Raw genomic sequence first — 56,517 nt, 5'->3', positions numbered from 1 at the left:
CAGCGCGCGCCAGTCAATATCCACCGCCCGCTGCACCAATTGGGCATAGGCACAACCCGCCGCGCGCCCCACCTCCACCAACCGCAACGAGTTGCTGGAATTGGGCGCTCCGATCACCAACAGCGCGTCAATTTTCGGCGCAATCGCCTTGACCGCCCATTGGCGATTGGTGGTCGCGTAACAAATATCTTCCTTATGCGGCCCCACGATACCCGGAAACCGCGCTTGCAACGCCGCCACAATCCCGGCGGTGTCGTCGACCGAAAGGGTGGTCTGCGTGATATAGGCCAGCTTGCCTATATCCCGCACCACCAACCCGGCCACATCGCCTTCCGTTTCCACCAACAACACCTCACCATTGGGCAATTGCCCCATGGTGCCCACGGTTTCGGGGTGGCCTTCATGGCCAATCATAATCATCTGCAACCCATCAGCAAAATGCCGCGCCGCCTCATTATGCACTTTGGTGACCAAGGGGCAGGTCGCATCCACCGCAATCATCGCACGCGCCGCCGCCGCCGCTGGCACCGATTTCGGCACGCCATGGGCGGAAAAAATCACGGGCCGGTCATCGGGGCAATCCGACAACTCCTCCACAAACACGGCCCCTTTCGCGCGCAGATCGTCGACGACGAATTTGTTATGCACAATCTCGTGGCGCACATAAACGGGCGCGCCCCATTTTTCCAACGCCAACTCCACAATCTTGATCGCACGGTCAACGCCCGCGCAAAACCCGCGCGGCGCGGCAAGGTACAGGGTCAAAGGGGTCAACTGTGTCATGGGGCGCGGCCTCCGAAATCATTTGCAATACAGGTAAGCGGCCAACCCCCGCAGGTCCAGCCCAAACCCTTACCCAATCACACCCGCCGTGATCAACGCCAACCCGACATAGCGGGTGGTTTTCGCAATGCCCACCAGCACCAAAAACAACCACACCGGCGTGCGCATCACACCCGCCACCACCGTCATCACATCGCCGCCAGGCAACCAACTGACCAACAACACCCACACGCCCCAGCGTTCAAACCACGCCTCGGCCTTTTTCATCTGCGCAGGTGTTGCGGGAAACCAGCGCTTGCTTTCAAACTGCGCAATCCCATGGCCGATGTAATAATTCACCAACGCGCCCAGCGTGTTCCCAATGCTGGCCACAATCACCAACGCTTCAATCGGCACCGAGCGCGCGACTTGCAACGCGACAAAGACGATTTCCGATTGGAACGGCACAATTGTCGCCGCCACAAACGCCGTCACAAACATTCCAAAAAGGGCTGATATCACCACCATCCCTTGCCAGTGCCGCAGTTTTGCGCCCCATGCAATGCGCCCTGTGCAAAGGGAAATGCCCGTGCATAAAAAAAGGGGCATCAAACAGCGCCCCTTTTCCCCAATCACATCGCGGCAAAACCTGCTTAGGTCACCGATTCCGGCGCATCCTCTGCATCGTCAAAACGGGGCTCGCGCGGGGGGCGGCCAATCACATCACGCAACTCGTCCAATTCGATGAAATTATCCGCTTGGCGGCGCAACTCATCCGAGATCATGGGCGGTTGGCTGCGAATCGTCGAAACTACGGACACCCGCACCCCTTGGCGCTGCAAACTTTCGACCAACGGCCGGAAATCACCATCGCCCGAAAACAAAACGGCATGGTCAATATGCGGTGCCAATTCCATCGCATTCACGGCCAGTTCAATATCCATATTGCCCTTCACCTTCCGGCGGCCTTGGCTGTCGGTGTATTCTTTGGCAGGCTTGGTCACCATCGAATAGCCGTTGTAATTCAACCAATCCACCAGCGGGCGGATCGGCGAATATTCATCGTTTTCCAGCAATGCCGTGTAATAAAACGCACGCAGCAGCTTACCCCGCCGCATGAATTCCCCCCGCAACAGCTTATAGTCGATGTCGAACCCAAGCGCCTTTGACGCTGCATAAAGGTTGGACCCGTCTATAAAAAGCGCGAGCCTTTCGTCCTTGTAAAACATTCCCTTTGTCCCTCAAAAAGCATCGCAGCAAACAATAATTTGGAAAAAACACTTATGCGAATAATATTGGCTCTGCGACTGATCACCAGTATGTTCTCCTTCTCTGAAATTTCAAGCGGATCACGTAAAGGTTATGCTTGAAATGGCAAAACAATTGCTTGTCTATGTTGCCCTCGGCGCAAACCTGCCTAGTGACCTTGGGTCATTACGGCACACCCCCGCTCATACGCTGCCCATGGCCTTGGCAAGCCTGGGTGCGCTGGGTCTGCATCTGCACGCCACCAGCCGATTTTATGCCACGCCGTGCTTTCCCGCAGGCGCCGGGCCAGACTATGTCAACGCCGCCGCAGCACTTACCGCAGACCCCGACCTGTCGCCTGCCGACATCCTCGCGCGCCTTCACCAAGTGGAGGCTGCGTATGGCCGCACCCGGTCCACCCGTTGGGCTGGGCGGTCGCTGGATCTGGACCTGTTGGCGATCGGTGACGCCGTGCTGCCGGATGCCAAAACCCACCGACATTGGTGTGACTTGCCGTTGGCCGATCAGGCGCGGCTTGCCCCCGATCAGTTGATCCTGCCGCATCCGCGCATCGCCGACCGCGCCTTTGTGCTGGTCCCGCTGTGCGACATTGCCCCCGATTGGCACCACCCCGTCACGGGCCACAGCGTGCGCACCATGCGCGACGCACTGCCCGCCAGCGATCTGGCCGCCGTCCGCCCGCTGCCAGAGGAAGCCAGCGATTTGGCCCCGATTCGCAGGCCGACACCCCTGTTGCCCTAAATTCACGGCAAATTGTCACGCTAGGGGGGCAAACAGGGGGGATAAGGCGCTTGTCAAGGGTTTTGCCAAGGCTTACACAGACCCCTCCACTCCCCAAATCTGAAAGGGTGTCTTTATGGCCCGCGTCACGGTTGAAGATTGCGTTGATAAAGTCCCGAACCGGTTCGAACTGGTTATGCTGGCCGCGCACCGCGCCCGCGAAATCCAAGCCGGCTCTCCGCTGACGGTGGACCGCGACAATGACAAAAACCCTGTGGTTTCCCTGCGCGAAATCGCGGATGAAACCCAATTGGCCGACAGCCTGCGCGAACGGATGATCGAAAGCCATCAAACCCAGATTGAGGTGGATGAGCCGGAAGATGATCAAATGGCCTTGCTGATGGGCGGAGAAATGGATCGCCCCGCCACCGATGACATGTCCGAGGAGCGTTTGCTGCGCGCCCTGATGGAAGCGCAAGGTGCCAGCTAAACCGGGCGCCAGCTAAAACCGGGCGTGCCAGCCAAAACCGCGCCCGCGAAATTGATGCCAAAACATAGGATGTGGCGAGGATGATCGACGTCGAAGACCTGGTCGCCCTCGTCCACAACTATAACCCCAGGTCTAATGCGGACCTTATCCGCGCCGCCTATGCTTACGGCCTGCGCGTCCACGATGGCCAGATGCGCCATTCCGGCGAACCCTATTTCACCCATCCTGTTGCTGTCGCCGCCATTTTAACCGAACAACGGCTGGATGATGCCACGATCATCACCGCCCTGCTGCACGACACGATTGAAGATACCAAAGCCACCTACACCGATGTGGCCGCGCAGTTTGGCGATGAAGTGGCCGAACTCGTCGATGGCGTCACCAAACTGACCAATCTGCAACTGTCTTCCACCCAATCCAAACAGGCGGAAAATTTCCGCAAACTGTTCATGGCGATGTCCAAGGATTTGCGGGTGATTTTGGTCAAATTGGCCGACCGTTTGCACAATATGCGCACGATCAAATCCATGCGCCCCGAAAAACAGGCGCAAAAAGCCCGCGAAACCATGGAAATTTTCGCCCCCCTTGCTGGCCGCATGGGGATGCAATGGATGCGCGAAGAACTCGAAGATCTTGCCTTTCGCGTCATCAACCCTGATGCCCGCAACTCCATCATCCGCCGCTTTATCACGCTTCAACGCGAGGCGGGCGATGTGGTGTATAAAATCACCGCCGATATTCGCACCGAACTTGACCGCGCCGATATTGACGCCGATGTCTATGGCCGCGCCAAAAAACCCTATTCCGTCTGGCGCAAGATGCAGGAAAAAGACTTGTCCTTTTCCCGCCTCTCCGATATCTACGGTTTTCGCATTATCACAAGGTCCGAGGCGGATTGTTACCGCGTCCTTGGCGTCATCCATCAACGGTGGCGCGCCGTGCCGGGCCGGTTCAAAGATTACATCAGCCAGCCCAAAAACAACGGCTATCGCTCCATCCACACCACCGTGTCGGGCCGTGATGGCAAGCGGGTGGAGGTGCAAATCCGCACCCGCCAAATGCACGAAGTGGCCGAGGCAGGCGTGGCCGCCCATTGGTCCTACCGCGAAGGGGTGCGCGCCAATAACCCCTTTGCCGTCGATCCCGCCAAATGGGTCGCCAAACTGACCGAGAATATGGAGGAAGATGACCACGACACCTTTCTCGAAAACGTCAAATTGGAAATGTACACCGATCAGGTGTTTTGCTTTACGCCCAAAGGCGATGTGGTCCAACTGCCGCGCGGTGCCACGCCTTTGGATTACGCCTATTCCATCCACACCCGCATCGGCAATTCCACCGTTTCCGCCAAGATTGACGGTATTCGTGTGCCGCTGTGGACCCGCCTGAAAAACGGCCAATCGGTCGAAATTATCACCGCCGAAGGGCAGCGCCCGCAATCGTCCTGGATTGAAATCGTCACCACAGGCCGCGCCAAAGCCGCCATCCGGCGGTCTTTGCGCGAAGAGGATAAGGGTCGTTTCGTCAAACTGGGCCGCGAACTTGCGCGCGCCGCGTTTGACAATGTGGGCCGCAAAGCCACCGACAAGGCGCTGCGCACCGCCGCCCGGATGCTGGCCCTGACGGACGAAACCGACCTTTTGGCCCGCATCGGCTCTGCCGAACTCACCGCGCGCCGCGTGCTGGAAACCCTGTACCCCGAATTGGTGCAGGCCAGTGGCGATACGGTCGATGCCCGGCGTCCTGTGATTGGCCTTGGCGATGATCAAATCTTTCAACGCGCCGGCTGCTGCCAACCCGTGCCGGGTGAACGTATCGTCGGCATTTCCTATCGGGGCCAAGGCGTTGTGGTCCACGCCATCGACTGCCCGGCCTTGGCCGAGATGGAGGATCAGCCCGAACGCTGGGTCGATCTGAACTGGCAATCGGGCCGCCACGCCGCTGTCAACACCGTCAGCCTTGATTTGACCATTTCCAACGATGCGGGCGTGCTGGGGCGCATCTGCACGTTGATCGGCCAACAAAAGGCCAACATTTCCGATCTACAATTCGTTGATCGCAAACCCGATTTTTACCGTTTGCTGATTGACGTGGACCTGCGGGACGTAGAACATCTGCACATGATTATGACCGCGCTAGAGGCTGAAACCGATGTGGCCGAGGTGGGCCGCCATCGCGACACCCGGCGCAAGCCCTGATCGAACACAGAAAGAATCGACGGGCATATGGTTTTCAAGCGGCGCGACAAACGGTCTTGGATCCGGGTCATGGCAGAATCGCTCTGGCCCCGTGGTGGCTGGGCCCGTGCCGCCCATTACATGAAACACCGCCTGCGCCGTTTGCCCGATGCCCCCCACCGCATCGCGCGCGGCATATTCGCGGGCATCTTCATCTCCTTCACGCCCCTTTTCGGCTTTCACTTTGCGGGGGCGGCCCTGCTGGCGTGGATCATGCGCGGCAACATCCTTGCCTCGCTGATGGCGACCTTTGTCGGCAACCCCATCACGTTTCCTTTCATCGCGGCTTTTGGCGTGGAATTTGGCAACTACATCCTCGGCCACCCTGCCGTCATGTCGCCGTTGGAAATTTTCACCGATTTCGGCTACGCCAGCGCTGAATTTTGGCGCAACATCAAAACCGTCTTTACGGGCGGCGTCGCGCATTGGGACCAATTGCACAAATTCTTCTTCCGCGTCTATTTCCCCTATCTTATGGGGGGTATCGCGCCGGGTATTTTTGCGGGCATCGCGGGATATTACGTCAGCTTGCCCATCATCATCGCCTATCAAAACCGCCGCAAGAAAAAGCTGCGCGACCGCCTGCTCAAACGCATCGCACAGCGCACGGCCGAGGCGGAGGCCGCGACAATCACAGAGGATGACGGCGGGCCGACAAAAGGCTAATCTGCGCCCAAGACCCGTTATGGGACCGATAAAAGGATACTGGCAATGAAACCACCGGAACGGCTGCGGCTGGGCATCAACATCGACCATGTGGCCACCATTCGCAACGCGCGGGGCGGCGCGCTGCCCGACCCCTTGCGCGCTGCCCTGTTGGCCGAGGCGGCGGGTGCCGACGGCATCACTGCCCACTTGCGCGAAGATCGCCGCCACATCCGGGATCCCGATATTGAAGCGTTGATGGCAGGCATTTCCATCCCGCTGAATTTCGAATGTGCCGCCACGCTGGAAATGCAAACCATCGCCCTGCGCCACCGACCCCATGCTATCTGTCTGGTGCCCGAAAAGCGTGAAGAACGCACCACCGAAGGCGGCTTGGACGTGGCAGGCGATGAAAACCGCCTTGCCGATTATATCGCCCCCTTGCGCGATGCAGGTTGCCGCGTGTCGCTGTTCATCGGCCATGAAGCGGCGCAAATCGACGCCGCCGCCCGCATCGGGGCCGCCGTGGTCGAACTGCACACCGGGCGCTACTGCGACCTTATGGCGGCGGGCGATCCTGCTGCCGCCGCCGAACTTGCCGCCCTGCGCACAGGGGCCGTCCATGCGCATGCTTTGGGAATGGAAATCCACATGGGCCACGGTCTGAATTTTGAAACCGCCGCAGTCGTTTCCACCTTCCCGCAAGTGATGGAACTGAATATCGGCCATTTCCTGATCGGCGAATCCGTCTTTCGCGGCCTTGGCCCCGCGATAGAGGAAATGCGCCGCCGCATGGATATGGCCCGCGATGGCATCCAGCAAACATGATCGTTGGGCAAACATGATCGTTATACACACATGATCCTAGGCATCGGCTCTGATCTGGCGAATATCGACCGCATCGACGCCACTCTGGCCCGTTTCGGCGACCGTTTTCGCAACCGCGTGTTCACCCCGCGCGAACAGGCCAAGGCTGACAGCCGCCCGCGTGCCATTGCCGCCACCTACGCCAAACGCTGGGCCGCCAAAGAGGCGTGTTCAAAGGCGCTGGGCACGGGCCTGCGCATGGGCATTTCGTGGCGCGACATGGCCGTGTCGAACCTGTCCACCGGACAGCCGCAAATGCACCTGTCAGGCTGGGCCGCCGAACGTCTGGCCGCCATGACCCCGCAAGGGTACACCGCCATCGTCCATGTCACTTTAACCGACGATCACCCATGGGCGCAGGCTTTTGTGGTGATCGAGGCCCGCCCAAATACGCCGCACCTGGTCCCCCCAACCGCTTGACTCCAACCGCCCCCGCGCGCATGTAACTCGGCAAAGCAGCAAAAGGCGAAAAACACTCATGGCCAGCAAAGACAACACCGATGGCGGCATCGTTGAGACGATAAAGACAATCGTCTACGCCTTGCTGATCGCAGGCATCTTTCGCACCTTGTTTTTCCAACCCTTCTGGATCCCCTCCGGCTCGATGAAGGACACGCTGTTGATCGGCGACTTCTTGTTTGTCAACAAAATGGCTTACGGCTATTCCAAAAATTCCTGCCCGTTTTCCATGTGCCCCGTCACGGGCCGCTTGCTGTTTTCCGAACCCGAACGCGGCGATGTTGTGGTGTTTCGCCACCCCGTCAATGGCTCGGATTTCATCAAACGGCTCATCGGTCTGCCGGGCGACACCGTGCAAATGCGCGCGGGTCAGATCATCCTGAATGGCACGCCCGTGCCCCAAACCCCCGATGGTCAGTTCATAGAAACCTATGCAGAACAAGGGCCTATGCGCAACATGCCCCGCTGTGAAAATGCGGGTGGTACTGTCGGCCTTGGCGGCGAATGTACCAAATCGCGGTCCATCGAAACGCTGCCCGGTGGGCGCACCCACGCCGTGCTGAACATTGACGTGAACGGCTTTGCCGATAACACCGATGTGTTCACCGTTCCCGTGGGCCAGTATTTTTTTATGGGCGACAACCGCGACAATTCCCAAGACAGCCGCTTTGGTCAGGCCTCCGGCGGCGTTGGCTTTGTCCCCGCCGAAAACCTGATTGGCCGCGCGGACCGCATCATGTTCTCCTCCGCAGGGTCGTCCTTGTTCTATTTCTGGACATGGCGCTCGGATCGCTTTTTCAAGGCCGTGGAATAATGCGGGCATGACGATCGCTGCCACGACAATACGCTCATTTTTTGATATGAACGTCCCAGCCTCGCGCATGCGGGGCTGGCTGGTTTTTGGGGCCAGCACGGCGGCGATGCTGGTCATCTTGGCGCTGACCATCGAAAACGCCAACCGCTTTGCGCCGTTGTTCATCCTTTTTGGCCCCCTCATGGCCGTCCAAATGATCGTGGTGGTGCAGCGTTTGCACGATGCGGGCCGCTCTGGGTATTGGGCCGCACTCGCCCCTGTTCCGGTGATCGGCACCCTTGCCACGCTCATCATCAACCTGTTGCGCCCGCGCCCCGGCGTCTTTGCGGGCGGCCACAAATGTGCACAGCGCGCAGGCTATGCGGCTCTTGCCGCCTTCGCCGCCCTGTGCATTGCCCGCGCTTTTGTGCTGCCCTTTTGGATCCCCAGCGGCAGCATGAAACCATCGCTTTTGGTCGGTGATTACCTCCTTGTCACCCGCACCAACGCGGCCAATTTGCAGCACGGCGACATTGTCGTGTTTCGCCACACCGCCAATAAAAGCGATTTCGTCAAACGCCTTATTGGCCTGCCCGGCGATACGGTGCAAATGGTCGGCGGTGCCGTGGTGCTGAACGGCACCCCCCTGCCGCAAGCCCCCCAGCCCGATTTTATTGAGATAAATGCCCCCCAAGGCCCCTTTGCCCACCGCCCCCGCTGCATGGCGCCCACCCCCCCGCAGGGCGGCGATTGCATCAAAGGTGCGGCGCTTGAAACTCCGCCAGATGGGCGCCAACACCAAATCCTCAACATCGCCAACGCAGCCACCGCGGATGATACGGCCCCCGTCACCGTCCCGCCGGGCCATCTGTTTTTCCTTGGCGACAACCGCGACAATTCCCTCGACAGCCGCTATCCGCAAACCCGCGGCGGCCTTGGCATGGTCCCCTTTGCAAACGTGACAGGCCGCGCCACGCGCATCGTGTTCTCCGCCGCAGGCTCCTCCATGTTCGATATGTCAAACTGGCGCGGCGACCGCTATTGGCTGGTCCTCCCATGAAACTCGCCGCTGATCTGCGCGCGTTTGAGGCGCGTTTGGGCCATAAATTCCAAAATGACGAACTGCTGGTGCAATCGGTTACCCACGCCTCCCTTTCCTCTGCCACTCGCCCCGACAATCAGCGCCTTGAATTTCTGGGCGACCGCGTGTTGGGGCTGGTCATGGCCGAGGCGCTGATCGCCGCTGATAGATCCGCCGCCGAAGGGCTGCTGGCCCCCCGTTTCAATGCGATGGTGCGCAAGGAAACCTGCGCCGATGTGGCCCGCGAAATCGGGCTTGGCGATGTCCTCAAACTTGGCCGGTCCGAAATGATGTCCGGGGGGCGGCGCAAAGAGGCGCTGCTTGGCGACGCTTTGGAGGCGGTGATCGCCGCTGTCTATCTCGATGGTGGGTTCGATGCCGCCCGCACCCTGATCACCCGCCTGTGGGCCAGCCGCATCGCAACCGTAAAGGCCGACGCCCGCGACCCCAAAACCGCCCTGCAAGAATGGGCGCAGGCGCGCGGCATGACACCGCCGCGCTATACCGAACAAGCCCGCTCTGGCCCCGATCATCAACCGATCTTCACGGTTGCGGTCCAGCTTGATAATGATGAAATTGAAACGGCAGCTGCCGGAACGAAACGTGCCGCCGAACAGGCCGCAGCCCGCGCCCTTTTGGCCCGGATGGAGCATTTGACATGACCACAGACAACAATTCATCCGCCACAGGCCCCGTTGGCGGTGACGGTAACACCCGCGCAGGCTTTGTCGCGCTGATCGGCGAACCTAACGCGGGCAAATCCACGCTTTTGAACCGCATGGTCGGCTCCAAAGTGTCGATCGTGACCCATAAGGTGCAAACCACCCGCGCGCGTATTCGCGGCATCGCCATGCAGGGCAACGCGCAAATCGTGTTTGTCGACACACCCGGCCTGTTTCGCCCCCGCCGCCGCCTTGACCGTGCCATGGTCGCCGCCGCATGGGGCGGCGCCGCCGATGCCGACCTGATCGTTTTGCTGATCGAGGCGCATCGCGGCATGACCGAAGGCACCGCATCCATCATCGATAGCATGCGCGACCGCATCCCGCAGGGCCAAAAAGTCGCCCTTGCCATCAACAAAATCGACCGCGTCAAGGCCGAGGTGCTGCTGGCCCTGTCCGCCAAAATGAATGAGGCGTTTCCCTTTGCCGAAACCTTTATGATTTCCGCCGAAAAGGGTTACGGCGTTGATAAACTGCGCGAATGGCTGGCGGGCGAACTCCCCTCCGGCCCGTGGTTCTATCCCGAAGATCAGATCGCAGACCTTCCCATGCGCATGATCGCAGCCGAGATTACCCGTGAAAAACTGACCCTGCGCTTGCACGAAGAACTGCCCTATCAACTTACGGTGGAGACGGAGAAGTGGGAGGATCGCAAAGACGGCACCACCCGCATCGACCAGCTGATTTACGTCATGCGTGATGGTCACAAAGGCATCGTGTTGGGCAACAAAGGCGAAACCGTCAAATCCGTGGGCCAGGCCGCCCGCGTCGACCTGATGGAATTTCTGGGCCGCCCCGTGCATCTGTTCTTGCAGGTCAAGGTCCGCCCGAACTGGCTGGAAGAACCCGAACGCTACCGCGAGATGGGCCTGGAATTCAAAGACGGCAATTGATGGAACCCCGCCTGACCGCCGATTTTTGGGTCCGTGCTTACCTGACACGCCTGCGGTTGGCGGATATTCCGGCGTTTGTCACGTCAAAAGGCGATGCCAACGCAGGCACGGTACTGGTCAAACAATCGCCCCTGAACAGCACCGCCACAGCCTTTCACCGCTCGTTCGATCTGCAAACGGGCAACCGCGCATGGGTCATCCTTGCGCAAGGCCCGGAACCCGATGTCGACGCCACAATCGCGCGCCAACGCCAATTCGACCCCGATCTGTGGGTGATAGAGGTGGAAGACCGCGCAGGCCGCCACTTGCTTGATCAAGAAGGGCTGGCGCAGTGACGCCCCCCTTGCCATAAACTGCACATGGATTGGCAAGATGAAGGGGTGCTGATGTCCATGCGCACGCATGGCGAGGCCTCCGCGATTATAGAGGTGTTTACCCTGTCGCATGGCCGCCACGCAGGCGTCGTGCGCGGCGGTGCCTCGCGCAAAATGGCAGCCACCTTGCAACCCGGCACGCAACTGGCCGTCACATGGCGCGCCCGGCTAGAGGATCATCTGGGCAGCTTCACGGTAGAGCCCACCCACAGCCGCGCGGCGCTGTTGGAAAACCGCCTTGGCCTTGCGGGGCTGTCCGCCATCTGCGCCATGCTGCACGTCACCTTGCCCGAACGCGCGCCGCATCCCAGCCTGTGGCATGCCACCATGGCCCTGCTGCACGCGCTGGAAACCAACCCCGATTGGCCCGCGCTTTACTTGCGCTGGGAATTAACCCTGCTGGATGAAATGGGCTTTGGCCTTGACCTGTCGCGTTGCGCGGTCACGGGCAGCCGCGATGATCTGGCCTTTGTCAGCCCCAAAACCGGACGCGCCGTCAGCCATGTGGGCGCTGGCGAATGGGCCAACCGCCTGTTTCCCTTGCCGCAATGCCTGATGGGGCAGGGGGGAGCCACCCATGCGGAAATCACCCAAGGCCTGACCATCATGGGCCATTTCCTGCTGCGCGAATTGACCGAAACCCTGTCCAACAAACCCCTGCCCGAGGCGCGCACCCGCCTGCTTCACCTCCTCTCCAAACCCGCCTAATTCCCTATTTGCGGCCAGAAATGTCGTTTTTCGCCGCCCCTGTCGCAGCGGGCGCAGACGCATGGCCCTGCCCGCGCCCACAACAGACCCATCCAAATATCGGGCAAGACTGCGATGGCCAATAAATACATCCCCACCCTGTTGCTGCACAGTCCTGTGCCAAAAGTGCGCGATTTTGCCATGCTCGCGGGCCTTGACGCCTGCGTGCGCGGCATCTTGATTTCCGTCATGCCCCTAACCGTCTATGACGCGCTCGGCAGCGCGGAATCCGTGTCGCAGGTCTATTTCATCGCAGGCATTGCGTCGCTTATGGTGGGGCTGATGGTGCCGTTTGCCACCCGCTTTGTGCCCCGCCGCTGGATGTACAGCGCAGGCACGCTGCTTTACATTCTCGGCGCGGCGCTGGCCGTGCATGGCGGCCCTATCGCAGTACCCCTTGCGTTGATCGCCAATGCGGCGGCCACTGTCACCACATTCGTCTGCTTCAACGCCTATGTGCTTGATTACATCAGCCGCTCCAGCCTCAGCAAATCTCAATCCACCAATATGCTGTATGCGGCCGCCCCTTGGGCCATCGGTCCCTTGTTGGGCGTTTGGCTGCGCGAATGGTGGGAGCCGCTGCCATTTTTGATCGGCGGCGCGTTGGGCCTCCTCTTGCTCACCACCTTCTGGATTTTGCGGCTTGGCAATGGCAAACAAATCAGCCGCGCCCGCCGCCCCGCCGCCAATCCGCTGGCTTTTATCGGTCGGTTTGCCGCCCAACCCCGGCTGGTTGCGGGCTGGATGTTTGCCGTGGTGCGGTCCTGCGGCTGGTGGGTCTATGTCGTTTACCTACCGATTTTCTGCATCGAAAACGGGCTGGGCGACAAGGTGGGCGGCATCGTTTTGTCCCTGTCCAACGCGCTGCTGTTCCTAACACCCTTCATGCTGCGCATCACCACGCGCCTTACGGTGCGCCGTTCGGTCAAATGGGCGTTCGGCCTGTGCGCCACAGGGTTTTTCGCTGCGGCCCTTGCCTCACCCGTTCCCATGTTAGCGGTTGTGTTGATGATGGCCGCGTCCGCCATGCTGGTGGTGCTGGACGCGGTCGGCGGCCTGCCGTTCCTAATGGCCGTTAAACCGTCCGAACGTACGGAAATGGCCGCGATCTATTCCACCTTTCGCGATGCGTCGGGCATTTTAACGCCGGGTGCCGCTTGGCTGGTCCTGTTGGTCGCCCCCCTGCCTGCGGTGTTTGCGGTGGCGAGCGTGGCAATGATGGCCTGCGTGGGCGTGGCGGCGCGGTTGCACCCGCGCTTGGGGCAACCGCGCCCGTCACGCGGGGGGCTCATGCCCGGCGAATAACCTTCAGTCCAGCAAACGCCGCGCAATTACCTGCGCCTGAATTTCCGCCGCCCCTTCAAAGATGTTCAAAATCCGCGCATCGCACAGCACCCGGCTAATCTGATATTCCAGCGCAAACCCGTTGCCGCCATGAATTTGCAACGCATTATCCGCCGCAGCCCAGGCCACCCGCGCGCCCAGCAGCTTTGCCATCCCCGCCTCAAGGTCGCAGCGTTTGTCATTGTCCTTTTGCCACGCGGAAAAATAGGTCAACTGCCGCGCGATCATCACCTCCACGGCCATCATCGCTAGTTTGCCCGAAACGCGTGGAAACGCGATCAGGGATTTGCCAAATTGCTTGCGGTCAATCGCGTATTGCATCGCCAATTCCAGCGCGTTTTGCGCCACGCCAATCGCGCGCGCCGCTGTCTGGATGCGCGCGGATTCAAACGTCTGCATCAGCTGCTTGAACCCTTGGCCTTCAACGCCGCCCAGCAAATTGGCGCCTTTCACGGCAAACCCGTCAAACGCCAGCTCATATTCCTTCATGCCACGGTATCCCAGCACCTCAATCTCGCCGCCCGTCATGCCGGGGGTGGGAAACGGCACCGCATCGGTGCCCGGCGTTTTTTCGGCCAAAAACATCGACAAGCCGCGATAATCGGTGGTGTTCGGGTCGGTGCGCGCCAGCAAGGTCATCACTTGGGTCCGCGTCGCGTGCGTGATCCACGTTTTGTTGCCCGTCACCACCCAATCATCGCCCGCTTTCACCGCCCGCGTGCGCAGACTGCCCAAATCGGACCCGGTATTGGGTTCGGTAAACACGGCTGTTGGCAAAATCTCGGCGCTGGCCAGCTTTGGCAGCCATTCTTCCTTTTGCGCCTGCGTGCCGCCGCACAAAATCAACTCCGCCGCAATTTCGGTGCGCGTCGCCAGCGACCCCACACCGATATACCCGCGCGACAATTCCTCAGACACCACCACCATCGACGCTTTTGACAGGCCAAACCCGCCAAATTCTTCGGGGATGGTCAGGCCAAAAACGCCCATGTCTGCCAGCTTTTCAATAATCTCCATCGGGATCAGCTCATCGCGCAAATGCCAGCCATGCGCATGGGGCACGACTTCCTCATCGGCAAAGCGGCGGAATTGGTCGCGGATCATCTCCAACTCGGCGTCCAAACCGCTGGCCCCAAAGGTCGCGCGCCCGTGGTTGTCTTGCATCAACCCCACCAACGCCGCGCGCGCTGCACCCGAATTGCCAAAGGCAATCAACCGCGCCGCCGCATCACCCGGCGTCCATGTCAGCCCCAAATCCGACAGCCGCGCCACCTCGCCCTGTGACATCGCAATGCCACCGGAAATCTGCGCCAAATACTCGCCAAACCCGATCTGTAGCAGCAACCGCTCCATATCGCCCAGCGTGCCCTCACCCGCCAAACGCCCGGCCCAAGCGTGCATCTGCACCAGACTTTCGTGATAGGTCGCAAGCCAACTCAGCGTATGCGCCGCAAACTGGTGCGTTTCCATCAGCGGGCCGGACACCTTGCCGCCTTCCGTTACCATCCCCCGCAGGTTTTCGCGCCCCGCTTCAAACAGCGCTGTCACCTCCGGCAACGCGCCTTCGGTCAGCCCCAACAGGTCGGTCAAAATTGGCGTGTCAATCTGCGTCAAGGGGGTGCCATCATGGGCCATCGGGATGCTCCGTTCCAATTTTTCTGCGCTTGCAAACAGATTAAAGCCTTTGCAAGTGCGGCGCAACAAGATTTCAATTAATGCAGCCATGACGACCGAATATGTCGCGACCATTTTTGCAGGTGCAAAGCCCCTGCAGACCAAAGTATTTTGCAGGTGCAAAGCCCCTGCAGGCCAAGATATAGAACCCTAAAACAAAAGGGCCAACCTCGATGGACATCGCATTTCTCGAACTTTCCGCCACCGCGCTTGGCATCGCCATTGCTGTCACCTTGTTTGCGGGCTTTGTCAAAGGCGCTGTGGGGTTCGCGATGCCGATGATCATGATCTCGGCATTTTCGTCTTTTCTGCCCCCCGAAATCGCCCTGTCCGGCCTTATCCTGCCCACATTGGTCACAAATCTGGGCCAAGCGTTCCGCGACGGTCTGTCCGCCTTCATTGCCTCGTTGCGTAAATATTGGCGGTTTATGACGGCCACGATCATTTTCATCGCGATCAGCGCGCAATTCGTGCGCGACATCCCCCAAGACCTGTTTTTGGCCCTGCTCGGCGTCCCGATCACCCTTTACGCCATTTTGCAATTGATGGGCCGCAGCCTTGCGATCCGCCTGCAGCACCAAACCCGCGCTGAATGGGTTTTGGGGGTTATCGCCGGGCTCTACGGTGGCGTGTCAGGCGTTTGGGGCCCGCCGTTGATCGTTTACCTGATGTCCATCGGTGTGGAAAAACGCGAAATGCTGCGCGTGCAAGGCGTGATCTTTTTGATCGGCGCAGTGATCTTGCTGGCCGCCCACCTGAATTCTGGTGTTATGACCGGGGCCAACACCGCGTTTTCCGCCCTTTTGGTCATCCCCGCCATTGCAGGCATGGCGATCGGATTGCGCGCGGGCCAACACTTGGATCAAGTCCGCTTTCGCTGGTGGACCCAAGTGTTGCTTGTCCTGACAGGCCTAAACCTATTGCGCCGCGCGATTGGCCTTTAAGGCTTGCGGCCTTTAAGGCTTAATCGCCGCCGCCTTTACGTCCGCATCCACAAACGGCAGATATTTGCCAAAGTTATCGGCAAACATCCCCGCCAGCTTTTGCGCCTGCGCGTCATAGGCGTCGGCGTCCGTCCACGTCCGGCGCGGATCCAACAACACATCGGCAACACCCGCGACCGACACCGGAACCTCAAACCCAAACCGCGCATCAAGGCGGAATTCGCCTTGTATCAATGACCCGTCCAGCGCCGCCGTCAACAAAGCGCGGGTGGCGCGAATGGGCATCCGCGACCCCGTGCCAAACGCGCCGCCGGTCCAGCCGGTGTTGACCAACCAACAGGTCGCCCCGGTTTTCGCAATCTGCGCTTGCAACAACTTGCCGTACACTTCGGGGCGGCGCGGCATAAACGGCGCACCAAAACAGGTTGAAAATGTCGGCGTCGGCTCCACCACGCCACGTTCGGTGCCCGGCGTTTTCGACGTGAACCCAGACAGGAAGTGATACATCGCCTGCGCAGGCGTCAACCGCGCGATGGGGGGCAAAACACCGTAAGCGTCGCAGGTCAGCAGGATGATATTTTTCGGCGCGCCGCCCATCCCCGTGGCCGATGCATTGGAGATATACTCCAATGGATAGGCGCAGCGCATGTTTTCCGTCAGGCTTGAATCTTCAAAATCCAGCACCAACGTTTCCGCGTCAAACACCATATTTTCAACCACGGTGCCAAACTTATGCGTGGTCGCATAAATTTCTGGCTCGGCTTCGGCACTCAGGTTGATGGTCTTGGCGTAACAGCCCCCTTCAAAGTTAAAGGTGCCCGTGTCCGACCAGCCGTGTTCATCATCGCCAATCAAAATCCGTGCCGGATCGGCGGACAACGTGGTTTTCCCAGTGCCGGACAGGCCAAAAAACACCGCCGCATCATCGGGGTCGTCCACCGCATGGTTGGCGGAACAATGCATCGGCATCACACCCTTTTCGGGCAGCAAATAGTTCAACAGCGTGAACACCGACTTCTTGTTTTCGCCCGCATAGGCGGTATTGGCGATCAAAATTTCCCGCAGATCAAAGTTCATGGCGATCACGGTTTCCGACCGGCAGCCGTGCCGCGCCGGGTGCGCCTTGAAACTCGGGCAGTTGATAACCGTCCATTCGGGCACAAACGCGTCCAATTCCGCACGGTCCGGGCGGCGCAGCAAATGCCGAATAAACAGCCCGTGCCACGCAAGTTCGGTCACCACACGCACGTCCAAACGGTGCGCCGGGTCCGCGCCCGCGTACAAATCTTGCACAAAATAATCGCGGCCTTGCATATGCGCCATCATATCGGCGCGCAAAACGCCAAACGCCTCGGGCGTCATTGCCGCATTGTTATCCCACCAAATCGTGTCTTCCGTCACGGCCGACCGTACCACATGCTTGTCCTTGGGCGACCGCCCCGTGAACTGCCCGGTCGATACCAAAAACGCGCCGCCAATCCCCAAATTACCTTCGCCCCGCGCGACGGCAGCCTCTACCAGCGCAGGCTCGATCTGGTTGTAATAAACTGCCCCCAGCCCTGTAATGCATTGTTTTTCCAGCGTTTGATTTGGATTTACACGTCCGTTGGTCATCTAATGCAAGCTCCCGATGCCGATGATACGACAAATTTCTGGGTTTGGATGCAGCGCGCAGGCCCAAACCCGCACCCCGGTCGCCCCCGGAGCCGAGGCCGACCCTGCGCCTATAACACGCACCTTTCCCATTGGAACAGGACGCTTTGGCACAGTTAGCGCAACCAACAGCGCGTTAGCGCAACCAAGTTGGCGACTGAGGCAAATTAGTCATTCATTCGCTTTTTTGTTGTCAACTGATGGGGGGATTAGGGGTGATTCGCAGTTAGCAGTTGATTCTTTGTGGCAAAAAAGCGAAATTGAGAAAAATATAATAATGAGCAGTATAGGGAAAACACCCATGTCAAGGATCGCCCTTGTGGATGACGACAGAAATATTCTGACGTCCGTCGCAATGACTCTGGAGGCCGAAGGTTTCGAGGTCGAAACCTACAACGACGGGCAATCCGCGCTGGACGCGTTCAATCGCCGCCTGCCAGATATGGCCGTGTTGGACATCAAAATGCCCCGCATGGATGGGATGGACCTGCTGCAACGCTTGCGCCAGAAAACCCAGATGCCGGTGATTTTCCTCACCTCCAAAGATGATGAAATTGACGAAGTGTTGGGCCTGCGGATGGGCGCCGATGATTACGTCAAAAAACCGTTTTCCCAGCGTCTTTTGGTCGAACGCATCCGCTCGCTTTTGCGCCGCCAAGAGGCGATTGCGACCGATGAAGTCGCCGTGACCGAAGAAACCAAAGTGATTGAACGTGGCCATCTGCGCATGGACCCGCTGCGCCATTCCGTTGCGTGGAAAGGCAATGATGTATCGCTGACCGTCACTGAATTTTTGCTGCTGCAAGCCCTCGCACAGCGCCCCGGTTTTGTGAAAAGCCGCGATCAGTTGATGGATGTGGCCTATGATGATCAGGTCTATGTTGATGACCGCACAATCGATAGCCATATCAAACGCTTGCGCAAAAAAATGCGCTCTGCCGATGATGATTTTTCGGCCATCGAAACGCTTTACGGCATCGGCTATCGCTATAATGAAGAGTGATGCCTCGTCATGACCTCTATGCCGCAAATATCCTCTGGTCTGACGCGTAAAAAACCCAACAGCCGCGCCGCTGGCGATGTGCTGCTGGGCGAAGATTGGACTGCGCCCGATCCCGAAATGACGCAAGAAATGCGCGGCCACCGGGGCCGCAGCGGCATTGTTGCCCTCAACCGTTCGCCGCTTGCGCGCAAAATCATCATTTTCAACATGATGGCTTTGGTGATCTTGGTCGCGGGCGTCTTGTTCATGAACCCCTTTCGCGACAGCCTTGTTATTCAACGCGAACAAGGGCTTGTGACCGAGGCGGAACTGGTCGCAGACGTGTTTGAGCTGCAAATCCCAGGCATCGCGGGCCTGTCATTGGCCGATCCTGCGGGTCTTGATGTCGTGACAACGCTGGCCGCCGTCACCATCGCGCCCGGCGTTGATGCGTTTGTGTTCGACAAATCCGGCCAAATGATCGCCGCCAAAGAAGGGCAGGCGCGCGCCGTCCCGGTTGATGGCAAAGTAAATTCCACCCTGATCACCGGGTTTTTGAACTCCGTCTGGGAAACCGTGTCGGGCGCTTTGTCTGCGGGTGAAAAAGGCGCGGTCAAGGTGGATAGCGAAAGCCTTGCACGCAGCAATTTTGCCGCCGCCCTGTCGGGTGAAACCAGTTCCAGCATGGCCAAGGATTCGGTTGGCGGCACGCTTTTCTCTGTCGCCACCCCGATATGGTCCGCGGGTGAGGTGTTGGGCGTCATTGGCCTCACTTCTGCCGAAGGAGAAATTGACAGTTTGGTGCGTCACGAACGCGAACAAGTCCTGCAAATGTTCGTGATTGCTTTGATGGTCTCCATCGGCCTCAGCCTTGTTCTCGCTTCCACCATCGCCAATCCCTTGTCCGATCTTGCCGCCGCCGCTGAACTTGGCCGCGACCGGGATGCCCGCAAAATGGCTTTGGGCCGCGTGCGCATCCCCGATCTTGCCGCGCGCCCTGATGAAATTGGCCGCCTGTCGGTTGCGATGCGCGGAATGGTCGCCGCCCTTTACGACCGGATTGACGCCAACGAACAATTCGCCGCCGATGTCAGCCATGAAATCAAAAACCCCCTCGCCAGTTTGCGTTCTGCTGTGGGCACCATGCGGGTGGCCAAACGCGACGATCAACGCGAAAAACTGCTTGATGTGATCGAACATGATGTCCGCCGCCTTGACCGTCTTGTCAGCGATATTTCCAACGCGTCCCGCCTCGACAGCGAATTGGTGAAGGAGGAGGAGGAGGAGTTCAACCTTTCCAAAACCCTCGCCAATCTGTCGGAATATCTGGGCGAACAGGCCAAAAAACGCGGTGTGGATTTCATCACCGACCTGCCCGCCGACCCGATCGTTGTGCGCGGCCTTGAAGGGCGTCTGGCGCAAGTGTTCGTCAACCTGATCACCAACGCCGTTTCGTTCTGTGAAGAAGGCGACGCGGTGCGGGTTTGGGCCCGTCGGCGTGAAAACCGCGTGTTGATCGTGGTCGAAGATACGGGTCCCGGTATCCCCGAACAGGCGCTGACCAAAGTGTTCAAACGCTTTTATTCCGAACGTCCGGTGGCACAATTCGGCGATCACTCCGGCCTCGGCCTCGCTATCTCAAAACAGATTGTTGAGGCGCATGGCGGCGTGATCTGGGCCGAAAACATCCGCCCCACCTCCGCCGATGCCACGTCCGACCCGCTGGGCGCGCGTTTCGTCGTGGGCCTTCCGGTTTAACGCCATGCAAACCGTCCACGCCACCTGCGTCGCGGTGGGCGGTTTTGGCATTTTGATCACAGGCGCATCCGGGCAAGGCAAATCCGGCCTGGGCCTGCACCTTATGGCCCTTGGCGCGCAACTGATCGCCGATGACCAAACCATCCTGACCCCGCAGGGCAACACGATCATCGCCACTTGCCCCCCCCCGCTCTTCGGCTTGATTGAGGCGCGGGGCATTGGCCTTTTGCACGCAAGTCCCGCCCCCCACGCTCAAATCCACCTCGTCATCGACCTCGACCAAACCGAAACCCAGCGTTTGCCGCCCAAACGCAGCACCCAACTGCTTGGCGTCGCGATTGACCTTGTATTTTGGTCAACATACCGCCACTTTCCTTACGGTATCATGCAATTGGCCCGCGGCGGGCGGCGGGCTTAACGGCGGGCGTAACAAAACGACATGCAGGCAGACGGGCAAATTTTGGAACATCGCATTGTCCTTGTGACGGGTCCGTCCGGGGCTGGTCGCAGCACGGCCATCAACGCGCTAGAGGATATGGGGTATGAGGTGATCGACAACCTCCCCCTCAGCCTCGTGCCCCGCCTGATTGATGGCGACAGCCTTGGCCGCCCCATCGCTTTGGGCCTTGATGCGCGCAACCGCGATTTCAACGTCACCGCCCTGATCGCGCTGATCGACAAACTCACCACCGATCCCCGCGTCTCGCTCAGCGTCATCTATCTCGATTGCGCGCCTGATGAACTCATCCGCCGCTACGGCCAAACCCGCCGCCGCCACCCGATGGCCCCCGATGGCACCCCCCAAATCGGCATCGCGCTGGAGGTGGATCTGCTCAGCCCCATTCGCGCCCGCGCCGACCACCTCATCAACACCACCGATATGTCGCCGCATGATCTGCGCGCCGAGCTGGCCCGCTGGTTTGACAACAGCCAAACTCCCGGCCTCGCCGTGTCCATCCAGTCTTTTTCCTACAAACGCGGCGTGCCGCGTGGCGTCGATATGGTGTTTGATTGCCGCTTTTTGCGCAATCCGCATTGGTCGCCCGACTTGCGCGCGCTTGATGGTCGCGACCCCGCCGTGGTCGCCCATATCGCCACCGATCCGCGTTTTGCTGAATTTATCACCAAGGTCAGCGACCTCGTTCTTTTCCTGATGCCCGCGCAACTGGATGAAGGCAAGGCGCATCTGGCCATTGGCTTTGGCTGCACCGGGGGGCAACACCGCTCGGTTGCCGTTGCGGAACTTATCGCGTCACAGCTTGCGCAGGCGGGTTGGCAGGTGGCAAAACGTCATCGGGAATTGGAACGTCGGGCCGCAGCGCAGCCCGCAGTTGGGGCAGGGTGATCAGGGGTGATCGGGATCGTTATTGTGGCCCACGGGGGCCTTGCGCGGGAATATCTTTCCGCTGTGGAACATGTGGTGGGCAAGCAAACCAAAATGATCGCCGTCGCGATCGAAGAGGATCATGACCGCGCCGCCAAACAGACTGAAATTTGTGCAGCCGCCGACAGTGTCGACACTGGCGCGGGCGTGGTCATTGTCACCGATATGTTCGGCGGCTCCCCGTCCAACTTGTCGCTTTTGGCCTGTTGTGGCCGCGACCGTCGCATCCTTTACGGCGCAAATCTGCCCATGCTGATCAAACTCACCAAATCGCGCGACATGGCTGTGGCCGATGCCGTAACCTTGGCCCTCGATGCTGGCCGCAAATACATCAACAGCCTCGATCTGGGCGAACAAGGGGATCACCTGTGACCGAACGCGTGCTTAAAATTGTAAACGAAAAGGGCCTGCACGCCCGCGCGTCCGCCAAATTCGTAGAGGTGGTGGAGGCGTTTGATGGCACTGCCGAGGTTACCAAAGACGGCATGTCGGTGTCGGGCGATTCGATTATGGGCCTTCTTATGCTGGCCGCTTCGCGTGGCACCAGCATTTCGGTCAAAACCAGCGGGTCGCAGTCGGAACCGCTGATGGACGCGCTGGAAACTCTTGTCAAAAACCTGTTTGGCGAAGATTTCTAAACTTTACCGGGTCGGAACAGGCACATCGCCGCGATAATCATAGAACCCGCGCTGGGTTTTGCGCCCCAACCAACCGGCCTCCACATATTTTGTCAGCAGCGGGCAGGGCCGGTATTTGGTATCCGCCAGCCCGTCATGCAGCACGTTCATGATCGCCAAACAGGTGTCCAACCCAATGAAATCCGCCAATTCCAGCGGCCCCATCGGGTGGTTCGCCCCCAGTTTCAGCGATTCGTCGATGGATTTCACCGACCCAACCCCCTCATACAGCGTATAAACCGCTTCATTTATCATCGGCATCAGGATGCGGTTCACGATAAACGCCGGAAAATCCTCCGCACTCGCCGCCGTTTTGCCCAGCCGTTCCACCACCGCAAAGCAGCTGTCATAGGTCGGTTTGTCCGTCGCAATGCCCCGGATCAGCTCCACCAACTGCATGATCGGCACGGGGTTCATAAAGTGGAACCCCATAAATTTTTCTGGTCGGTCCGTCCGGCTTGCCAGCCGCGTGATCGAAATGGACGAGGTGTTGGACGTCAAAATCGTATGCGGTTTCAGATGCGGCAGCAGGTCGTCAAAAATCGCCTGTTTCACCGTTTCGCGTTCGGTCGCCGCTTCAATAATCAGGTCACTTTGCCCGATTTCGGCCAAAACCAGCGTGGTTTTGATCCGCGCCATCGCCGCCGCCTTCTCCTCCGCCGTGGTTTTGCCGCGCGTCACTTGCCGTTCAATATTGCGGTCAATCAGCGCAATCGCTTTGATTAGGTTTTCGGCGCTGATGTCGGTCATCGTCACGTCGTACCCGGCCAGCGCAAAAACATGGGCAATCCCGTTGCCCATTTGGCCTGCGCCCACGATCCCGACAGACTGAATTTCCATGCGCCGCTCTCCTTCAATACCGCCTGAACCATAAGCCCCGCGCGGGGGGGCGTGCAAGGCCATGCACACCAAACACCGCGCTTTCCGGCAAATACCAAAAATTCGTGCTAAATCCCGGATTTAGGGGTTTTGAAAGGACTTTGCTGCAATCTCGGTCTTGGGTGTATGAAATTTTGGGTGGGTGGTATGGCCTATGCGTATCCGAGCGGTGTTTCGCTCGACTATTTTCCGTGTCATTATGGCACGTCTAAACTGTTGTTTCGGGGGCCTAAACAGGCGCTCCATCGTCCTTATTGCGTGGCAGTTGGGGGGTCTGAAACCTATGGCAAGTTCGTTGGCGTGCCGTTTGCCAGCTTACTGTCTGAAACCAGTGACCGCACCGTGGTCAATCTGGGCTGCATGAACGCGGGAATCGATGTGTTCCTGAACGACCCAGAGGTGATGGGCATTGCCTCTGGTGCCGATCTTACAATCGTGCAAATTGTTGGCGCACAAAACCTCAGCAATCGGTTTTACGCGGTGCATCCGCGCCGCAATGACCGCTTTTTGCGCGCCAGCCCGCAGTTGCAAAACATCTATCGCGAGGTGGATTTTACCGAATTCAACTTCACACGGCACATGTTACAAACTTTGTTTCAGGTTTGTCCGCACCGTTTTGCCGATTTGGCGCTGGAATTGCAAACCACTTGGGTGGACCGGATGGGCCAGTTGTTGCGCGGCATTCGCGGCAAAACCCTGCTTCTTTGGATGTCCGATCATCCGCCCCCTGCGGCGGATGCCGCCGTCACGCCCTATCCCGATCCGGTTTTGGTACATGCAGGCATGATAAATGACGTGCGCAGCAACACCAATGCGTATCTTGAAGTGGTGACAAGCCGACGCGCAAATGCTGAAGGTATTGAAAATATGCGATTTTCCGAACTGGAACGCCCCGCCGCCGAAGGGGTCCCCGGCCCCCTGGCCCATGCCGAGGTGGCAAGAGCGCTGCATGATGCCGTGAACCATCTTCTGGGCACATAAACGCAAAAGGGGCGTCCCATCGCCGGGCGCCCCTTTCTTTAAGCGATCAAGATCACAGCTTTTCGGTCAGTTCCGGCACCGCGACAAACAGGTCCGCGACCAAGCCATAATCGGCCACTTGGAAAATCGGCGCTTCTTCATCCTTGTTGATGGCCACAATCACCTTGCTGTCCTTCATGCCTGCAAGGTGTTGAATTGCCCCGGAAATCCCCACAGCCACATACAGGTTCGGGGCCACAACCTTGCCCGTTTGTCCCACTTGCCAGTCGTTCGGCGCATAACCGCTGTCCACTGCCGCGCGTGACGCACCAACAGCCGCACCCAGCTTATCCGCCAGCGCCTCGATCATCGCGAAATCCGCCTCCGACCCCACACCGCGCCCGCCAGACACCACAATCCCGGCGCTGGTCAGTTCCGGCCGGTCCGATGCCGCCAGCTTATCTTCAACCCAAGCCGACATCGCGCCATCCACCGACACCGCAATCTTCTCAACCGCCGCCGAACCGCCCACACCCGCGCCGTCAAAGGTCGCGGTGCGAATGGTCATCACCTTGGTCGCATCCATCGATTTCACCGTCTGAATCGCATTCCCAGCATAAATCGGGCGCTCAAACGTGTCGCCGTCAATCACCGTCAACACTTCGGAAATCATCATCACATCCAACAGTGCTGCCACCCGTGGCAACACCGATTTGGAATAGGCGCCCGACGCCGCAACAATATGGCTGTAATCGCCCGCCAGCGACACCACCAGCGCCGCCGTGGGTTCCGACATCGCGTGGCTAAACACCGCATCATCCGCAAACAACACGCGGGTCACACCCTGCAATCCCGCCGCCTCTGCCGCCGCCGCATCGCCACCTGCGCCCGCAACCAACACGGTCACAGCGCCCAATGACGCCACAGCCGTCAGCGTTTTCGCCAGTTGATCGGTCGCCAGCGCGCCGTCGATCACTTCACCCAAAACCAAAACAGCCATCAGATTACCCCCGCTTCGTCTTTAAGTTTCGCAATCAGCTCATCCACCGATGCCACCTTGATGCCCGCTTTGCGCCCCGCAGGTTCCACCGTTTTCACCACGCTCAAGCGCGGCGTCACATCGACCCCGTAATCCGCAGCCGTCTTTTCATCCAGCTGTTTCTTCTTTGCTTTCATGATGTTGGGCAGGCTGGCATAGCGCGGCTCATTCAACCGCAAATCCACCGTCACCACCGTTGGCATCGCCACTTTGATGGTCTGCAACCCGCCATCAACCTCGCGCGTCACAACCGCATGCCCGCCCTCAATCGCCAATTCCGATGCAAATGTCGCCTGCGACCAACCCAGCAGCGCTGACAGCATTTGCCCCGTCGCGTTCATATCGTTGTCAATCGCCTGCTTGCCGCACAAAACCAGTCCCGGACCTTCGGCATCCACAACCGCTTTCAACAGCTTGGCCACCGCCAACGGTTCGATATCTTGCTGCACATCCTCGGTCGCCACGATCAAAATCGCGCGGTCCGCCCCCATCGCCAATGCCGTGCGCAAGGTTTCCTGCGCCTGCTTCACGCCGATAGACACGACGATAATCTCCTCGACCACCCCCGCTTCTTTCAGCCGGATCGCCTGTTCAACAGCAATCTCATCAAAGGGATTCATCGACATTTTGACATTGGCAAGATCAACACCGCTGCCATCCGCCTTCACACGGACTTTCACGTTATAGTCGATCACACGTTTGACAGGCACAAGAACCTTCATTGGCGCGGACTCCTTGGGTTGGGGCGGGGCGCAGTGCCCCGAAAACTCTCTATGCTTTGATATAATCTTGCGCGGGCAATAAACAGGTCAAAATCGTCACATCAACGCCATGCAACGCCGCGTTTCAAATCAGCGCGTCAGCCCCGGCACCCATAAAACATCATCGGCCCCGTCATTGTTGGCAATGCGCCCCGCCACAAAAAACCAATCGGACAGCCGGTTCAGGTATTTCACTGCATCGGGATTCACATCCTCAACACCCGACAGTTCCACCGTCAAACGCTCTGCACGCCGACAAACTGTCCGGCACAGGTGCATTTGCGCCGCCAGCGCCGTGCCACCCGGCAAAATAAAGCTGCGCAGCGGCGTCAATTTCGCGTTCATCACGTCAATTTCCGCTTCCAGCCGCAACACTTGCCCTTCAATCATCCGCAGCCGCGGATAGGGGGCCGTGGCGTCATTTTCGCGGTCGGGCGTACATAAATCCGCGCCCAAATCGAACAGATCATTGGAAATCCGCGCCAGCGCCGCATCCACATCGCCCGTGGCGTGCAGCCGCGCCAACCCAATTGTCGCGTTGGTTTCATCCACCGTGCCATACGCCGACACCCGCAAACTGTGCTTGGCAACCCGGTCGCCATTCCCCAGCGCCGTTTCGCCCTTATCGCCGGTTTTAGTATAGATTTTTGACAGAACAACCATGCCTTACGCCCCCATTTTGCTAACAAAGACGTAAAGCAGGATCAGCGCCACCGCCACCCCTTGCGCATAAATTCTGTACCGCATCAAGGTGTTGGACCGTTTTGCGCTACCCTCACCACCCTTACCAAACGTGCCGATGCCCAGCACCAAAATCACCAAAACGCCCAAACAGGCGATGGCAGCAACGATAAACAGCGGATCGCTCAGCATGGTAAAACCCCTTTTTCAACTGCGGCACATCTAAGCCTTTGCGCGGCAAAAGCGACCCCTAATTCAGGTTTTCGCAATCAACCAATCCAGCGCCGCAGTCGGCAAAATCCGCCGCGCAATATCCATCATATAGGTCGGCGTGGTCACGAAATACCGCGCTTTTGGCCGCTCCGCCTCCAGCGCCCGGATCAATTTCGCGGTCACCGCACTGGCGGGCAATTCAAACTTGTCCGGTCCGCTGGCCTTGTACAACCGTTCCACCAGCGGCGCGTACTCAGCCGCGCGCGCCGAATTTTTCCAATCAATCCAACGTTCAAAATGGGGGATGGCGTTTTCGCGGATTTTGGTCGGGATGGGCCCCGGTTCAATCAAAACCACTTTGATATTGGTGTCGCGCATCTCAATGCGCAACACATCCGTTAGCCCTTCCATCGCGAATTTCGTCGCCACATAGGCCCCGCGCCACCGCATCCCCACCAGCCCCAACACGGACGAACAATTGATAATCCGCCCGTGCCCTTGCGCGCGCATCATCGGAATAACCCGGCGCGTCAGGTCGTGATATCCAAACAAATTTGTCTCGAATATCGCGCGCAATGCGCCGCGCGGCAAATCCTCTACCGCGCCGGGGCAGGCAAACGCGCCATTGTTAAACAGCGCATCCAGCGTGCCCCCCGTGCGGTCCATCACTGTCAAAACCGCCGCTTCAATGCTCGCCTCATTGGCGTAATCCAGCACGAAACTTTCCAGCCCCTCACCGCGCAGCCGTTCGCAATCGGCGTGCGCGCGACAGGTCGCAAACACCCGCCAGCCCTGCGCCTGCAGGGTGCGCGCACTGTCCAGCCCGATGCCCGACGAACAGCCCGTAATCAAAATGGATTTTTGTGTCATGCCGCCGCCCTAAATGATCAAGGCGCAGACCTAGCGCCAAAGCGGCGCAAAGGTCAATTCTTGCCCTCAGCCGTTCGGGTCAATATCGGTCAGCAACCGCGCCGCGACAAAGCCTTCAACCCCGTCACCTTCAATGCGAATTTGCACCCAGCCTTCTTCGGCTGCGGCCACCACGGTCACCGCCTCGGCGCGGGTCAAACGCCCCACCACGGCGTAATCGGTCGATGGGCCACCGCGCACATTCACCGAATTGCTGCTGACAAACATCACCGAACTGTCGGTCGCTGCGGCAACCGCTGCCGGTTCCGGCTCCACCACCGCGACCTTTTCGCCCATCACAAACGCGCCCGCAATCTGTGCGGAAACCCCCTCGCGGCGTTTTTGCACAGTAACGGGGGTGAAATTGGCCAGCGTCACATCGGCAGGCGCCGCGTCAGTCTTTGCCTCGGCCTCGGCCACGGGCGCTGCAACAACGGGTTTGTCCATGGGCGCAACCCCAATCAAACCTTGCCGCACTTGCCCGTTATTCTCGCCACCAATCAACAAAGTCACAAACATCGCAGCTGCCAGAACCGACATTAACTTTAACATAACCAACCCACCCCAGAATTTGCCCGTCAGGTAATTCACTACCCACAATATGTCACCTTTTCGTGTGGGAAAGAATCAAATTATTTCACTGCGGCATGGCAAAATAGACAACATCTTGTGGGGGCGCGTGGGAATTTGGCTGGACCGTGCGCCGCTGCCCCATTACACCACCCACATGACAAAAACGCCCGACGACCCAGTAAACCCGCCTATGATGGTATCCGAACCGCTGCGCCGCGCGATTGGCGATCGGTATTTGACCTATGCGCTGTCCACGATCATGCACCGCGCGTTGCCCGATGCCCGCGATGGGTTAAAACCCGTCCACCGCCGCATCCTCTATGCCATGCGCGAGCTGAAGCTGTCGCCCACGGGCGGGTTCCGCAAATCTGCCAAAATCTCGGGCGATGTGATGGGCAACTATCACCCGCACGGCGACATGGCGATTTATGATGCGATGGCCCGTCTGGCCCAGGATTTCGCCGTCCGCTATCCCTTGGTGGAGGGGCAGGGCAATTTCGGCAACATCGACGGCGATAACCCTGCGGCAAGTCGCTACACCGAGGCGCGCCTGACCGCGATTGCCGAAAAATTGATGGAAGGGCTGAATGAGAACGCCGTCGATTACCGCCCCAATTATGATGGCACTTTGGAGGAACCGGTGGTCATGCCCGCCGCCTTCCCGCATCTTCTGGCCAACGGCTCCTCGGGCATCGCGGTCGGCATGGCCACCAACATCCCGCCCCACAACCTGCACGAACTGATCGACGCGTGCATCGCCATGATCAAAGACCCCGACATCGCCGATGATGCGCTGGTCACCCACGTTCCCGGCCCCGATTTCCCCACAGGTGGTGTGATCGTGGAACCCCGCGCCAACATCTCGGATGCCTACCGCACAGGCCGCGGCGCATTCCGCCTGCGCGCCCGCTGGTCAGTCGAGGATTTGGGCCGCGGCCAATGGCAAATCGTCGTCACCGAAATCCCCTATCAGGTGCAAAAATCCAAGCTGATCGAAAAGCTGGCCGAGCTGATCCACATCAAGAAAATCCCCATTTTCGGCGATGTCCGCGACGAATCCGCCGAGGATGTGCGCTTGATTATTGAGCCGAAGGTCCGCACCGTCGACCCCGACATGCTGATGGGCATGCTGTTCAAAAACTCTGATCTAGAGGTGCGGTTCAGCCTGAACATGAACACTCTGATCGACGGCCGCATCCCCAAAGTGTGCAGCCTGAAAGAGGTGTTGCGCGCCTTCCTCAGCCACAAACGCGATGTTATGCTGCGCCGCAGCCAGCACCGCATGGACAAAATCGACCACCGCTTGGAGGTGCTCGAAGGCTTCATCACCGCCTTTCTGAACCTCGACCGCGTGATCGACATTATCCGCTATGATACCGAGCCCAAACCCGCTTTGATGCGCGAAAACTGGTCGCTCAAACACCCCCGCGCCATGACGGACCGCGACTACCTGACCCCCAAACAGGGTGATGGCGAGTTGACCGAGGTGCAGACCGAAGCCATCCTCAATATGCGCTTGCGCAGCTTGCGCAAGCTGGAGGAGATGGAGCTGATCGCCGAACGCGACGCCTTAATGCTGGAACGTGCGGGCCTCGATGATCTGCTCGCCGACCCCAAACTGCAATGGAAACGCATCACATCCGATCTGCGCGACGTGCAAAAAACCTTTGGCAATTCCTGGGAAAAAGGCACCCGCCGCACCACATTCGCCGAGGCCGGTGAGGTCGAAGACGTCCCCTTTGACGCCATGATCGAACGCGAACCCATCACTGTGATCTGTTCCAAAATGGGCTGGATCCGCGCGATGAAAGGCCATGCAGCAGCGGGCACTGAGGCTAAGTTCAAAGACGGCGACGAAGGCCGCTTTCAATTCCACGCCGAAACCACCGATCGCATCATCCTTGTCGGCTCCAACGGGCGATTCTATACCCTTTTGGGCGCAAACCTGCCCGGCGGTCGCGGCATGGGCGAACCCGTGCGCTTGATGGTCGATCTGCCCAATGACGCCGACATCACCGACCTTATCATCCATAAACCCGGCATCAAACTGCTGGTCGCCTCCACGGATGGCGATGGGTTTATCTGCCCTTCCGATGAAACCGTGGCGATGACGCGGGCGGGCAAACAAGTGCTGACCCTACGGGGCGGCGCCAAAACCGCCGTGTGCAAACCCATTGTGGGCGATCACATCGCGGTCGTCGGCGAAAACCGCAAAGTGTTGGTTTTCCCGCTGGACGAGCTGCCAGAAATGGCCAAAGGCAAAGGCGTGCGTTTGCAAAAATACAAAGATGGCGGGCTTTCAGATGCCACCACCTTTGCGCTTGAAGGTGGTCTGTCGTGGAAAGACCCCGCAGGCCGCACCCGCACCGAACCCGCCCTTGATGAATGGCTGGCCAAACGCGCCACCGCAGGCCGCATGGCCCCACGCGGCTTTCCGCGCGACAATAAATTCAGCTAAATCAATAAAATAGGCGGCACAGCCCGCCTATTCTACCCACATCCGCAGCAGGTTCGACCGGGTTTTGCACAGGCTGTCAAACAGCGCGGACTTGCCGCCACTTGCGTGCAACGCCGCAATCCCTTGGTCCAGATCAAACAAAATCTCGCGCTGGTCCGCGCGCCGCACTTGCGATTGCACCCAGCCCACAACGGTCAACCGCGTGCCCGCTGTCACAGGGTCCACCCGGTGCAGGGTGGTCGATGGGTACAAAAACACCGACCCCGCCGCCAGCTTCACCGCTCGCGCTTCCAAACTGTCCTCCAGAATCAGCGCGCCGCCCGTGTAACTGTCAGGCTCCGCCAAAAACAGGGTGAACGAAATATCGGTGCGCAGGCCCCCCATCACCGCATCATCCACATGCAGCCCGTATGTTTGTCCGGTGCGATAGCGCGACAAAATCAACGGCGTCATGGCGCGCACCCGTGCTGCCGCCGCAAACACGGGGTGCGCCTGCAATGCGCGCGACACCACCGCCAACAGGCCGTCGCGCGCAGGGCAGGGCACCGCTTGGTCATTCGCTTTCACCGCATGCGCGAACCGCCCAGCGGTTTTGGCCCCATCTTCAAACGCCAAATCCGCCGCCTCGGTCTGCACCGCCGCCAACATGGCCGCGTCCAAAATCCCGTCAATCGCCAAAAACATCGCTTATCGCACCTGCGATGACAGCAGTTCCACGCGTGCCGCCACCGCCAGCAAAATCGCCGGGTCATTGGCCGCAAATGCCGTGCCGTCTCTGCCAAACGCCGCTGCCGCCGGGTCCATCGCGCTTTGCGCGCGCCCCGCCAGCGTGCCCAAATCGGCATCCGCCACCAGCGGCGTCAACAGATCGCGCGCCACGCCCACAAATGCCTCCGCCTCATGGTATGCCATCACATCCACCACCGCGCCGCCTTCAATGCTGCCTGCATATTCCGCCGCCGCTGCGCGCAACACCGCCAGCGCCACGGTGAACCGCATCTTTGCATCCGGCGCGCCCATCGCTGCCGTCGCCGCATCTTTGAACGCGGCCAGTGCCGTGGCCGGGTCGCCGCCCGCCTCCATCACCGATGAAAATGCCTGCATCTGCGGCGAAAAATCCGCCGCTCCATTGGCCGCAAGGCCCGCGCGTACATCGTCCATCATTTCCGCTTCGGGATGGTAGGACAGGCCAATCGCCTCATCCACCATGCCCTTGGCATATAGATTTGCGGCGGCGTCCAGATGCCCCTCCACAATCGCGATGCGCACCACATAGGCGGTGGGGGCATCGACGCCCGCAACCGCGCCCGCCTCACCGCCTTCGCCGCCCTCGGTCTGCACCACGGCTGTTGCTGCCTCGGGCGCCGTTTGCGCCTGCGCCATGCCGCCCACGGCAGCAGACATAAGGGCAAGGCCCACCCAATAACGCGGCGTAACGGTTCTGATTTTCATGAAGAAATCACTTTCCAAAGTATTTCAGTCAGGATTAAACCTGCGCCCACCTCAAGTCAATCCCGTAGGTCGGGGTTCACCCCGACTCCGCACCTCAAATCGCGATCTAAACCTTAATATTTCCCTAACAAAAAACACGAAATCATTGTATTTCAATGCCTTAATGTGCGCATCGCGCGCGATTTCGCACCCCTTAAATCGCGTCTACCTTCAACCAAACACCCCCTTCGGGCCGCAAGGTCAAGATCATCACAGGCTTGGGTTCCTTCCCTACAATCCGCGAAAACTTATGCCGCGCCAACAAGGTGGCCAGAATAATTACCGCCTCTTGCAGCGCAAAATTCGCCCCGATACACACCCGCGGCCCATCCCCAAAAGGCAGATAAGTGAACCTTTCAATCGCCTTCGGGTCGGCAAAACGGCTGGGGTCAAACTGGTCTGGATTGTGCCACAAAAGGTGGTGGCGGTGCAGGGCATAAATCGGCAAAACCACCGTATCCCCGGCCCGAATTTCCACACCACTCAATTCATCCGCAGCCATCGCCGTGCGCGATAAAAACGCGGCAGGGGGGTACAGCCGCAGGGTTTCGTCAATAATTTGCCGGGTCAGGGGCAGGCGGGCCACATCCTCGGCCGTGGCCGCGCGGCCCCCCAAAACTGCCCGCGCCTCCGCCCGCGCGGCGTCCTGCACCCCCTCAGCAAAGGCACATAAATACAGCGCCCAAGACAGGGTCAGCGCGGTCGTTTCATGCCCCGCCACGATGAAGGTCAGTAAATTGTCCCGCAGTTCCGAGGTGGTCATCGTCCGCCCCGACTTCGGGTCCTCCCCCGCCAACAGCAAATCCAAAAGGTCTGGAATATCCTGCGCGCCTTCACGGCGGCGGCGATCAATCGCCCCGTCTGCGATCCGCTTCATCTCTCGCATAGCACCGCCACCCATTACGCGGCCCGGACGCGGCACCCACCCCGGCACGCCCAGCATATCCAGCACCGAAACTTTGGCCGCGTTGGCGATATACCCCTCAATCGCGCGGTGAACAGCGCCGCGATCAAACCCTTCACCGCCCGAAAATGTGACGTCCGATATCACCTCAAACGTGGCGGCGACCATTTCGGCAAACATGTCCACTCCGCGTCCGTGGGAGGGTGCGACCCGCCCGCTCGCCCGCTCCGCCGCGGCGGTCATCACGGGGGCAAGTGCGGCCACATTCCGGTGGCTGAAAACGGGCGCCGCCGTGCGTCGCTGCCACAGCCATTCCGCCCCTTTGGCCACGAACAAACTGTCACCGATCGCTTGTTCCAAAATCAGTTTGGTGACGGTTGATTTTGGATAATCCTCCACCCGGTCGCGCAGCACCCGTTTCAAAGCTATGGGGTCCATCACCATGTACCAGCGCCCGCCTGTGCGGCCCGACAGCATGGGCGCGCGGGTGGCGAGTTCTGGGATCAATTCCAAAACATTGCGCTGCCCGGCACGGGCGGAGGCGAGGATTCCCATCGGCCGATTGTGAAGCGGGACGCGGGCGGGCAAGCGGGGTGAGGTTGGCATTGAAAGTTCCAATCCGAAAGAAGATCGCGACTATAGTGTAGGGCAGTTCAAACGCCTGCACAGGTGGCATGGTTGCGCAGGGTCCGGGCAGCGGGTATAAAATGCCAAAGATTGCCCAAGGATTCCCCGCATGATCATCGCCCGCCTGTCTGCTGTTTGTCTTGCTGTCGGATTGCTTGCGGGTTGCGCGAGCAAGAATGAGGTGGAGGCCCCGGTTGCTTTGGGCAACTTCAAGCTGGGCCATAATATTGTTGTGGCGGACAATCCGCAAAAGGTGCCGATTTCGCGCAACGCGGACCCAAAGGATTGGGATGACAGCTTGACCGCCGCTTTGGCCGCGCGGCTGGGTCGGTATGACGGTGATAAATTCTTTAATCTGGGCGTGTCGGTGGATGCTTATGCGCTGGCCCCGCCCGGTATTCCGCTGGTGATTTCACCCAAGTCTGCTTTGGTGGTCACGGCGACGATTTGGGATGATGCGGCGGGCAAAAAGATCAACGAAAAAGGCGTTCAATTCACGGTTTTTGAGGGGATTGATGGGGAAACCATGCTGGGGTCGGGGCTGACCCGGACGGGGGCGGAGCAGATGGAACGGTTGAGTTTCAACGCGGCCAAGCGGATTGAGCGCTGGCTGTCGGAAAATCCTGAATGGTTTGGGTTGCCGCCGAAAGCTGCCGTGCAGGCCCGCGCTGCGGAGTGAGGTGCCGCGATTTGAGGGGTGCATCGCGCGCGATGCGGCTGCTAATTCGTTGATTTATATGGATTTGTGAAAATCTGTTTACCAAATTTTAAGGTTTGAATCGCAACGCATCGCGGTTGAAAGGGTGCGATTTCGCGGGGGTGGCGCGCTGCAATGGCGGTGGGCGTGCGGGGTGAAAACCTGCAGTGTTGGGACCAGAATCGCCTTGATCTTCGGCCACGCATCGCCTATTTGCTGACGGGCAGTAGGAGTTTAGCTCAGTTGGTAGAGCATCGGTCTCCAAAACCGAGGGTCGTGGGTTCGAGTCCCCCAACTCCTGCCAGCAATATCCCATTTTTCAGATAGGTTGACATCCGGCGCGCTGGTGTTTGGGGTCTTCGTGGCTGTGCGCGGTCGCCGTTTGCGGGCGCGGGGGGCCGCCGATGGCGCGGGTGATCCAATCGCGGGTTTGGGGGATCAGCGCCTCAAGCTGCGGGAGGTCGTTGATGCACAAGAATTTGATATCCGGGTCGGTGGCGCGTTCCAAAAGCGTTTGGGTTTCATTGGCGGGGCGACCGTTACCCTGACCGCTGGTGATGTGCAGATGGTCGTCTGCCGCGCTGATGACAGCATCGCCCGCGCGCAGGCTGGCGTGGTTGTGCAGCCCTTGCGGTAGGAATTGACTGAGATCGCGGAAGCGGTGGGTGATGTTGTCCAGAAACGTCGCACGGTGGCGCTCGAACAGATCGGCCATGCGCGTGCGCAAGAACGGGTGGACGACATGGGCCGCCGCGAACAAATGATGCGGTGTGTAGCCCGCGATTTGGGCGGCATTGATTTGCATGAAATGGTTGAACAGGGCGGGGTCCGCGCGAGCATCGGGGGTGTGCAACAGCGCGCTGTAATCCACCCATTCGCCGCGCAGCACGGGTGTTTGGCCGTGGAACATATCATGGGGCTGCAAGGGCGCTGTGATGAACACATCATCGTTGAAATACATAAACCGTTCGGCCAGTCCGTCGATGCGCCACAGCATGGTTTCAATCGCCAGCGAGTTGAAGGTGGGCAAATGATCGGTGAAGCCTGCAAAGATATCGGCGTGATGGGCGATGTGGATTTTGGCGCGCAAAGCGGGGGGCAGGGTGGAAAGGTCTGGCGCATCTTCATCCACCACCACCCATATTTTGCGGGTCCAAGGCGCGTGGTTTGCGATGGACTGCAAACAATAGAGAATTTCATCATTGTTCAGCCAGCGGTGCGGGTTGGCTGCGTTTTCGTGAAGTGGGGTGGACGATTGCGCCATGTGGTGCAGACGGTTGGCACGGTGGCGCGGCGTGGTGCCATCGACCCAAGTGATCACGGCGTCGATGGGGTCACGAGGGGTCATGGGCAGGGTCCGGGATTGTCGCGGTTTGGGGGGAAGTAGCGGGGTTTTGCGGTTTTCCAATACGGGCGTCACAATTTAATGTGTTTAGTTTGGATTAAACGAAATATTGACCTGTAGGCGAGGTGGGCTTAGTTGGGAGAATTGTTTGGTGGGGCCGTTCCCGGCGCCGTTTGAAAAAGGTCGCTTTATGATGCGCGTTTGGGGTTTTGTGGGTGTTTTGGCGGCCAGTGTTTTGGTGGCCAGTGGTTTGGGTGGTGGCCGCGTTTGGGCGCAAGACCAAGCCGTGCAGCAAGCCGCATCGGTCACGGTGGCCCAAGTGCAGCGCGTGGAGATGGTGGGGCAGGTGTCAATCTCGGGCACATTGGTCGCGCAAGAAGAAATCCTTGTGTATCCTTTGGTGGCCGGGTCGACGATTGACACGTTGGTTGTGGATATTGGGGACAGCGTGGTGGCGGGGCAGGTTTTGGCCACGTTGAACGCTAGCACTTTGACCGCGCAACTGGCCCAAGCGCGGGCGGAAGTGGCGCAGGCGGATGCCAGCGTGGACCAAGCGCAAAGCCAGATTGCATCGGCCATCGCGGGTAACACTCAAGCCCAGTCGGCGTTGGAACGGGCGACGGCGTTGCGCGCCAATGGGGCCGGCACGCAGGCGACGTTGGACCAAGCCACAGCGAACGGGCAGACAGCGGTGGCGGCAGTGGCATCGGCGCGCGATGGGTTGGCGGTGGCGCAAGCGCGCCGCCAGCAAGCGCAGGCAAGCCTTGATATTTCGGCGCTGAACCTAGACCGGGCCACGTTGCGTGCGCCTGCGGCGGGATTGATTTCCGCACGCAATGGGCAAGTGGGGGCGATTGCATCCTCCAGCGGTGAGCCGATTTTCCGGATGATTCGCGATGGGCGGATTGAGGTGGCGGCAGAGGTGATTGAAACCGCGTTGGGCACGATTTCTGTGGGCGACCCGGTGGATTTGCGGATTGCGGGCAGTGGGGCGGTGCGCGGCACGGTGCGGCTGATTGCGCCAACGGTGGATGCGCGCAACCGTTTGGGGACCATTCGGATTGCGATTGCCGATGATGCGCGGTTGCGCACGGGTGATGAAAGTGCGCGGCTGCGCACGGGGGTGTTTGCCAGTGGCGAGATTACGGTGGAGCGGCGCGAGGCGTTGGCCGTGCCTACGGCTGCGGTGTTGACCGACAGTGCGGGGTCGTTCGTTTTGGTGGTGGTGGACGGGGTTTTGGCGCGGCGGGTGATTGCGCCGGGCTTGATTTGGAACGGGCTGCGTGAGGTGGTGACTGGGCTGGCCGAGGGCGATGTTGTGGTCGCGCGCGCGGGGGCGTTTTTTGGCGATGGTGACAAGATTACGGCGATTTTTGCCGATAAAACCGCCGATAAAGCTCCTGATGCGGCAACTATGGGAGCCATCAAATGAACATGTCCACTTGGGCGATCCGCAAGCCCGTGCCATCGCTGGCGCTGTTTTTGGTGTTGGTGATCGCGGGGTTGGTGGGGTTTATGCGCCTGCCCGTCACGCAATTTCCCAATATTGATATTCCGATCATCAGCATCACGATTGCGCAACCGGGGGCGGCCCCATCGGAAATTGCCAACCAGATTGTTAAGCCCGTGGAAAGTGCGGTTTCCGATGTGACGGGGGTGAACCATGTGTCGGCCACCGCGACGGATGGTTTGGCCAGCATTATCATCGAATTCGACCTTGAGGTGGACAGCGACCGCGCCTTGAATGAGATCAAGGATGCTTTGGCAGGGGTGCGGGGGGATTTGCCCGACAGCATTACGGAGCCGAATGTGCAGCGGGTGGATGTGATTGGCGCGCCGATCCTGACCTATGCCGTGTCGGACCCGACCCAGTCGATTGAGGATTTGTCGTATTTTGTGGATGAGGTTGTGGCGCGCGACCTGACCGGGGCCAGTGGCATTGGCAAGGTGACGCGGATTGGCGGCGGCGACCAAGCGATTGAGGTGGAGTTGAACCCGGACCGATTGTTGGCGCTGGGCCTGACGGCGAGCGATGTGAACGGGCAGTTGCGGCAGAACAATATCGATCTTGGGGGCGGGTCGGGGGATTTGGCGGGGCAGGAGTTTTCCATCCGCGCGCTGGGCAGTGCGCCGACTATTGCGGATTTGGCGGCGACGCGGATTAGCCTGTCGGGGGGCGGTTCGGTGCGGCTGGATGATCTGGGCACGGTGCGGGATGGGGCGCAGGATGCGGCATCGTTTGCGATGTACAACGGGCAGCCTGTGGTGGCGTTTGGGGTGTTTCGCGCCACGGGGGCCAGTGATTTGACGGCGGGCGACAACGCAAAGGGGCGGATTGCGGCGCTGTCGTCGTCTTATCCCAATGCCGAATTTGCGCTGATTGACGATGCGACGCGCTATACCGAAAGCACTTATCACGCGGCGATGGAGACGTTGTTCGAAGGGGCGGCGCTGGCGATTATCGTGGTGTTTTTGTTCCTGAAAAACTGGCGGGCCACATTGATTACAGCGGTGGCCTTGCCGCTGTCGATTATCCCCACGTTCATTGTGATGAACTATCTGGGGTTTTCGCTGAACACGGTTAGCCTTTTGGGGATCACCTTGGTGACCGGGATTTTGGTCGATGATGCGATTGTGGAGATTGAGAATATCGTGCGCCACGTCCATATGGGCAAACCCGCCTATGAAGCGTCGGAGGAGGCATCAACCGAGATTGGCACCACGGTGATTGCGATCAGTTTCACCATTGTCGCGGTGTTTGCGCCTGTCAGTTTCATGTCGGGGATTGCGGGGCAATATTTCAAGCAATTTGGCCTGACGGTGGCCGTGGCTGTGCTGTTTTCGTTGTTGGTGGCGCGGTTGATCACGCCGATGATGGCTGCCTATTTCCTGCGCGATGGCACAGCGGCGGAGGAGGAGAAAGACGGCGCGTTGATGCGCGGGTATTTGCGGATTTTGGGGTGGACGCTGCGCAACCGCTTTGTCACTTTGATGCTGGGCGTGGTGATTTTTGTGGTGTCGATCTTCTCGGCCACGTTGCTGCCGACCGAATTTATCCCAGCGTCCGATACCGGGCGGGCCAGCGTTTCGGTGGAATTGCCGCCGGGGTCGTTGATGGAGCAGACGCGCGGCGTGGCGCGGGATGTGACGCAGATTATTCGCACCATACCTGAGGTGCAGACGGTGTTTGTGGACGGGTCCGATACCAAAGCCACCGTGCGCATCGGGTTTGGCCCGAAAACCGAACGGGAGCGATCATCGTTTGAAATCAGCGATCAATTGGGTGTTTTGCTGGCAGGGGTGCCCGATGTGCGGCTGTTTGTTTTGTCCGAGGATGGCAAGCGCGATTTGACGATTTCGGTGCTGGGCGATGATGTGGCGCGCACGGCGGCGGCGGCGCAAACGCTGGCCGAGCAGATGAACGGGTTGCCGCAGGTGGAGGGCGCATCGAGCCAAGCGTCGCTGGTGCGGCCCGAAATTCAGATCACACCGCGGCCCGAACTGGCGGCGCAGATGGGGGTTACATCGGCCGCGTTGGCATCGACCACTCGGATTGCGACGATTGGCGACACCGGGGGCAATGTGGCGAAGTTTAACACAGGCGAACGGCAAATCCCGATTATCGTGCGGCTGGAACAAGACGTGCGCGAGGATTTGTTGCGTATGGCGGGCATCCGTATTCCCAGCAGCACGGGCGCGCCCGTGCCGTTGAGTGTGGTGGCGGATGTGGCGCTGTCCACGGGGCCGACCGCGATTGACCGCTATGACCGCCAATACCGCACCACCGTAGAGGCGGATGTGGCGAAAGGGTATTTCTTGGGGCAAGCGGCAGAGGCGGTGAACGGTTTGCCGATTGCGCTGGCGATGCCCGAAGGCACGGCGGTGCAGGCCGGGGGCGACGCCGAGGTGATGGGCGAGATTTTTGCGCAATTCGGGTTGGCGATGGGGGCCGGGATTTTGCTGGTTTACGTTGTGTTGGTGCTGTTGTTTGCCAGTTTCATGACGCCTGTGACCATTTTGATGTCGCTGCCTTTGGCGATTGGGGGGGCGATTTTTGCGCTGTATATTTACGGGTCGGGGATTGGGTTGTCGGTGGTGATCGGGTTCTTGATGCTGATGGGGATTGTCACGAAAAACGCGATCATGCTGGTGGAATTCGCGTTGGAGGAGATGAAAACCGGCACGCCAAAAGCGGCGGCGATGCTGGAGGCCGGGCACAAGCGCGCGCGGCCCATCATTATGACCACCATTGCGATGACGGCGGGCATGGTGCCAAGCGCGCTGGCCGTGGCTGAAGGCGGCGAGTTTCGTGCGCCGATGGCCGTGGCTGTGATTGGGGGTTTGTTGCTGTCCACCGTGTTGTCGCTGCTGTTTGTTCCATCGCTGTTTAGCGTGGTTGAGGGCGGGCGGACGCGGGCGCGCCGCGCGATGGTCGGTGTTTTGGGGGCCAACCAGCCCCGCGAAACATAAGGGGGCCGCAGTGACAAAACCGATGGAGCAGACCCGTTGTGATTTTATCGAAAAGATCGGGTTGATCGCGCAAAATGATGGGTTGCCGCGCAGTGCGGGGCGGCTGTTGGGGCTGTTGGTGTGGGATGGGACGGCGGTGGCCTTTGCTGATTTGGCGGAGCAATTGCAGGTCAGCCGGGGCAGCATTAGCACCGCCAGCCGGATTTTAGAGGCGCGGCGGTTGATAAAGCGGGTGGCCAAACCGGGGCAGCGGCAGGATTATTTCCAGCTGGCCGATGACCCCTATGCGAATATGTTGCAATCTGTGGCGGTGGGATTGGACGTGGCGCGGGCGGAAATTGACGCCACGCTGGGCGATATTCCCGAAGGTGAGGCGGCGATTAAAGGGCGGGTGGCCGCCTATGCCGCGTTTTACACGCAACTGTCGGGCGCGATTGCGACGATTGTGGATGACCGCGCTTAGGCCGTTTTGAACGGGTCGTTGGGGTATTGCACGCCCTTTAAATACAGCCCTTGGGGGGGGCAGACCGGGCCACAGGCGGCGCGGTTTTGGGCGTGCAGGGCGGTGGCGACCTGTGCGGGGGCCCATGCGCCCGCGCCGACCCGTTCCAGCGTGCCGACGATAGAGCGGACTTGGTTGTGCAGGAACGACCGCGCGCGCAAGGCAAATCGGTATTCGGTGCCGTTGGGGTATGCGTGCTGGGTGATGGTGATTTCGTCCAGCGTTTTGACCGGCGATGCCGATTGGCACAAGGCGGAGCGGAAGGTGGTAAAGTCGTGCAGCCCGATCAGATGGGCGGCACCCGCCTGCATCGCGGCCAAGTCTAGGGCGTGCGACACTTGCCAGACCAGCCCGCGATCATGCGTGGCAGGCGCGCGGCGGGTGACAAGGCGGAACAGGTAGCGGCGTTCGCGGGCGGAAAATCGGGCGTGAAAATCATCCGCCACGCGGGCGCAGGCGGTGATGGACACGGGGTGCGGGCGCAGGTGGGCGTTTATGGCACCCGACAGGCGGAACGGGTCCCAGTTTTTGGTCAGATCGGCGTGGGCGACTTGGCCCGTGGCGTGGACGCCCGCATCGGTGCGGCCAGCGGCGGCGATGGTGTGTTGTTTGGGTTCCAGCCGCGCGAGGGCCTGTTCAACCGCGCCTTGGACCGATAGCAGCCCGCCCGATTGGCGTTGCCAGCCGCAAAACGGGCCACCGTCATATTCGATGTGCAGGGCATAGCGGGGCATGGGATTTGGTTAGCGCGAAGGGTTTGCGCTGACAAGGGGGCCCGTGTCTTTCCCCCTTTGATCTGGGAGGGAAGGTGCCTATCTTGAGGGGGAACGGGTAGGGGCTGCATGTGCTGGGTGGATTGACAGGCGGGATTGGCCGCAGGGTGGATGCGGCAGTGGCGGGCGTGTCGGAGGCGCTGTTTGAACCGGTGATCCGGCTGGGCGTCACGGGACTGTCGCGGGCGGGCAAAACGGTGTTCATCACCAGTTTGGTGGCCAATTTGTTGGACCGGGGGCGGATGCCGCAGTTCAGTGCGGCGGGGCGGATTGAAGCGGCGTTTTTGCAGCCGCAGCCCGATGACACCCTGCCAAGGTTTGATTATGAGGCGCATTTGGGGGCGTTAACCGGGGCCACCCCGCATTGGCCGGCCAGCACCCGCGCGATATCGGAGCTGCGGCTGTCGTTGCGGGTGCAGCCGTCGGGGTTTTTGGGTGGGTTGATCGGGGGTTTGACCGGGCCGCGCACGGTGCATCTGGATATTATCGACTATCCCGGCGAATGGTTGTTGGATTTGTCTTTGTTGGGCAAGACTTACGCCGAATGGTCGGAGCTGACGTTGGAGCGGATTGCGCACCGCACCCAAGCCGCCGAATTTATGGCGATTGCGCGGGCCGAGGATGGCGGGTTGCGGTTGGAGGAGCCGCGTGCGCAAGTGCTGGCGGTGGCGTTTACGGCGTATTTGCAGGCGGCGCGGGGGGCGGGATGGTCTGATTGCACGCCGGGGCGGTTTTTGTTGCCGGGCGATTTGGCGGGCAGTCCGGTGTTGACCTTTGCGCCGTTGCCAAAGCCCGGCAGCGTGCCGCGTGGCAGCCTGTACCGCGAAATGGACCGGCGGTTTGCGGCGTATAAATCCTTGGTGATAAAGCCGTTTTTCCGCGATCATTTTGCGCGGATTGACCGGCAGGTGGTGTTGATGGATGTGCTGGGTGCCATTCACGCAGGCCCGATGGCGCTGGAGGATATGCGCCGCACCATGGCGGAAATTTTGGGCGCGTTTCGGCCGGGGCAGAATGGTTTTATCAGCTCCATCCTTATGGGGCGGCGGGTGGATAAGATCTTGTTCGCGGCGACCAAGGCGGACCATTTGCACCATTCGCAGCACCCAAAACTGACCGCGATCACGCAAGCATTGCTGCGTGAGGCGCGCGATCGGGCGGCGTTTGCGGGGGCCGAAACGCAAGCGATGTCGCTGGCGGCCCTGCGCGCCACGGTGGAGGAGGTGCGCGAGCATGGCGGCGAAACCTTGGACGTGGTGCGGGGCACGTTGTTGGACACGGGCAAGCAGGCGGCGATGTTTGCGGGGTTGCTGCCGGATGACCCGAACCATCTGATCGGGCCTGCGCGCAAGGGCGAGGCGGCGTGGTTGGACAGCGATTATACAGTGATGAATTTTGCGCCTGCGCGGCTGACACTGCGCCCGGGGGACGGGCCGCCGCATATCCGGCTGGACCGGGCGGCGGAGTTTTTGCTGGCGGACCGGTTGGGATAAGGGGCGGATGTGATGGCAAAACCTGTGGTGATTGATCTGGACGATGCGCCGTTGGTGACGGTTTCGGATGCGGCCCCTGTGCCGGATTTGGGGATGCCGGAAGGGCGGGGGGTACAGGCTGCGGCGGGAATTGTGACGGGCCAGCGGTCGGCGCTGGGGCGGTTTGCGGTTTGGGCGCTGGGGGCGCTGGCTGGGTTCATGATCTCGGTCGCGGTGTATGATTTTGTGACGGGATTGTTGGCGCGCAATTCGGTGCTGGGCTGGGTGGCGTTTGCGCTGGCGGGGTTGGCGATTTTGGCGCTGTTGGGATTGGCGCTGCGCGAGGCGGCGGGGTTTTACCGCCTTGGTCGGTTGGACCATTTGCGCGTGGAGGTGGACGGCGCGCGCGGCGATTTGAAGGCGGCGGGGCGGGCGGTGGACAAGTTGGCAGCGCTGTACAAAGGGCGGGCGGAGTTGCGCTGGGGCAGCCAGCGGTTGGCCGAACGGCGGGCCGAGGTGTTGGACGCGGATGGGTTGCTGGATTTGGCCGAAGTGGAGTTGCTGACGCCGTTGGACGTGGCCGCGCGGGTGGAGATTGAAGCGGCGGCGCGGCGGGTGGCGACGGTGACCGCACTGGTGCCGCTGGCGCTGGCGGATGTGGCGGTGGCGCTGTTTGCCAATTTGGCGATGATCCGCAAAATCGCCGTGATCTATGGCGGGCGGTCGGGGATGTTGGGCAGTTGGCGGCTGCTGCGGCGGGTGTTTTCGCATTTGCTGGCCACCGGCGCGCTGGCGCTGGGCGATGATCTGATTGGGTCGGTCGCGGGGGGCGGCGTGTTGAGCAAGCTGTCGCGGCGGTTTGGGGAAGGGGTGGTGAACGGTGCGTTGACCGCGCGGGTTGGGGTGGCTGCGATGGAATTGTGCCGCCCGATGCCCTTTGTGGCCTTGCCCCGGCCCAAGGTTTCCAACGTGATGCGCCGGGCCTTGACCGGGGTTTTCGATGGGTTTGGCGCGGGTAAGGACGGCTGAGGGCGGTTAGGTATTTAAGCCAAGATGAATTTGGGGCGCAGGTTCGCCTGCCAAGGGCGGGATCAGCGTGCCTGCAACGATGCGCGACAGAACACGCGGCATTGGCCATGTCAGCGAGGCGGGGGCGAGGATGTGATCGCGCAGCGCGGGCAGGATGCGGCTGTTTGATTGGTATTGTGGGGTGAAAACCGCGCTGAGGGTTTGGTAAAGGCGGACGTGCCAGCGGCGGGTTTGCGCGTAGCGGGGCAGCGCATCATCCAGCGGGTTTTGGTGCAGCGCGCGGGCGAGGGCGAGCGCATCAAACAGCGCCATATTGGCCCCTTGGCCGAGTTGTGGGCTGGCACGGTGGGCCGCGTCACCGATGAAGGCCAATGCGGGCGCGTAGGGGCGTTTTAGGGTGCCGTGGGTGTAGGTGGCCGTGGTCATTTGATCGGTGTGAGTGAGGGTTTCCAGAAAAGGCGTGAGGGCGGGCCAATGGGTGGTGGCCTGTGCTTTCCAATCCTCCAGCGCGGTTTGGGGCCAATGGGCGAGGGTTTCGCGCGGCATGGACCAAAAGATCGCGGCGTGGGGGCCGTGGCGGTTTGGGACCCGCCCCAAAGGCAGCACGCCCGCCATGCGCGATGCGCGGTGATACGCTTGGGTGAGTTGGTTTTGCGGCAAATCAGTGGTTTCGGGCCAAGGCACGGTGCCCCAGATCGCGCCATAAGGCAGTGCGTGCGCCTTGAGTGGGGAGAGGGTGGAGCCTGCGCCCGTGGCATCAATCACCAGATCATAAGGGCCGTGGGTGGTGCCGTTGGTCATGTGCAGGTGGCGTTGATTGCCGTGCAGGGGGGCGGATTGGACGGACATGGCGGGGGTTATTGTGACCCCGTGCGCCAAGGTGGCATTGAGCAGCGCCGCGTGCAGGGTGGCGCGGTGGATGGCGGTGCCTTGGCGGGGGATGCGGCCTGCGGGGTCGTAGCGGACATCGAGGATGCGGCGCGCCCCGTCATGGCCCAGCATCCGCGCGATGGTTTGGCCGTTGGCGCGCACGCTGTCCCCTGCGCCGCACAGATCGAGGACATGCAGCCCCATCGGCTGAATCATCAGCCCCGAACCGATGGGGCGGGGGGCGGCGAATTGATCGAAAAGGTCGATTTGGTGACCATTGGTGGCAAGAAGGCAGGCCGCGGCCAGCCCGCCGATCCCTGCGCCTGCGATTGCAATCCTCATCCTTTGCGCCTTTTGTGCCGCCGCCGCTTTTATCTTTGGCTTGCGTTGCATGGCTGGACCGCAGCGTAAACCCCGCGTATAACGCCGCCTATGCGACAGATAAACGCGAAAACCCATCGAATTAGCGGCCCGGCGGCCTGACGCTGTTCAGACGCCGGGATGTTTTTGTGCGCGCCGATGTGGCGTGCCGGTTTTCGCCTGTCCCCCCTTATTTTGATATCAAGGATGCCGCCCATGTGCGCTGATACGCCCGCGACTGCCCCCGACTATAAAGACAGTGTTTTTCTGCCGGAAACGGAATTTCCAATGCGGGCGGGGCTGCCTGCGCGCGAGCCGGAATGGTTGGCGCATTGGGAGAGTATTGGGGTTTATGACCGGTTGCGCGAAAAGCAGGGTCGCAAGCCGTTCACGCTGCATGATGGCCCCCCCTATGCCAACGGGCATTTGCACATTGGTCACGCGCTGAACAAAACCATCAAGGATATGATTGTGCGCAGCCATCAGATGATGGGGTTTGATGCGCGCTATGTGCCCGGATGGGATTGCCACGGTCTGCCGATTGAATGGAAGATTGAGGAGCAATACCGCCAAAAGGGGTTGGACAAGGACGCCGTGGATGTGGTGGATTTCCGGCAGGAATGTCGGAAATTTGCGGAAGGCTGGGTGGATATTCAGCGCGAGGAGTTCAAGCGGCTGGGCATCACCGGCAATTGGGCCGACCCTTATTTGACGATGGATTACCACGCCGAAGCGGTGATCGCGGGCGAGTTCATGCGATTTTTGACGAACGGCAGTTTGTATCAGGGATCCAAGCCCGTGATGTGGTCGCCGGTGGAGAAAACCGCGTTGGCCGAGGCCGAGGTGGAGTATCACGACCATACGAGCCACACGATTTGGGTGCGGTTCCCTGTGGTGAACGTTAAAGAGGACTCCATGCTTCGTGCTATGGAAGTTCAGAAAGTTGATGACGAACCTATTGTTGGCAAGCAAAACGCCGTACGTTGGGACGACGTTGATATGGCCAAGCTGCGAGAAAAGTGGCTGGGTGTTAAAGTTGTGATCTGGACCACAACTCCGTGGACAATCCCGCAGAATCGAGCCGTTTGCTTTGGGCCCAATATTTCCTATGGCCTCTATGAGGTCACAGGCGCATCAGAGAACTCGCAAGCTGTCGTTGGTGAAAAGATCATTCTCGCTGATGCGCTGGCGGCACAAGTGTTTGCTTCTGCCAAGCTTGAAGATGGAATGACTCGGCGCATTGAGGATGTATATCCAGACTATCTTAGGGGACTAGTCCTATCCCACCCCTTCCGCAGTGTCGAAGACGGCGCAGGCGAATGGGATTTTGACGTGCCGATGTTGCCCGGCGACCATGTGACCGATGATGCGGGCACGGGGTTTGTGCATACGGCGCCCAGCCACGGCGATGACGACTATCAGATTGGCCTGAAGTTTGGGTTGCCGATGACCTATAATGTGGAGGCGGATGGCAGTTACCGCGCCGATTTGCCTTTGTTTGGGGGGCAAGCGATTTTGACGCCCGAAGGCAAGGAAGGCCCGGCCAATGTGTCGGTGATCAAGCAATTGGCCTATACGGGTGGGTTGCTGGCCAAGGGGAAAGTGAAGCACAGCTATCCCCATTCTTGGCGGTCCAAAGCGCCGGTGATTTATCGCAACACGCCGCAATGGTTTGTGGCGATTGACAAAAAGCTGGACGATGGCATGGGCGAGATGGGCGATACCATTCGCAGTCGCGCGTTGAATTCCATCGACAAGCTGGTGAAATGGACGCCGCAAACCGGGCGCAACCGGTTGTATTCCATGATTGAGGCGCGGCCCGATTGGGTGTTGTCGCGCCAGCGTGCGTGGGGGGTTCCGCTGACGTGTTTTATCAAACGCGGGGCGAAGCCGACGGATGCCGATTTCTTGTTGCGTGATGCGGCTGTGAACGCGCGGGTGATTGCTGCGTTTGAGGCAGATGGGGCCGATGTTTGGTATGTAGCCGGGTTCAAAGAGAAAGTTCTGGCCGGGTTGTATGACGCCGATGCCTATGACCAGATTTTTGACGTGTTGGATGTGTGGTTTGACAGCGGGTCCACCCATGCGTTTGTGCTGCGCGACCGGGCGGATGGCACGGCGGACGGTATTGCGGATGTGTATATGGAAGGGACCGACCAGCATCGTGGCTGGTTCCATTCGTCGCTGTTGCAGGCTTGCGGCACCTTGGGGCGTGCGCCGTATCGCAACGTGGTGACGCATGGGTTTACGCTGGACGAAAAGGGCATGAAGATGTCCAAATCCATCGGCAACACGGTGGTGCCCGAGGCGATCATCAAGGAATATGGCGCGGATATTTTGCGGCTGTGGGTGGCGCAGGCCGATTACACCGTGGACCAGCGGATTGGCAAAGAGATCCTGAAAGGGACGGCTGACAGCTATCGCCGCTTGCGCAACACGATGCGGTTTATGCTGGGGAACCTGTCGGGGTTCACCGATGCGGAGCGGGTCGATGTGCGCGATATGCCGGAGCTGGAGCAATGGGTGCTGCACCGTTTGGCGGAGTTGGACCTTGAGGTGCGCAAAGGATATGCCGCCTATGATTTCCAAGGGGTGTTCCAAAAGCTGTTCACCTTTGCGACCACGGACCTGTCGGCGGTGTTTTTCGATGTGCGCAAGGATGCGCTGTATTGCGATGCGGTGGGCAGTTTGCGCCGCCGGGCCGCGCGCACGGTGTTGGATTTGCTGTTCCACCGTTTGACCACTTGGTTGGCCCCGATTTTGGTGTTCACGATGGAGGATGTGTGGTTGTCGCGTTTTCCGGGCGCGGAAAGTTCGGTGCATTTACAGGATTTCCCTGAGACGCCTGAGGGTTGGTTGAACGCAGATTTGGCGGCGAAATGGGTGGGTATTCGGGCGGCGCGCCGCGCGACCATCGCGGCGTTGGAGGTGCAGCGCACGGCCAAAGTGATTGGCGCAAGCCTTGAAGCGGCCCCGGTGGTGCATGTTGAGGATGCGGCACTGCTGGCCGCGCTGAAATCGGTGCCGTTTGCGGAGTTGACCATCACATCATCGCTGCAACTGACCCATGACGCGGCCCCGGCGGAGGCGTTTCGGCTGATGGATGTTCCCGGTGTGGCCGTGGTGTTTGAACTGGCACCGGGGGAAAAATGCGTGCGCTGCTGGCAGATTTTACCGGATGTGGGGCTGCACACGCACCCCTGCACTTGCGCGCGCTGCAACGCGGCGTTGGGGGGTTAACGCTCCACCGCGCCCTTGCCCGCAAGGATGGGGCGCGGTATTTAGCGATGCGGGCAAGCTGGGTTTCCAGCTTTTTGGTGGTCGCAAGGGCGAGGACGTAGCTGCCTGCCGACCGGGGGTGAGGGCTGCAAAGGCGATACTTAGGTCGGGGTCTGCGTCCAGCGCGTCGATAAGCACTTGCGGCAGATCCAGCACGCGGGGGGTGGTTGTGGGTGTGATGCCTGCCTTTGCATAGCGCATCGCCTCGGTCAGATAGGCGGTGATATGGGGGGCCATTGCTGCGACGGCGGACACATCGGTAAAGCGCAAGATGTTGGCGTGTTGGCTGTTTGGCTCGGCTTTTTCCAATATCCCGGCGGGGTCCGAAAGCAAGCTGGCATCCATAAACGTCAGCCGGTAATCAGCGACAAACGCACCGATCACTGTGATGTTGCGCCCGGCGTGGGTGTAACCGGGGTGGCCCCATTTCAGCGCCTCCTCCAACCCCGCGGACAGACAGATGGCGCGCAGCGCCGCATTACCCGGCCGCCAGCGCAGGGCGGAGCAGGCGAGCGTATCAAACCGGGCGCAGCGCCTACAACCTTTGGTGAAATAGCTGTCGATGTCGGTGATCATTGCCCTGTTTCGTATGGCACGCGGGGTTTCGTTTTCGCGTTGCATCGTCTATCTTAACGCGGCGCATCCGTTCCAGAAAGCACCCCATGCCCCAAGCCGTTTTCCATTCGCCATACGGCCCGTTTGCCGTGGTGGAGGAGGACGGCCTGATCATTAAACTGGATTGGGCGGCGCGCAGGTCCGACCCCACACCGCTGCTGCGCGAAGCGTGCCGACAGTTGGGCGAATATTTTGATGGGCTGCGGCAAGTGTTTGATGTGCCGCTGGATTTCGGTGTTGGGTTTCAAGGCGCGGTGCGGCGGGCGATGTTTGCCATACCTTTTGGCGAAACGCGGACCTATGGCGATTTGGCACGGGCATTGGGGCGGCCTGCGCAGGCGGTGGGGCAAGCGTGCGGGGCCAATCCGATCCCGATTTTTATTCCCTGCCACCGGGTTTTGGGGGCCAGTGGATTAGGTGGGTTTTCGGCGCCGGGTGGGGTGGAAACCAAGATCCTGCTGTTGAAGTTGGAAGGTGCGGGCGGGCTGTTGATTTAGCGGCTGGGGTTTGGCGCCCAGACTTAGCGGCGGGCGGGCTTAGCGGCGGGCAGGGATGATTTGCTGCGCGATGCCTGCGAAACACAAATAAAGCGAGGTCACGATCAACCCCCAATGCGCCCAGCTGTTGGCATAAAAATCCACCCATGTGGCCCAGCCGGCGAAAAACGTCCACGCCAGCGCCATGGGCAGGGAAACCCAGTTCCAGCGTTCGGTGCGGGTGGGGTGGATGAATTTTAGGTTGGTGAACATCGCCACGGTCAGCGCGATGACAAAAGCAAGGATGGTCCAGTATCCGGGCTGCAAGGCGAACATCACCAACACAAACATGTTCCAGCAGGCGGGGAAGCCTGCGAATGAATTATCCTTTGTTTTTATGCGGGTATCGACGAAATAGAGCGCGGATCCGTAGGTGATTACGATGATGATGATCCAGCCTGTCCAATCGGGCAGCAGGCCGGATTTGAACAGCGCAAAGGCGGGGATAAAGACGTAAGTGAGGTAGTCGATGATCAGGTCCAGCGTTTCGCCATCATAGGTGGGAAAGTTGGTTTTCACGTCATATTTGCGGGCCAGCGGGCCGTCGATACCGTCAACGACCAAGGCCACAACCAGCCACCAAAACATCAAGCTCCAGTTTTCATCGACGGCGGCAAGCATGGCGAGCATGGCCAGCACGGCACCTATTGCGGTGAACAGATGCACCAAAAGGGCTTTGATTTTCAATGTCATAGCGGGTTTTGGTTCCGTGTTTTCGGTGCTTTTGCGCGCGGATGCGCATTGGTTTTGAATATCATGTGCGCGGATGCGCACGGGCATATACTTCCATCAGGCGGGCAGTATCAACCGCTGTATAGGCTTGCGTGGTGGAAAGCGAGGCGTGGCCCAGCAGCTCTTGGATGGTGCGCAGATCGCCGCCAGCGGTCAAAAGATGGGTGGCGAACGAATGGCGCAGGGCGTGGGGGGTGGCGGTGGCGGGCAGGCCAAGGCGGGCGCGGACCCGTTCCATCGACGCCGAAATCAGGCGCGGGTTCAGGGGGCCGCCGCGTGTGCCCCTGAACAAGGGCGCGGTGGGGGTGATGGTGTGGGGGCAGAGGTGGGCATAGGCGGCCACGGCATCGCGGGCCTGCGGCAGCACGGGGACCAGCCGTTCTTTGCCGCCTTTGCCCGTGATGCGCAAAACGTCGGGCAGGGGGTGGGCGGCGCCGGTTAACCCCAACGCCTCGGATATCCGCAAGCCGCAACCATAAAGCAGCGTGACCACGGCGGTGTCGCGGGCGGCGACCCAACCCTCGCGGGCGTCATCGCCGACGGTGGCCAGCACCTCTAACGCGGCATCCTCGGCCAAGGGGCGGGGCAGTTTGCGGCGGAATTTTGGGGCGCGGGTGGACAGGGCTGCGGTGGCGTCCAACCCTTCGCGATCAGCGACCCAAGCGGTGAACCCTTTGACCGCCGACAGCGCGCGGGCCAGTGACCGCGCGCCAACGCCGCGCCCGCGTTCATGCGCCATCCATGCGCGCATATCGGTTTGGGGCAGGGTGACGATGCCCGCCAACCCTTCGGTGCCGCCACGGTGGCCTGCCAGAAAGGCCAGAAATGCTGTGATGTCGGTGGTATAGGCCTTTATCGTGTTGTCTGCCGCCCCATCGAGTGCCCGCAAATGCGCCAGCCAGTCGGCCAGTGCGGTGCGCGCGGCGGGCGAGATGGCGAGGGTCACGACAGCCAGCGGCGCATGGTGCGTTCAAACACGCCCGCGAAAAAGGCTAGCAAATCGGTGCCTTGGGTGGGTTTGAACTGGTGCGGATCCTCGGCCCCCAGCACCAACATGCCGGGCAAACGGCCCTTGCCAAAGTCCAAGCGGAGCAGCGCCTCGGACCGGATCCAGCCTGCGCGGTCACCGTAAAGGGCATCGGAGGCGGGCACCACTTGGCGCAATGTGACGGGGCGCAGGGACACGTTGCGGCCACCTGCGATATAATCTGCGATAAAGCCGGGTTCTGCGACATACAAAACCTCGCCCAATTTGCGCAGGGCGGGGTCATCGGTGTTTTGCACCGATTCCAGCACCAGCCGTGCGCAATCGACGCGCAGGGTTTGCATAACTTGGCCCGACAGGCTTTTCAAAAAATCCTCAAACGTCAGGGGGTCAAGCATTTGCAGGATGGCGCGGTGGACCTGATTGGTGCCCGCAAGGTTTTCATAGGCGGCGGCGATGACGGAGCGGTGCGTATCCTCTAACCTGTCCAGCCGGGTTTCCAAGCGTTCCATCGCAATGCCGCGCAGATCAACGATGTTGGAGCCCATGGCGCGTTCATTGGCCGAAACCAGCGCGCGCATCACATCTTGATCTTCTAATAGCGTTTCTGGCGCCGCGATGATGCGGTCGCGCATGTCCTGTTCAATCATCTGCCTGCCTTGTTGTTTTGCTGCCTTGTAACAGGGGCGCGCCAGAAAATCGCGGGGTTTTTGCGATTTGGAGCAGGATTGGACGCGATTGGGGCAAATCTGCCATGCAAAAGGCCGGGGATTTCGCCCCGGCCTGCGTGGTTTCTATAGGTTTAGAGGATTTTCTGGCCGGTTTTGGCCCAGTCTTTCATGAACTGGTCCAGCCCCTTGTCGGTCAGCACATGGCCTGCCAGCGCTTTGATCACGCTTGGCGGCGCGGTCATCACATCGGCCCCGATCAGGGCGCATTGGGTGACGTGGTTGGCCGTGCGGATGGAGGCGGCAAGGATTTGGGTTTCAAACCCGTAGTTGTCATAGATGGTGCGGATGTCTGCGATCAGGTCCAGCCCATCAAGGTTGATGTCGTCAAGGCGACCGATGAAGGGGCTGATAAAGGTGGCACCCGCTTTGGCGGCCAGCAGCGCTTGGTTGGCGGAAAAACAAAGGGTCACGTTCACCATATGCCCTTCGCCCGACAGGACTTTGCAGGTTTTCAACCCGTCCCAAGTGAGCGGCACTTTGACGGCGATATTGGGGGCGATTTCGGCCAATTTACGGCCTTCGGCGATCATCTCGTCCGCGGTCAGCGCGACCACTTCGGCCGACACGGGGCCGGATACGATGCCACAGATCTCCTTGGTGACTTCAATAATGTCGCGGCCTGATTTCAAGATCAGGGACGGGTTGGTGGTGACGCCGTCCACCATGCCAAGGTCATTAAGTTCGCGGATCGCATCCACATCGGCGGTATCGACAAAGAATTTCATGGCGGGTGTCCTTTGGGTGTTACAGCAGGGGTTGCGGGTGTAGTAGCGCAAACAAGGGGCCGATGAAAGGGCAAGGGGTGGGAGAGGTGTGGCAAGCGGGTGAGGTGATCGGGGTGGCCGTGACCGAAAGTTTCGGGCGCAGCCTTGGCCCCGTGCTGGATTACCGCGCGCCCGAAGGCGGCTGCGCGTTGGGCGATTTTGTGGAGGTGCCGCTGGGCCCGCGCAAGATTTTGGGCGTGGTGTGGGGTGTGGGGGTGGGCGGGATTGATCCGGCCAAGCTGCGGGCCGTTGGCCGGGTTTTGGATGTGCCACCGATGCGCGACGAGATGCGCAGTTTTTTGACCCGCGCTGCCGATTATACGCTGACGCCGCTGTCTGCGATGCTGCGGCTGGCGACGCGCGCACCGGGGCTGGACAGCCCGCCATCGACGCGGCGGGTTTACAGGCTGGGTGCGGGCGACCCGGCGCGGGCCACCGAGGCGCGCACGAAGGTGTTGGAGGTGCTCCGCGACTATGGCGGGTTGTCGTTCACGCTGGCGGAATTGGCGGCGCAGGCGGGGGTGACGACATCGGTGATCAAAGGTTTGGTCACATCCGGCGTGGTGTTGGAGGAGGACGCGCCGCGCGATGTGCCCTATCCCCGGCTGGACCCGGACGCGGTGGTGGTGCGGCTGGCGGGCGACCAGATTGGCGCGGGCGATGCGTTGGTGGCAAGCGTGGCGCTGGGTGGGTTTTCGGCGACATTGTTGAAGGGTGTCACTGGGTCGGGTAAAACGGAAGTTTATTTGGAGGCGGTGGCGGAGTGTTTGCGCGCGGGGCGCCAGGCACTGGTTTTGTTGCCGGAAATTGCCCTGACATCAGAGTTTTTGACGCGAGTGGAGGCGCGGTTTGGCGCCCGCCCGGCGGAATGGCATTCCGGCGTGACCATGACGGAACGGCGGCGGCTGTGGCGGATGGCGGCGAATGGGGGGGCGCAGTTTGTGGCGGGGGCGCGGTCGGCGCTGTTTTTGCCGTTTCAGGATTTGGGCCTGATCGTGGTCGATGAGGAGCATGACAGTTCCTATAAGCAAGAGGAGGGCGTGATTTACAACGCCCGCGATATGGCGGTGCTGCGCGCGGCGATTTGTGGGTCGGCGATTGTTCTGGCATCGGCCACGCCATCGTTGGAGTCTTGGGTGAACGCGGCCACGGGCAAATACGGGCGGTTGGATTTGGGCGCGCGATTTGGGGTGGCGGAAATGCCCGACATGCGCGCGATTGATATGCGGGCGGAAAAGCTGCCCTCCACCCGCTGGATTTCGCCGACGTTGGAACGGGAGGTGGCCAAGCGCGTGGCGGCGGGTGAGCAGTCATTGATCTTTTTGAACCGGCGGGGGTACGCGCCGGTGACGCTGTGCCGGGCCTGCGGCGAGCAGGTGGGCTGCACGGATTGTGACGCGCGGATGGTGGAGCATCGGTTTTTGAACCGGCTGATGTGCCATCAATGCGGGGCGACGCGGGCGATGCCGGAGGTGTGCCCATCGTGCCAAGTTGCCGGGAAAATGGCACCCGTGGGGCCGGGCGTGGAGCGGTTGGCGGAGGAGGTGGTGGCGCTGTTTCCCGATGCGCGGGTGGCGGTGCTGTCATCGGATTTGTTCGGGTCGGCAAGGGCGTTGAAGGAGCAGATCGAGGCGATAGCGGCAGGGGCGGCGGATATTATCATTGGCACGCAGATTGTGGCCAAGGGGCATAATTTTCCGTTGTTGACGCTTGTGGGCGTGATTGATGCCGATCTGGGCCTGACGGGGTCGGATTTGCGCGCGGCGGAGCGGACGTTTCAATTGATGCGGCAGGTGGCGGGTCGGGCGGGGCGGGCGGACAAGCCCGGCGTGGCGATGATGCAGACCTTTCAGCCCGAACACCCGGTGATTAGGGCGATTTTGGGCGGGGATGAGGAGGCGTTTTGGCAGGCGGAGGCGGAGGAGCGCCGCGTGGCCGGGGTGCCGCCGTATGGGCGCATGGCGGGGATTATTTTGTCGGGGCCAGAGGTGGGGCCTGTGTTTGAATTGGGCGCGGAGTTGGCGCGGCGCGATGGGCCGCTGCGGGCGATTGGGGCGCAAGTGTTTGGGCCAGCCCCCGCCCCGATTGCGCGGGTTCGCGGGCGGCATCGGGTGCGGTTGCTGGTGAAGGCGGATAAAGGCGTGGCCTTGCAGGCGGCGATTTCGGCCTGGGTTGCGCAGGTGCGGTTGCCGAATAATGTGCGGCTGGCGGTGGATATTGACCCGCAGAGTTTCTTGTGAGTTTGGTGCGATTTGGGGGGTGGTTCGCGCGCGATGCGGCGGGTAAGGAGTTGGGATTGTTGGGTTTTGAGTTTTTTGTTAAGGAAATTTTAAGGGGTTGGATTGCGGTTTTTGCGGGAGTGGGGGGAGTCGGGGTGAACCCCGACCTACGTTATTCTGACACTTCCGGGGCGGTGAAGGCGACGGGGCCGAGGTTGGTGTTGAGCAGCAAGTCGCGGTGTTTGAGTTGACCATCGGCGATGTAGAGTTTGCGCAGGAGGTAGGTTTTGGTGTCATCGCCCGTGTTTAGGGCCATGGCGGGGCCATCATCGGTTGGGACGATGGTCACGGCGGGGTCGTGCTGCGCGATGCTTTCGATCACCTCGCGCACCTCGTATGGGTCGGTGATGCGCTGGACTTGGAAGTAGCAATACCCCTCAAACGATCCCATGCCGATGATCGCGATGCCGCCCGCAACAAGGGTGGCGGGGGCCATGAGGACCGCGCCGACGCTGCTGGCCAGCCCGCCTGCGCCGGAGATAAGGCCAGCGGTTTCGGCGGCCCCCAGCATTTTAACGCCAGTGCCCGCGTGGGCCAATGTGTAGTAGCCAAGGGACGCGGCCCCCGCCCCGGTGAGGCCGTTGCCCCCCGTGAGCGCCGCCGTGGTTTTGGCGGCGAGGCGGGAGAAGGTATAATCACACGGGGCGGCGTGGGCGGGTGTGGTGAAGGCGAGGGTTGCGAGGAGGAGGGCGCGCATTTTGGGCCTTTGGGTGGGGTGTTTTGGTGTGGGATAGGGGGTTGGGGTGCGGGGGGCAAATGAAATGTTTGTGGGTTTTTGGGGGGTGGGGGAGTCGGGGTGAACCCCGACCTACGGGTGGGGGGGTGATGTTCAGTGACTGTTAGTTCTGCGAGAGCGAAGCAAGGGCCAGTTTTGGTGCCTCTCGCTTCGGTCTCGAAAAACAAGTATTCTGCAATTATTTGCAACCAAAGGCGTGGTAATCCCCCCCGAAAGTAAGGGGCTGCGGAAGTAGAATTTTCTCGGCAAGATAAACGAGGAGATTCAGATGAAGATGACAAGATACAGCGAACCGCAGATCCTTGCGATCCTGCGCCAAGCCGAAGGCGGTGTGCCCCCTCTCGGTGAATGCTACGCATTCGCCTGCCGGGC

55 protein-coding genes and 1 tRNA gene (1 of these 56 only partly in view) are annotated in these 56,517 nt (G+C 60.3%); 32 read left to right on the top strand and 24 right to left on the bottom strand.

Annotated features, from left to right (window positions below):
• The 3 genes from ispH to BMY36_RS11975 form a co-directional block, all read right to left on the bottom strand.
• Positions 1–783: the 5' portion of a 4-hydroxy-3-methylbut-2-enyl diphosphate reductase gene (gene ispH / locus BMY36_RS11985; protein ID WP_050519806.1), read on the bottom strand. The gene continues 168 nt to the left of window position 1, outside the view; the window shows 783 of its 951 coding nt (coding positions 1–783); the start codon lies at positions 781–783; its stop codon lies beyond the left edge, outside the window.
• Positions 784–852: 69 nt separating this feature from the next.
• Positions 853–1,371 carry a YqaA family protein gene (locus BMY36_RS11980; RefSeq protein WP_331458135.1) on the bottom strand — a complete coding sequence of 173 codons (519 nt, stop codon included), beginning with the start codon at positions 1,369–1,371 and terminating at the stop codon, positions 853–855.
• Between the two features lie 44 nt (positions 1,372–1,415).
• A complete protein-coding gene (locus BMY36_RS11975) occupies positions 1,416–1,991 on the bottom strand; it encodes a LabA-like NYN domain-containing protein (protein WP_050519805.1) in 576 nt (191 codons plus the stop codon).
• Between the two features lie 133 nt (positions 1,992–2,124).
• Here BMY36_RS11975 and folK point away from each other — a divergent pair, with 133 nt between their 5' ends.
• The 13 genes from folK to BMY36_RS11910 all read left to right on the top strand — a co-directional run bounded on the left by folK (position 2,125) and on the right by BMY36_RS11910 (position 13,364).
• Positions 2,125–2,772, top strand: coding sequence for a 2-amino-4-hydroxy-6-hydroxymethyldihydropteridine diphosphokinase (gene folK, locus BMY36_RS11970; protein WP_050519804.1), 648 nt, complete (start codon positions 2,125–2,127; stop codon positions 2,770–2,772).
• A gap of 115 nt (positions 2,773–2,887) precedes the next feature.
• Positions 2,888–3,241 (top strand): DNA-directed RNA polymerase subunit omega, encoded by a 354-nt coding sequence (gene rpoZ / locus BMY36_RS11965; RefSeq protein WP_050519803.1) that lies wholly within the window; start codon positions 2,888–2,890, stop codon positions 3,239–3,241.
• A gap of 80 nt (positions 3,242–3,321) precedes the next feature.
• On the top strand, positions 3,322–5,439 hold the full coding sequence (locus BMY36_RS11960; protein ID WP_050519802.1) for a RelA/SpoT family protein: 2,118 nt from the start codon (positions 3,322–3,324) through the stop codon (positions 5,437–5,439).
• A 69-nt stretch (positions 5,440–5,508) separates the two neighbouring features.
• A complete protein-coding gene (locus BMY36_RS11955) occupies positions 5,509–6,144 on the top strand; it encodes a DUF2062 domain-containing protein (RefSeq protein ID WP_331458134.1) in 636 nt (211 codons plus the stop codon).
• Positions 6,145–6,189: 45 nt separating this feature from the next.
• Entirely contained in the window at positions 6,190–6,951 is a 762-nt protein-coding gene (locus BMY36_RS11950; protein ID WP_050519800.1) for a pyridoxine 5'-phosphate synthase, read from the top strand.
• A gap of 30 nt (positions 6,952–6,981) precedes the next feature.
• Positions 6,982–7,410, top strand: a complete 429-nt coding sequence (gene acpS / locus BMY36_RS11945; protein WP_050519799.1) for a holo-ACP synthase — start codon at positions 6,982–6,984, stop codon at positions 7,408–7,410.
• Positions 7,411–7,468: 58 nt separating this feature from the next.
• The gene (lepB, locus tag BMY36_RS11940) at positions 7,469–8,263 is read left to right on the top strand and encodes a signal peptidase I (protein ID WP_050519798.1); all 795 of its coding nucleotides are present in this window, start codon (positions 7,469–7,471) and stop codon (positions 8,261–8,263) included.
• 46 nt (positions 8,264–8,309) lie between these two features.
• Positions 8,310–9,302 (top strand): signal peptidase I, encoded by a 993-nt coding sequence (lepB, locus tag BMY36_RS11935; protein WP_175469295.1) that lies wholly within the window; start codon positions 8,310–8,312, stop codon positions 9,300–9,302.
• Positions 9,299–9,985 (top strand): ribonuclease III, encoded by a 687-nt coding sequence (rnc, locus tag BMY36_RS11930; protein ID WP_050519796.1) that lies wholly within the window; start codon positions 9,299–9,301, stop codon positions 9,983–9,985. Before lepB (BMY36_RS11935) ends, rnc begins: the two co-directional genes overlap by 4 nt.
• A complete protein-coding gene (era, locus tag BMY36_RS11925; protein WP_050519795.1) occupies positions 9,982–10,938 on the top strand; it encodes a GTPase Era in 957 nt (318 codons plus the stop codon). Before rnc ends, era begins: the two co-directional genes overlap by 4 nt.
• The gene (locus BMY36_RS11920) at positions 10,938–11,273 is read left to right on the top strand and encodes a DUF1491 family protein (protein ID WP_050519794.1); all 336 of its coding nucleotides are present in this window, start codon (positions 10,938–10,940) and stop codon (positions 11,271–11,273) included. Before era ends, BMY36_RS11920 begins: the two co-directional genes overlap by 1 nt.
• Before the next feature lie 24 nt (positions 11,274–11,297).
• A complete protein-coding gene (recO, locus tag BMY36_RS11915; protein WP_050519793.1) occupies positions 11,298–12,020 on the top strand; it encodes a DNA repair protein RecO in 723 nt (240 codons plus the stop codon).
• A gap of 114 nt (positions 12,021–12,134) precedes the next feature.
• Positions 12,135–13,364, top strand: a complete 1,230-nt coding sequence (locus tag BMY36_RS11910; RefSeq protein WP_050519792.1) for an MFS transporter — start codon at positions 12,135–12,137, stop codon at positions 13,362–13,364.
• Positions 13,365–13,367: 3 nt separating this feature from the next.
• Here BMY36_RS11910 and BMY36_RS11905 read toward each other — a convergent pair whose 3' ends face one another.
• Entirely contained in the window at positions 13,368–15,038 is a 1,671-nt protein-coding gene (locus BMY36_RS11905) for an acyl-CoA dehydrogenase family protein (protein WP_050519815.1), read from the bottom strand.
• 212 nt (positions 15,039–15,250) lie between these two features.
• Between BMY36_RS11905 and BMY36_RS11900 the strand changes: the two genes are divergently transcribed.
• The gene (locus BMY36_RS11900) at positions 15,251–16,021 is read left to right on the top strand and encodes a sulfite exporter TauE/SafE family protein (protein WP_050519791.1); all 771 of its coding nucleotides are present in this window, start codon (positions 15,251–15,253) and stop codon (positions 16,019–16,021) included.
• A gap of 12 nt (positions 16,022–16,033) precedes the next feature.
• On the opposite strand, the gene BMY36_RS11895 is transcribed toward BMY36_RS11900, so the two are convergent.
• Positions 16,034–17,635: a phosphoenolpyruvate carboxykinase gene (locus BMY36_RS11895; protein ID WP_050519790.1), complete on the bottom strand. Its 1,602-nt coding sequence runs from the start codon at positions 17,633–17,635 to the stop codon at positions 16,034–16,036.
• Positions 17,636–17,975: 340 nt separating this feature from the next.
• On the opposite strand from BMY36_RS11895, the gene BMY36_RS11890 reads away from it, so the two are divergent.
• From BMY36_RS11890 to BMY36_RS11865, 6 genes are read left to right on the top strand one after another with little or no spacing between them, the layout of a single operon-like run.
• Positions 17,976–18,677, top strand: a complete 702-nt coding sequence (locus BMY36_RS11890) for a response regulator transcription factor (RefSeq protein ID WP_050519789.1) — start codon at positions 17,976–17,978, stop codon at positions 18,675–18,677.
• An 18-nt stretch (positions 18,678–18,695) separates the two neighbouring features.
• Positions 18,696–20,414 (top strand): sensor histidine kinase, encoded by a 1,719-nt coding sequence (locus BMY36_RS11885; protein WP_050519788.1) that lies wholly within the window; start codon positions 18,696–18,698, stop codon positions 20,412–20,414.
• A complete protein-coding gene (locus tag BMY36_RS11880; RefSeq protein ID WP_244888669.1) occupies positions 20,362–20,832 on the top strand; it encodes an HPr kinase/phosphorylase in 471 nt (156 codons plus the stop codon). Before BMY36_RS11885 ends, BMY36_RS11880 begins: the two co-directional genes overlap by 53 nt.
• A gap of 21 nt (positions 20,833–20,853) precedes the next feature.
• Entirely contained in the window at positions 20,854–21,759 is a 906-nt protein-coding gene (gene rapZ, locus BMY36_RS11875; RefSeq protein WP_050519787.1) for an RNase adapter RapZ, read from the top strand.
• Between the two features lie 6 nt (positions 21,760–21,765).
• Complete coding sequence (locus tag BMY36_RS11870; RefSeq protein ID WP_050519786.1) at positions 21,766–22,170, top strand: PTS sugar transporter subunit IIA; 405 nt, start codon at positions 21,766–21,768, stop codon at positions 22,168–22,170.
• A complete protein-coding gene (locus BMY36_RS11865; protein ID WP_050519785.1) occupies positions 22,167–22,436 on the top strand; it encodes an HPr family phosphocarrier protein in 270 nt (89 codons plus the stop codon). The genes BMY36_RS11870 and BMY36_RS11865 overlap by 4 nt, the downstream gene beginning before the upstream one ends.
• A gap of 3 nt (positions 22,437–22,439) precedes the next feature.
• Here BMY36_RS11865 and BMY36_RS11860 read toward each other — a convergent pair whose 3' ends face one another.
• Positions 22,440–23,315, bottom strand: a complete 876-nt coding sequence (locus tag BMY36_RS11860) for a 3-hydroxybutyryl-CoA dehydrogenase (RefSeq protein WP_050519813.1) — start codon at positions 23,313–23,315, stop codon at positions 22,440–22,442.
• 165 nt (positions 23,316–23,480) lie between these two features.
• On the opposite strand from BMY36_RS11860, the gene BMY36_RS11855 reads away from it, so the two are divergent.
• Positions 23,481–24,335, top strand: coding sequence for a DUF6473 family protein (locus BMY36_RS11855; protein ID WP_336469879.1), 855 nt, complete (start codon positions 23,481–23,483; stop codon positions 24,333–24,335).
• 52 nt (positions 24,336–24,387) lie between these two features.
• Here the strand turns inward: BMY36_RS11855 and BMY36_RS11850 are convergent, their stop codons facing one another.
• The 6 genes from BMY36_RS11850 to BMY36_RS11825 form a co-directional block, all read right to left on the bottom strand.
• Positions 24,388–25,314 carry an electron transfer flavoprotein subunit alpha/FixB family protein gene (locus BMY36_RS11850; RefSeq protein ID WP_050519784.1) on the bottom strand — a complete coding sequence of 309 codons (927 nt, stop codon included), beginning with the start codon at positions 25,312–25,314 and terminating at the stop codon, positions 24,388–24,390.
• On the bottom strand, positions 25,314–26,075 hold the full coding sequence (locus BMY36_RS11845) for an electron transfer flavoprotein subunit beta/FixA family protein (RefSeq protein ID WP_050519783.1): 762 nt from the start codon (positions 26,073–26,075) through the stop codon (positions 25,314–25,316). Before BMY36_RS11845 ends, BMY36_RS11850 begins: the two co-directional genes overlap by 1 nt.
• A 129-nt stretch (positions 26,076–26,204) precedes the next feature.
• Positions 26,205–26,777 (bottom strand): cob(I)yrinic acid a,c-diamide adenosyltransferase, encoded by a 573-nt coding sequence (locus BMY36_RS11840; protein ID WP_050519782.1) that lies wholly within the window; start codon positions 26,775–26,777, stop codon positions 26,205–26,207.
• A gap of 3 nt (positions 26,778–26,780) precedes the next feature.
• Entirely contained in the window at positions 26,781–26,987 is a 207-nt protein-coding gene (locus BMY36_RS11835; RefSeq protein ID WP_050519781.1) for a twin transmembrane helix small protein, read from the bottom strand.
• Between the two features lie 63 nt (positions 26,988–27,050).
• Positions 27,051–27,878, bottom strand: coding sequence for an SDR family NAD(P)-dependent oxidoreductase (locus BMY36_RS11830; protein ID WP_050519780.1), 828 nt, complete (start codon positions 27,876–27,878; stop codon positions 27,051–27,053).
• A gap of 66 nt (positions 27,879–27,944) precedes the next feature.
• Positions 27,945–28,469, bottom strand: a complete 525-nt coding sequence (locus BMY36_RS11825; RefSeq protein ID WP_139194028.1) for an SH3 domain-containing protein — start codon at positions 28,467–28,469, stop codon at positions 27,945–27,947.
• Positions 28,470–28,644: 175 nt separating this feature from the next.
• Here BMY36_RS11825 and BMY36_RS11820 point away from each other — a divergent pair, with 175 nt between their 5' ends.
• Complete coding sequence (locus BMY36_RS11820) at positions 28,645–30,948, top strand: DNA topoisomerase IV subunit A (RefSeq protein ID WP_050519811.1); 2,304 nt, start codon at positions 28,645–28,647, stop codon at positions 30,946–30,948.
• Between the two features lie 27 nt (positions 30,949–30,975).
• Here BMY36_RS11820 and BMY36_RS11815 read toward each other — a convergent pair whose 3' ends face one another.
• The 3 genes from BMY36_RS11815 to BMY36_RS11805 form a co-directional block, all read right to left on the bottom strand.
• Complete coding sequence (locus tag BMY36_RS11815; protein ID WP_050519778.1) at positions 30,976–31,632, bottom strand: Fe2+-dependent dioxygenase; 657 nt, start codon at positions 31,630–31,632, stop codon at positions 30,976–30,978.
• A gap of 3 nt (positions 31,633–31,635) precedes the next feature.
• Positions 31,636–32,400, bottom strand: coding sequence for a hypothetical protein (locus BMY36_RS11810; RefSeq protein WP_050519777.1), 765 nt, complete (start codon positions 32,398–32,400; stop codon positions 31,636–31,638).
• A 193-nt stretch (positions 32,401–32,593) separates the two neighbouring features.
• A complete protein-coding gene (locus tag BMY36_RS11805) occupies positions 32,594–33,949 on the bottom strand; it encodes a cytochrome P450 (RefSeq protein ID WP_050519776.1) in 1,356 nt (451 codons plus the stop codon).
• A 130-nt stretch (positions 33,950–34,079) separates the two neighbouring features.
• Here BMY36_RS11805 and BMY36_RS11800 point away from each other — a divergent pair, with 130 nt between their 5' ends.
• Together BMY36_RS11800 and BMY36_RS11795 are read left to right on the top strand one after the other, a co-directional pair.
• Positions 34,080–34,649, top strand: a complete 570-nt coding sequence (locus BMY36_RS11800) for a hypothetical protein (RefSeq protein WP_231579718.1) — start codon at positions 34,080–34,082, stop codon at positions 34,647–34,649.
• A gap of 246 nt (positions 34,650–34,895) precedes the next feature.
• A tRNA-Trp gene (locus tag BMY36_RS11795) sits at positions 34,896–34,971 on the top strand.
• A 15-nt stretch (positions 34,972–34,986) separates the two neighbouring features.
• Here BMY36_RS11795 and BMY36_RS11790 read toward each other — a convergent pair.
• Positions 34,987–36,015: a stealth family protein gene (locus BMY36_RS11790; RefSeq protein WP_074818754.1), complete on the bottom strand. Its 1,029-nt coding sequence runs from the start codon at positions 36,013–36,015 to the stop codon at positions 34,987–34,989.
• Between the two features lie 190 nt (positions 36,016–36,205).
• Between BMY36_RS11790 and BMY36_RS11785 the strand changes: the two genes are divergently transcribed.
• The 3 genes from BMY36_RS11785 to BMY36_RS11775 are packed head-to-tail and all read left to right on the top strand — an operon-like array spanning position 36,206 to position 40,945.
• Positions 36,206–37,444 (top strand): efflux RND transporter periplasmic adaptor subunit, encoded by a 1,239-nt coding sequence (locus tag BMY36_RS11785; RefSeq protein WP_217646622.1) that lies wholly within the window; start codon positions 36,206–36,208, stop codon positions 37,442–37,444.
• Entirely contained in the window at positions 37,441–40,482 is a 3,042-nt protein-coding gene (locus BMY36_RS11780; protein ID WP_050519775.1) for an efflux RND transporter permease subunit, read from the top strand. Before BMY36_RS11785 ends, BMY36_RS11780 begins: the two co-directional genes overlap by 4 nt.
• Before the next feature lie 10 nt (positions 40,483–40,492).
• A complete protein-coding gene (locus BMY36_RS11775) occupies positions 40,493–40,945 on the top strand; it encodes a GbsR/MarR family transcriptional regulator (RefSeq protein WP_139194027.1) in 453 nt (150 codons plus the stop codon).
• On the opposite strand, the gene truA is transcribed toward BMY36_RS11775, so the two are convergent.
• Entirely contained in the window at positions 40,942–41,718 is a 777-nt protein-coding gene (truA, locus tag BMY36_RS11770) for a tRNA pseudouridine(38-40) synthase TruA (protein ID WP_050519773.1), read from the bottom strand. The genes BMY36_RS11775 and truA overlap by 4 nt on opposite strands.
• Before the next feature lie 110 nt (positions 41,719–41,828).
• Here truA and BMY36_RS11765 point away from each other — a divergent pair, with 110 nt between their 5' ends.
• Together BMY36_RS11765 and BMY36_RS11760 are read left to right on the top strand one after the other, a co-directional pair.
• Positions 41,829–43,250, top strand: coding sequence for a YcjX family GTP-binding protein (locus tag BMY36_RS11765; RefSeq protein WP_050519772.1), 1,422 nt, complete (start codon positions 41,829–41,831; stop codon positions 43,248–43,250).
• A gap of 12 nt (positions 43,251–43,262) precedes the next feature.
• The gene (locus BMY36_RS11760; protein WP_050519771.1) at positions 43,263–44,258 is read left to right on the top strand and encodes a YcjF family protein; all 996 of its coding nucleotides are present in this window, start codon (positions 43,263–43,265) and stop codon (positions 44,256–44,258) included.
• A gap of 6 nt (positions 44,259–44,264) precedes the next feature.
• Here the strand turns inward: BMY36_RS11760 and BMY36_RS11755 are convergent, their stop codons facing one another.
• Complete coding sequence (locus BMY36_RS11755; protein WP_050519770.1) at positions 44,265–45,470, bottom strand: FAD-dependent oxidoreductase; 1,206 nt, start codon at positions 45,468–45,470, stop codon at positions 44,265–44,267.
• A gap of 234 nt (positions 45,471–45,704) precedes the next feature.
• Between BMY36_RS11755 and ileS the strand changes: the two genes are divergently transcribed.
• Complete coding sequence (gene ileS / locus BMY36_RS11750; RefSeq protein WP_050519769.1) at positions 45,705–48,728, top strand: isoleucine--tRNA ligase; 3,024 nt, start codon at positions 45,705–45,707, stop codon at positions 48,726–48,728.
• Here ileS and BMY36_RS11745 read toward each other — a convergent pair.
• The gene (locus tag BMY36_RS11745) at positions 48,660–49,388 is read right to left on the bottom strand and encodes a DUF1801 domain-containing protein (protein WP_336469878.1); all 729 of its coding nucleotides are present in this window, start codon (positions 49,386–49,388) and stop codon (positions 48,660–48,662) included. The two genes, ileS and BMY36_RS11745, sit on opposite strands and share 69 nt — an antisense overlap.
• Positions 49,389–49,429: 41 nt before the next feature.
• On the opposite strand from BMY36_RS11745, the gene BMY36_RS11740 reads away from it, so the two are divergent.
• The gene (locus BMY36_RS11740; protein WP_050519768.1) at positions 49,430–49,879 is read left to right on the top strand and encodes a methylated-DNA--[protein]-cysteine S-methyltransferase; all 450 of its coding nucleotides are present in this window, start codon (positions 49,430–49,432) and stop codon (positions 49,877–49,879) included.
• A 39-nt stretch (positions 49,880–49,918) separates the two neighbouring features.
• Here BMY36_RS11740 and BMY36_RS11735 read toward each other — a convergent pair whose 3' ends face one another.
• The 4 genes from BMY36_RS11735 to fsa all read right to left on the bottom strand — a co-directional run bounded on the left by BMY36_RS11735 (position 49,919) and on the right by fsa (position 53,091).
• The gene (locus BMY36_RS11735) at positions 49,919–50,611 is read right to left on the bottom strand and encodes a CDP-alcohol phosphatidyltransferase family protein (RefSeq protein WP_050519808.1); all 693 of its coding nucleotides are present in this window, start codon (positions 50,609–50,611) and stop codon (positions 49,919–49,921) included.
• A 61-nt stretch (positions 50,612–50,672) separates the two neighbouring features.
• Positions 50,673–51,596 carry a tyrosine recombinase XerC gene (locus BMY36_RS11730; RefSeq protein ID WP_050519767.1) on the bottom strand — a complete coding sequence of 308 codons (924 nt, stop codon included), beginning with the start codon at positions 51,594–51,596 and terminating at the stop codon, positions 50,673–50,675.
• Entirely contained in the window at positions 51,593–52,285 is a 693-nt protein-coding gene (locus tag BMY36_RS11725; protein ID WP_050519766.1) for a DUF484 family protein, read from the bottom strand. The genes BMY36_RS11730 and BMY36_RS11725 overlap by 4 nt, the downstream gene beginning before the upstream one ends.
• A gap of 152 nt (positions 52,286–52,437) precedes the next feature.
• Positions 52,438–53,091 carry a fructose-6-phosphate aldolase gene (gene fsa / locus BMY36_RS11720; protein ID WP_050519765.1) on the bottom strand — a complete coding sequence of 218 codons (654 nt, stop codon included), beginning with the start codon at positions 53,089–53,091 and terminating at the stop codon, positions 52,438–52,440.
• Positions 53,092–53,153: 62 nt separating this feature from the next.
• On the opposite strand from fsa, the gene BMY36_RS11715 reads away from it, so the two are divergent.
• Positions 53,154–55,370, top strand: coding sequence for a primosomal protein N' (locus BMY36_RS11715; RefSeq protein ID WP_050519764.1), 2,217 nt, complete (start codon positions 53,154–53,156; stop codon positions 55,368–55,370).
• A 151-nt stretch (positions 55,371–55,521) separates the two neighbouring features.
• Here BMY36_RS11715 and BMY36_RS11710 read toward each other — a convergent pair whose 3' ends face one another.
• Positions 55,522–56,106 (bottom strand): hypothetical protein, encoded by a 585-nt coding sequence (locus tag BMY36_RS11710; RefSeq protein WP_050519763.1) that lies wholly within the window; start codon positions 56,104–56,106, stop codon positions 55,522–55,524.
• Positions 56,107–56,517 lie beyond the last annotated feature (411 nt).

Source organism: Pseudorhodobacter antarcticus (genome assembly GCF_900110135.1).
Lineage (GTDB): Bacteria > Pseudomonadota > Alphaproteobacteria > Rhodobacterales > Rhodobacteraceae > Pseudorhodobacter > Pseudorhodobacter antarcticus.
This window is presented reverse-complemented; position numbering and strand designations above follow the sequence as displayed.

Coding starts and splice junctions, on each gene's coding strand:
- BMY36_RS11980 (WP_331458135.1), bottom strand. CDS start 1,371: ATGCCCCTTTTTTTATGCACGGGCATTTCCCTTTGCACAGGGCGCATT.
- BMY36_RS11975 (WP_050519805.1), bottom strand. CDS start 1,991: ATGTTTTACAAGGACGAAAGGCTCGCGCTTTTTATAGACGGGTCCAAC.
- folK (WP_050519804.1), top strand. CDS start 2,125: ATGCTTGAAATGGCAAAACAATTGCTTGTCTATGTTGCCCTCGGCGCA.
- rpoZ (WP_050519803.1), top strand. CDS start 2,888: ATGGCCCGCGTCACGGTTGAAGATTGCGTTGATAAAGTCCCGAACCGG.
- BMY36_RS11960 (WP_050519802.1), top strand. CDS start 3,322: ATGATCGACGTCGAAGACCTGGTCGCCCTCGTCCACAACTATAACCCC.
- BMY36_RS11955 (WP_331458134.1), top strand. CDS start 5,509: ATGGCAGAATCGCTCTGGCCCCGTGGTGGCTGGGCCCGTGCCGCCCAT.
- BMY36_RS11950 (WP_050519800.1), top strand. CDS start 6,190: ATGAAACCACCGGAACGGCTGCGGCTGGGCATCAACATCGACCATGTG.
- acpS (WP_050519799.1), top strand. CDS start 6,982: ATGATCCTAGGCATCGGCTCTGATCTGGCGAATATCGACCGCATCGAC.
- lepB (WP_050519798.1), top strand. CDS start 7,469: ATGGCCAGCAAAGACAACACCGATGGCGGCATCGTTGAGACGATAAAG.
- lepB (WP_175469295.1), top strand. CDS start 8,310: ATGAACGTCCCAGCCTCGCGCATGCGGGGCTGGCTGGTTTTTGGGGCC.
- rnc (WP_050519796.1), top strand. CDS start 9,299: ATGAAACTCGCCGCTGATCTGCGCGCGTTTGAGGCGCGTTTGGGCCAT.
- era (WP_050519795.1), top strand. CDS start 9,982: ATGACCACAGACAACAATTCATCCGCCACAGGCCCCGTTGGCGGTGAC.
- BMY36_RS11920 (WP_050519794.1), top strand. CDS start 10,938: ATGGAACCCCGCCTGACCGCCGATTTTTGGGTCCGTGCTTACCTGACA.
- recO (WP_050519793.1), top strand. CDS start 11,298: ATGGATTGGCAAGATGAAGGGGTGCTGATGTCCATGCGCACGCATGGC.
- BMY36_RS11910 (WP_050519792.1), top strand. CDS start 12,135: ATGGCCAATAAATACATCCCCACCCTGTTGCTGCACAGTCCTGTGCCA.
- BMY36_RS11905 (WP_050519815.1), bottom strand. CDS start 15,038: ATGGCCCATGATGGCACCCCCTTGACGCAGATTGACACGCCAATTTTG.
- BMY36_RS11900 (WP_050519791.1), top strand. CDS start 15,251: ATGGACATCGCATTTCTCGAACTTTCCGCCACCGCGCTTGGCATCGCC.
- BMY36_RS11895 (WP_050519790.1), bottom strand. CDS start 17,635: ATGACCAACGGACGTGTAAATCCAAATCAAACGCTGGAAAAACAATGC.
- BMY36_RS11890 (WP_050519789.1), top strand. CDS start 17,976: ATGTCAAGGATCGCCCTTGTGGATGACGACAGAAATATTCTGACGTCC.
- BMY36_RS11885 (WP_050519788.1), top strand. CDS start 18,696: ATGCCGCAAATATCCTCTGGTCTGACGCGTAAAAAACCCAACAGCCGC.
- BMY36_RS11880 (WP_244888669.1), top strand. CDS start 20,362: ATGCCACGTCCGACCCGCTGGGCGCGCGTTTCGTCGTGGGCCTTCCGG.
- rapZ (WP_050519787.1), top strand. CDS start 20,854: ATGCAGGCAGACGGGCAAATTTTGGAACATCGCATTGTCCTTGTGACG.
- BMY36_RS11860 (WP_050519813.1), bottom strand. CDS start 23,315: ATGGAAATTCAGTCTGTCGGGATCGTGGGCGCAGGCCAAATGGGCAAC.
- BMY36_RS11855 (WP_336469879.1), top strand. CDS start 23,481: ATGAAATTTTGGGTGGGTGGTATGGCCTATGCGTATCCGAGCGGTGTT.
- BMY36_RS11850 (WP_050519784.1), bottom strand. CDS start 25,314: ATGGCTGTTTTGGTTTTGGGTGAAGTGATCGACGGCGCGCTGGCGACC.
- BMY36_RS11845 (WP_050519783.1), bottom strand. CDS start 26,075: ATGAAGGTTCTTGTGCCTGTCAAACGTGTGATCGACTATAACGTGAAA.
- BMY36_RS11840 (WP_050519782.1), bottom strand. CDS start 26,777: ATGGTTGTTCTGTCAAAAATCTATACTAAAACCGGCGATAAGGGCGAA.
- BMY36_RS11835 (WP_050519781.1), bottom strand. CDS start 26,987: ATGCTGAGCGATCCGCTGTTTATCGTTGCTGCCATCGCCTGTTTGGGC.
- BMY36_RS11830 (WP_050519780.1), bottom strand. CDS start 27,878: ATGACACAAAAATCCATTTTGATTACGGGCTGTTCGTCGGGCATCGGG.
- BMY36_RS11825 (WP_139194028.1), bottom strand. CDS start 28,469: ATGTTAAAGTTAATGTCGGTTCTGGCAGCTGCGATGTTTGTGACTTTG.
- BMY36_RS11820 (WP_050519811.1), top strand. CDS start 28,645: ATGACAAAAACGCCCGACGACCCAGTAAACCCGCCTATGATGGTATCC.
- BMY36_RS11815 (WP_050519778.1), bottom strand. CDS start 31,632: ATGTTTTTGGCGATTGACGGGATTTTGGACGCGGCCATGTTGGCGGCG.
- BMY36_RS11810 (WP_050519777.1), bottom strand. CDS start 32,400: ATGAAAATCAGAACCGTTACGCCGCGTTATTGGGTGGGCCTTGCCCTT.
- BMY36_RS11805 (WP_050519776.1), bottom strand. CDS start 33,949: ATGCCAACCTCACCCCGCTTGCCCGCCCGCGTCCCGCTTCACAATCGG.
- BMY36_RS11800 (WP_231579718.1), top strand. CDS start 34,080: ATGATCATCGCCCGCCTGTCTGCTGTTTGTCTTGCTGTCGGATTGCTT.
- BMY36_RS11790 (WP_074818754.1), bottom strand. CDS start 36,015: ATGACCCCTCGTGACCCCATCGACGCCGTGATCACTTGGGTCGATGGC.
- BMY36_RS11785 (WP_217646622.1), top strand. CDS start 36,206: ATGCGCGTTTGGGGTTTTGTGGGTGTTTTGGCGGCCAGTGTTTTGGTG.
- BMY36_RS11780 (WP_050519775.1), top strand. CDS start 37,441: ATGAACATGTCCACTTGGGCGATCCGCAAGCCCGTGCCATCGCTGGCG.
- truA (WP_050519773.1), bottom strand. CDS start 41,718: ATGCCCCGCTATGCCCTGCACATCGAATATGACGGTGGCCCGTTTTGC.
- BMY36_RS11760 (WP_050519771.1), top strand. CDS start 43,263: ATGGCAAAACCTGTGGTGATTGATCTGGACGATGCGCCGTTGGTGACG.
- BMY36_RS11755 (WP_050519770.1), bottom strand. CDS start 45,470: ATGAGGATTGCAATCGCAGGCGCAGGGATCGGCGGGCTGGCCGCGGCC.
- ileS (WP_050519769.1), top strand. CDS start 45,705: ATGTGCGCTGATACGCCCGCGACTGCCCCCGACTATAAAGACAGTGTT.
- BMY36_RS11745 (WP_336469878.1), bottom strand. CDS start 49,388: ATGCAACGCGAAAACGAAACCCCGCGTGCCATACGAAACAGGGCAATG.
- BMY36_RS11740 (WP_050519768.1), top strand. CDS start 49,430: ATGCCCCAAGCCGTTTTCCATTCGCCATACGGCCCGTTTGCCGTGGTG.
- BMY36_RS11735 (WP_050519808.1), bottom strand. CDS start 50,611: ATGACATTGAAAATCAAAGCCCTTTTGGTGCATCTGTTCACCGCAATA.
- BMY36_RS11725 (WP_050519766.1), bottom strand. CDS start 52,285: ATGATTGAACAGGACATGCGCGACCGCATCATCGCGGCGCCAGAAACG.
- fsa (WP_050519765.1), bottom strand. CDS start 53,091: ATGAAATTCTTTGTCGATACCGCCGATGTGGATGCGATCCGCGAACTT.
- BMY36_RS11715 (WP_050519764.1), top strand. CDS start 53,154: ATGAAAGGGCAAGGGGTGGGAGAGGTGTGGCAAGCGGGTGAGGTGATC.
- BMY36_RS11710 (WP_050519763.1), bottom strand. CDS start 56,106: ATGCGCGCCCTCCTCCTCGCAACCCTCGCCTTCACCACACCCGCCCAC.